Origin of the sequence: Polaribacter sp. 11A2H, from assembly GCF_011379025.1 — a bacterium.
GTDB lineage: Bacteria > Bacteroidota > Bacteroidia > Flavobacteriales > Flavobacteriaceae > Polaribacter.
On sequence record NZ_WTLD01000002.1, the window covers coordinates 242,437 to 300,107 of the forward strand.

39 protein-coding genes and 1 tRNA gene (2 of these 40 only partly in view) are annotated in these 57,671 nt (G+C 30.6%); 21 read left to right on the forward strand and 19 right to left on the reverse strand.

Going from position 1 to position 57,671, the window contains the following annotated elements:
• A protein-coding gene (locus tag GQS58_RS03400) for a SusC/RagA family TonB-linked outer membrane protein (protein WP_166382844.1) crosses the window boundary here: on the reverse strand, positions 1–219 show its 5' end (the start). It extends 2,877 nt beyond the left edge of the window; 219 of the gene's 3,096 nt are visible here — the first part of the coding sequence; the start codon lies at positions 217–219; its stop codon lies beyond the left edge, outside the window.
• Between the two features lie 963 nt (positions 220–1,182).
• On the opposite strand from GQS58_RS03400, the gene GQS58_RS03405 reads away from it, so the two are divergent.
• Both GQS58_RS03405 and bglX read left to right on the forward strand, forming a co-directional pair.
• The gene (locus GQS58_RS03405; RefSeq protein WP_166382846.1) at positions 1,183–1,920 is read left to right on the forward strand and encodes a T9SS type A sorting domain-containing protein; all 738 of its coding nucleotides are present in this window, start codon (positions 1,183–1,185) and stop codon (positions 1,918–1,920) included.
• 65 nt (positions 1,921–1,985) lie between these two features.
• A complete protein-coding gene (gene bglX / locus GQS58_RS03410) occupies positions 1,986–4,196 on the forward strand; it encodes a beta-glucosidase BglX (RefSeq protein ID WP_166382848.1) in 2,211 nt (736 codons plus the stop codon).
• 305 nt (positions 4,197–4,501) lie between these two features.
• Here the strand turns inward: bglX and GQS58_RS03415 are convergent, their stop codons facing one another.
• Positions 4,502–8,383: an Ig-like domain-containing protein gene (locus GQS58_RS03415; protein ID WP_166382851.1), complete on the reverse strand. Its 3,882-nt coding sequence runs from the start codon at positions 8,381–8,383 to the stop codon at positions 4,502–4,504.
• 278 nt (positions 8,384–8,661) lie between these two features.
• Between GQS58_RS03415 and GQS58_RS03420 the strand changes: the two genes are divergently transcribed.
• The 12 genes from GQS58_RS03420 (at position 8,662) to GQS58_RS03475 (ending at position 26,200) form a co-directional block, all read left to right on the forward strand.
• Entirely contained in the window at positions 8,662–10,287 is a 1,626-nt protein-coding gene (locus GQS58_RS03420) for a tetratricopeptide repeat protein (protein WP_166382853.1), read from the forward strand.
• A gap of 206 nt (positions 10,288–10,493) precedes the next feature.
• On the forward strand, positions 10,494–11,510 hold the full coding sequence (locus GQS58_RS03425) for a zinc-dependent alcohol dehydrogenase (RefSeq protein ID WP_166382855.1): 1,017 nt from the start codon (positions 10,494–10,496) through the stop codon (positions 11,508–11,510).
• Between the two features lie 35 nt (positions 11,511–11,545).
• The gene (locus GQS58_RS03430; RefSeq protein WP_166382878.1) at positions 11,546–12,340 is read left to right on the forward strand and encodes a gluconate 5-dehydrogenase; all 795 of its coding nucleotides are present in this window, start codon (positions 11,546–11,548) and stop codon (positions 12,338–12,340) included.
• 69 nt (positions 12,341–12,409) lie between these two features.
• A complete protein-coding gene (locus tag GQS58_RS03435; protein ID WP_166382880.1) occupies positions 12,410–13,504 on the forward strand; it encodes a mandelate racemase/muconate lactonizing enzyme family protein in 1,095 nt (364 codons plus the stop codon).
• Between the two features lie 22 nt (positions 13,505–13,526).
• The gene (locus GQS58_RS03440; protein ID WP_166382882.1) at positions 13,527–14,573 is read left to right on the forward strand and encodes an aldose epimerase family protein; all 1,047 of its coding nucleotides are present in this window, start codon (positions 13,527–13,529) and stop codon (positions 14,571–14,573) included.
• A gap of 15 nt (positions 14,574–14,588) precedes the next feature.
• Positions 14,589–15,707, forward strand: coding sequence for a glycoside hydrolase family 117 protein (locus GQS58_RS03445; protein WP_166382884.1), 1,119 nt, complete (start codon positions 14,589–14,591; stop codon positions 15,705–15,707).
• Positions 15,662–17,296, forward strand: a complete 1,635-nt coding sequence (locus GQS58_RS03450; protein ID WP_262887947.1) for a sugar porter family MFS transporter — start codon at positions 15,662–15,664, stop codon at positions 17,294–17,296. Before GQS58_RS03445 ends, GQS58_RS03450 begins: the two co-directional genes overlap by 46 nt.
• A 27-nt stretch (positions 17,297–17,323) precedes the next feature.
• Positions 17,324–18,691 (forward strand): family 43 glycosylhydrolase, encoded by a 1,368-nt coding sequence (locus tag GQS58_RS03455; protein WP_166382888.1) that lies wholly within the window; start codon positions 17,324–17,326, stop codon positions 18,689–18,691.
• A gap of 36 nt (positions 18,692–18,727) precedes the next feature.
• Positions 18,728–20,941, forward strand: coding sequence for a beta-agarase (locus tag GQS58_RS03460; protein WP_240914554.1), 2,214 nt, complete (start codon positions 18,728–18,730; stop codon positions 20,939–20,941).
• A 5-nt stretch (positions 20,942–20,946) separates the two neighbouring features.
• Entirely contained in the window at positions 20,947–22,227 is a 1,281-nt protein-coding gene (locus GQS58_RS03465) for an Ig-like domain-containing protein (protein ID WP_166382890.1), read from the forward strand.
• Between the two features lie 20 nt (positions 22,228–22,247).
• A complete protein-coding gene (locus tag GQS58_RS03470) occupies positions 22,248–24,728 on the forward strand; it encodes a glycoside hydrolase family 2 protein (protein ID WP_166382892.1) in 2,481 nt (826 codons plus the stop codon).
• Between the two features lie 236 nt (positions 24,729–24,964).
• Positions 24,965–26,200 (forward strand): T9SS type A sorting domain-containing protein, encoded by a 1,236-nt coding sequence (locus GQS58_RS03475; RefSeq protein WP_166382894.1) that lies wholly within the window; start codon positions 24,965–24,967, stop codon positions 26,198–26,200.
• 284 nt (positions 26,201–26,484) lie between these two features.
• Here the strand turns inward: GQS58_RS03475 and GQS58_RS03480 are convergent, their stop codons facing one another.
• From GQS58_RS03480 to GQS58_RS03500, 5 genes are all read right to left on the reverse strand, one after another.
• Positions 26,485–29,856 carry a VCBS repeat-containing protein gene (locus GQS58_RS03480; RefSeq protein ID WP_166382896.1) on the reverse strand — a complete coding sequence of 1,124 codons (3,372 nt, stop codon included), beginning with the start codon at positions 29,854–29,856 and terminating at the stop codon, positions 26,485–26,487.
• An 83-nt stretch (positions 29,857–29,939) separates the two neighbouring features.
• Complete coding sequence (locus tag GQS58_RS03485) at positions 29,940–31,469, reverse strand: RagB/SusD family nutrient uptake outer membrane protein (RefSeq protein WP_166382898.1); 1,530 nt, start codon at positions 31,467–31,469, stop codon at positions 29,940–29,942.
• 15 nt (positions 31,470–31,484) lie between these two features.
• Complete coding sequence (locus GQS58_RS03490; RefSeq protein ID WP_166382900.1) at positions 31,485–34,511, reverse strand: SusC/RagA family TonB-linked outer membrane protein; 3,027 nt, start codon at positions 34,509–34,511, stop codon at positions 31,485–31,487.
• Positions 34,512–34,911: 400 nt separating this feature from the next.
• Entirely contained in the window at positions 34,912–35,076 is a 165-nt protein-coding gene (locus GQS58_RS03495) for a hypothetical protein (protein ID WP_166382902.1), read from the reverse strand.
• A 483-nt stretch (positions 35,077–35,559) separates the two neighbouring features.
• Complete coding sequence (locus GQS58_RS03500) at positions 35,560–36,333, reverse strand: SMP-30/gluconolactonase/LRE family protein (protein WP_166382904.1); 774 nt, start codon at positions 36,331–36,333, stop codon at positions 35,560–35,562.
• A 140-nt stretch (positions 36,334–36,473) separates the two neighbouring features.
• Here GQS58_RS03500 and GQS58_RS03505 point away from each other — a divergent pair, with 140 nt between their 5' ends.
• The 3 genes from GQS58_RS03505 to GQS58_RS03515 all read left to right on the forward strand — a co-directional run bounded on the left by GQS58_RS03505 (position 36,474) and on the right by GQS58_RS03515 (position 41,444).
• Positions 36,474–36,968 carry a helix-turn-helix domain-containing protein gene (locus tag GQS58_RS03505; RefSeq protein ID WP_166382906.1) on the forward strand — a complete coding sequence of 165 codons (495 nt, stop codon included), beginning with the start codon at positions 36,474–36,476 and terminating at the stop codon, positions 36,966–36,968.
• Positions 36,969–37,273: 305 nt separating this feature from the next.
• Positions 37,274–38,473, forward strand: a complete 1,200-nt coding sequence (locus GQS58_RS03510) for a DUF6786 family protein (RefSeq protein ID WP_166382908.1) — start codon at positions 37,274–37,276, stop codon at positions 38,471–38,473.
• Positions 38,474–38,588: 115 nt separating this feature from the next.
• Entirely contained in the window at positions 38,589–41,444 is a 2,856-nt protein-coding gene (locus tag GQS58_RS03515; protein WP_166382910.1) for an FG-GAP-like repeat-containing protein, read from the forward strand.
• A 72-nt stretch (positions 41,445–41,516) separates the two neighbouring features.
• Here the strand turns inward: GQS58_RS03515 and GQS58_RS03520 are convergent, their stop codons facing one another.
• The 7 genes from GQS58_RS03520 to GQS58_RS03550 form a co-directional block, all read right to left on the reverse strand.
• Positions 41,517–42,659: a CaiB/BaiF CoA transferase family protein gene (locus tag GQS58_RS03520; RefSeq protein WP_166382912.1), complete on the reverse strand. Its 1,143-nt coding sequence runs from the start codon at positions 42,657–42,659 to the stop codon at positions 41,517–41,519.
• 5 nt (positions 42,660–42,664) lie between these two features.
• Positions 42,665–43,810: a CaiB/BaiF CoA transferase family protein gene (locus tag GQS58_RS03525; protein ID WP_166382914.1), complete on the reverse strand. Its 1,146-nt coding sequence runs from the start codon at positions 43,808–43,810 to the stop codon at positions 42,665–42,667.
• 2 nt (positions 43,811–43,812) lie between these two features.
• Positions 43,813–44,952, reverse strand: a complete 1,140-nt coding sequence (locus tag GQS58_RS03530) for an ABC transporter substrate-binding protein (protein ID WP_166382916.1) — start codon at positions 44,950–44,952, stop codon at positions 43,813–43,815.
• Positions 44,953–45,041: 89 nt separating this feature from the next.
• The gene (aldA, locus tag GQS58_RS03535) at positions 45,042–46,487 is read right to left on the reverse strand and encodes an aldehyde dehydrogenase (protein ID WP_166382918.1); all 1,446 of its coding nucleotides are present in this window, start codon (positions 46,485–46,487) and stop codon (positions 45,042–45,044) included.
• A gap of 11 nt (positions 46,488–46,498) precedes the next feature.
• Positions 46,499–47,269 (reverse strand): enoyl-CoA hydratase/isomerase family protein, encoded by a 771-nt coding sequence (locus tag GQS58_RS03540; RefSeq protein ID WP_166382920.1) that lies wholly within the window; start codon positions 47,267–47,269, stop codon positions 46,499–46,501.
• A gap of 5 nt (positions 47,270–47,274) precedes the next feature.
• Entirely contained in the window at positions 47,275–49,191 is a 1,917-nt protein-coding gene (locus tag GQS58_RS03545) for a CRTAC1 family protein (protein WP_166382922.1), read from the reverse strand.
• 7 nt (positions 49,192–49,198) lie between these two features.
• A complete protein-coding gene (locus GQS58_RS03550; RefSeq protein ID WP_240914555.1) occupies positions 49,199–51,487 on the reverse strand; it encodes a beta-galactosidase in 2,289 nt (762 codons plus the stop codon).
• An 843-nt stretch (positions 51,488–52,330) separates the two neighbouring features.
• Here GQS58_RS03550 and GQS58_RS17280 point away from each other — a divergent pair.
• Together GQS58_RS17280 and GQS58_RS03555 are read left to right on the forward strand one after the other, a co-directional pair.
• Positions 52,331–52,465 carry a hypothetical protein gene (locus GQS58_RS17280; protein WP_262887948.1) on the forward strand — a complete coding sequence of 45 codons (135 nt, stop codon included), beginning with the start codon at positions 52,331–52,333 and terminating at the stop codon, positions 52,463–52,465.
• A gap of 21 nt (positions 52,466–52,486) precedes the next feature.
• Positions 52,487–52,855 carry a single-stranded DNA-binding protein gene (locus GQS58_RS03555; RefSeq protein WP_166382926.1) on the forward strand — a complete coding sequence of 123 codons (369 nt, stop codon included), beginning with the start codon at positions 52,487–52,489 and terminating at the stop codon, positions 52,853–52,855.
• A gap of 402 nt (positions 52,856–53,257) precedes the next feature.
• On the opposite strand, the gene GQS58_RS03560 is transcribed toward GQS58_RS03555, so the two are convergent.
• Positions 53,258–53,331 (reverse strand) — tRNA-Met (locus GQS58_RS03560).
• Positions 53,332–53,439: 108 nt separating this feature from the next.
• On the opposite strand from GQS58_RS03560, the gene GQS58_RS03565 reads away from it, so the two are divergent.
• On the forward strand, positions 53,440–53,823 hold the full coding sequence (locus GQS58_RS03565; RefSeq protein ID WP_166382928.1) for an START-like domain-containing protein: 384 nt from the start codon (positions 53,440–53,442) through the stop codon (positions 53,821–53,823).
• A gap of 165 nt (positions 53,824–53,988) precedes the next feature.
• Positions 53,989–54,822, forward strand: a complete 834-nt coding sequence (locus tag GQS58_RS03570) for an aminotransferase class IV (protein WP_166382930.1) — start codon at positions 53,989–53,991, stop codon at positions 54,820–54,822.
• Here the strand turns inward: GQS58_RS03570 and GQS58_RS03575 are convergent.
• The 4 genes from GQS58_RS03575 to GQS58_RS03590 form a co-directional block, all read right to left on the reverse strand.
• Positions 54,819–55,376, reverse strand: a complete 558-nt coding sequence (locus GQS58_RS03575) for a YqgE/AlgH family protein (protein ID WP_166383234.1) — start codon at positions 55,374–55,376, stop codon at positions 54,819–54,821. The two genes, GQS58_RS03570 and GQS58_RS03575, sit on opposite strands and share 4 nt — an antisense overlap.
• Before the next feature lie 92 nt (positions 55,377–55,468).
• On the reverse strand, positions 55,469–55,741 hold the full coding sequence (locus tag GQS58_RS03580) for an HU family DNA-binding protein (protein WP_068449845.1): 273 nt from the start codon (positions 55,739–55,741) through the stop codon (positions 55,469–55,471).
• Positions 55,742–55,927: 186 nt separating this feature from the next.
• Positions 55,928–56,878, reverse strand: a complete 951-nt coding sequence (gene fmt, locus GQS58_RS03585) for a methionyl-tRNA formyltransferase (protein WP_205860373.1) — start codon at positions 56,876–56,878, stop codon at positions 55,928–55,930.
• A 2-nt stretch (positions 56,879–56,880) separates the two neighbouring features.
• Positions 56,881–57,671, reverse strand: the 3' end of a protein-coding gene (locus GQS58_RS03590; RefSeq protein ID WP_205860374.1) for an ATP-dependent DNA helicase RecQ. The gene runs 1,102 nt beyond the window's last position; the window shows 791 of its 1,893 coding nt (coding positions 1,103–1,893); its start codon lies beyond the right edge, outside the window; it ends in the stop codon at positions 56,881–56,883.

Here is a 57,671-nt window from a genome sequence, read left to right on the forward strand (position 1 = left end):
TCCCAACTTAGCTTTTAATTCATAAGTTCCATCCATTTCAGTACTTTGTCCATTGCTAGACCCTTTTACAATTACACTAGCTCCAGGTAAAGAATCTCCATCTGCACTTACTGTTCCTTTTATAGTAACATTTTGTGCTTGGATAAAACCAAAACTAAGCAGAAGTAATGCTGTTAATAGCATTTTTCTGTAATTGCATTTTTGCAAATTTAATTTCATTTTTTTATCGATTTTTGAATTATCATACCCAAATATTGTGTTTTTCTTACAAAACACCAATTTAAGGTACTTGACAAAAACTGAACAGGTTAAATTTTTAATTTTTTGTTAAAATTAACAGTTCCTTAAGAGTCTTTTTTTTATTTTTTGTTAAAATTATTTTAAGGACTTGTTTTTCTTATTTTTTGTTTAGATTAAGTAATAATTATATTTTTAAAAACAGGTCTTTGTGTTGTTATTTGTCTGTTTTGTAGTGATTTATGTTTTTTTTAATCCTTTTTTATAAAGATGTTTTTTTTGATAAAATAAGTGTGTTCAATTATGAACTTGACATGTCAAGTTGTAATTTTCTAATGGAACAGCTATTAAAAGGAGATTTATTTTTAGTCACTGTTTTGTCAGAAACGATACTTAAAAAAGTTAAATAAGAATAGAATAAAGGTAATTTAGTTGTTTGATTTGGGTACTTTTTTATCTTTTTACCTTAAAAACAAATTTAAAAGTTGAATTATAAATATCATTTTTTTATGATTTTAAGTTATAGTAAGATAAAATTCTGTTCTTATTTTAATTTAAAATAGGTCTAAATATAATTTTATTTATAATAGATAAAGTTTCAATTTATTTTTAAGTTTAATGGCAATTTAAAAACTACGTTATTTAATTTTTTATAGTATAACGTTCTCTTTTATTAAAATAAAAAAGGTGTAAAGCATAGAGAATCTTTTATGTTATAAAATTTTATCATTTTTTATATTAAAAAGATCAGGTTATAATAATTGTTAAAAGTGTGTCTCTAAATACGTTTTACTTTAAAAAGGATAAAAAAATCTATAAAGAGTTTTTTTTTTGAGTAAAATAAACTTTTTTTTTAGAATTGTTTAGTTTATGTCAAGACGATAAGTTACCAATAAAAAGAGTAATACTGTAATTTTAGAGCTTATTAACTAAAATACATTTAACATGAAAAAAATTACTTTATTATTACTTTTTATGAGTTCGCTAGCATTTTCTCAAAGAGTAGAACCTACCTTTAGTTGGGCAAACAAAGCAGATTATCAAGTTAACGGAGAAGAAGCAGTAACGTTTTCGCCTGGACAAGAAATTAATTTTTCTATAACGCATACGCTTGGGGCCACAAATGGCGTTGATGATACACAAAGTTTTGTCCTTTTTGGAGTTCAAGATGAAGCTGTAGCTAATTTAGATCATATAGATGGTGTATGGGCTAATAAAAGTATAGGTGATCCAGATCCTTCTTATTTTGTATACGCTATGACAGGTACTTATACAATTCCTGCAGATGCAACGTTAAGTTCTGCTAATGCAGATTTAACTTACAGAGTATTGTCTTATTTAGCATATACACCAGATGGAGGTACTGTTATTTATGGAGGTGATGGCGCAAGTGACACTCCATTAGTTTATATAAGGAGTGCCGCAGAAATAACAGCTTTGTCTACAACAGATTTTACAAAAGAAACAGCTTTAATAATGTATCCTAATCCTGTAAAAAACACAATATTTTTAAAAGGACAAAATTTGCCTGAAACATATAAAATTACAAATACTCTTGGAAAAATTGTTAAACAAGGAAATTTTGAAGGAAGTATTGATGCTTCAGCTTTAAGTACAGGAATGTACTTTTTAGTTTATGATAATAAAACTTACACAAAGTTCTTGAAAAATAAGAGCTCTTAAAATTAATCTTTTTAATCAATTGGATTTAAGATTAAATTCAATTGATTTTTATTTACAATAAATTTATGAAAAATAGAACACTACTTACTTTAATTTCTTTTTTCTTCCTTTTTTCTTGTTCTAAAAAAGAAGTAAAGAAAGATTTTATAGAAGATTTAATTTCAAAAATGACACTTCAAGAAAAAGCAGGTCAATTAAATTTAATTCCAACAACAGGTTTTAATAAAACTGATTCAGTTCACCTTTGGATTAAAAAAGGATTGGTTGGTCATGTACAAAAATCGATAGGAGTTAAAAATAATTATGAACTGCAAAAAATTGCAGTAGAAAACTCAAGATTGGGTATTCCGTTGCTGTTTCAAGAAGATATAATTCATGGTTATAAAACCATAGCACCAGTTCCTTTAGCAGAAGCATCTAGTTGGGATTTGGCAGCAATTAGAAAATCGGCAGCGATTGCAGCAAGAGAAGCATCATCCGCAGGAATCCATTTAACATTTGCGCCAATGGTAGATATTGCAAGAGATCCTAGATGGGGAAGAATTTTAGAAGGAGCAGGAGAAGATGTTTATTTAGGAAGTTTAATTGCTGCAGCTAGAGTAAAAGGATTTCAAGAATCTAATAAAGAAAATAGCAATATTCTAGCAACCGTAAAACATTTTGTTGGTTATGGAGCTTCTTTAGCTGGTAGAGATTATAATATTTTAGATTTTTCAGAAAGAGAGTTAAGAGAGACCCATTTACCTCCTTTTAAAGCAGCTATTGATGCTGGTGTATCTAGTGTAATGACCGCATATTCTGCTTATGATGGAGTGCCTTTAGTAGCAAATAATTTTTTATTGAAAGATGTTTTAAGAGATGAACTAAAATTTAAAGGTTTAGTAATGACAGATTGGGAAACGGTTGGTAATTTAGTGAAAACAGGAATTGCGAAAAATGATACCATTGCTACAAAAATGTCTTTATTAGCAGGGAATGATATCGATATGTCTACTAAAAAATATGTGAATTTACTTCCAGAAATGGTGAGAAAAGGAATTATTTCTGAAGCTGTTTTAGATAATTCGGTAAGAAACGTATTGTTGTTAAAACAAAAAGCGGGTCTTTTTAAAGATCCTTATGCGTATTTTAATGAAGAACGAGAAGCTAAAGAGCTTTTATCCGAAGAAAACATACAAGCAACAAAAGAGATGGCTGTAAAAAGTATGGTGCTTTTAAAAAATAAGAATAACGTTTTACCACTTTTAAAGAAGAAACAAAGAATTGCAATTATTGGTCCTTTTGCAAAAGCACAAAAAGATTTATTAGGTTGGTGGTCTAGTCAAGGTAACCCAAATGATGTTGTTTCTATTTTTGCTGGAATTAAAAAGAGAGTTCCACAAACCTCAACTATTTCTTATGCTCAAGGTTGTATTGTAGAAGATTTTGAAATAAAAGGAGTAGAAATGATTGCTGACGCTGTAAGAGCTGCTAATAATGCGGATGTTATAGTATTAGCCTTAGGAGAAAAAGAATGGATGAGTGGAGAAGGAGGAGGTACAGCATCTTTGCTTTTACCAGGAGCGCAACAACAATTATTAGATGCAGTTGCAAAAACAGGAAAACCAATTATTACCTTAATTGTTTCTGGAAGACCTTATGTTTTAACAGATGTTGTAAAAAAATCTACCGCTGTTTTACAAGTTTGGATGCCAGGAACTACAGGTGGTACAGCAGTTGCTGAAATTTTGTTTGGAGATTATAATCCTTCAGGGAAATTAACGGTTACTTTTCCTTTTCATCAGGGGCAAGTTCCTATTTATTATAATTATAAGAAAACCAGTCATTCTTTTAATGCAGGACCTAAGAATAATAGATATACAACAACTCATAGAGATATTACTTCTAAACCCTTATTTCCTTTTGGATATGGATTAAGTTATAATAGTTATTCTTACAAAAATTTAAAGCTTGATAAAACTATAATGAATAAAAATGATAGCATAAAAGTATCTATTGATGTCACTAATAACGGAAAATATAATGGAAGAGAAATTGTACAATTATATATACATGATAAAGTTTGTTCTGTAACAAGACCTATAAAAGAATTAAAAGATTTTTTAAGTTTAGAACTTAAACCAAATGAAACCAAAACCGCTACTTTTTATATTACCTCAGATAAATTAAGATTTATAGGTGTTGATTATAAAACAACAATTGAAGAAGGAGCGTTTGAGGTTTTTGTTGGTAAGAATTCTTCTGATACTTCTAAACTAGACTTTTGGTTAGAATAAAGGTTTAAATTATGTAAAGGTAAAAAGTCTCAACTTATAGAATAAGTTGAGACTTTTAAATTTAGCATCCTTAATACATTAAAACCCAGTTCCTAGCGCTTCCATACTTGCAGCTTGCTTGTATAAGAACATCTTCTTTATCACCACCATTATCTTCCATGTCAGCAATACTAGTTTGTAATTATAGAGACATTCCTATTAAGAAGAATAATCCCCGAAAAAGTAATTTGTTTTTAATTTTGTTGTTTTAGTTAATAATTGAGTTATTTTTTTTCATAGCAATTATTAAACAGAATTGTATCTATTTATTTTTTTATAAATTTTCCTGTTTTGTTATTGTTTTTTAAGTAGTAGACTCCAGGAGCAAGATTATTAATATCAATTCTACCAGAATTGTCTGATTTTAATTTTAAAACTTCTCTTCCTTGAATATCAATTATTTTAAAAAAAGTATTACTTAAATCAGGATTCACAAATAAATGGGTGTTTGCAGGGTTTGGATATAAAAGCAAGCCATTTTTGTTAATATCAATAACATTTAAAGAGCCTTCTACAATATTTATATTAAGTGCTTGCAGGGTTATATGTTTGTCTCCATCACTTGAGTAAAAAGTTATCCATAACCAATAGAAATCTCCACTTGGTAAATCTGCAGTTGGTATTGAGTTTTCTAAAGAAATAGTTGCTGTAGAGGTTCCTGATTCAGTATCTAATGCAGAAGCATCTACTACTAAATAATCATTTTGAGGAACCCAACCAGCATTTAGGTGTCTTAACCAATATTTAATTCCACCATATTCTTTAGCAATAACTTTATGGCCAGAGCCTGCATGGTAATTTGTGGTTATCACTAAATCACCTACAGTACTAAATGCAGTTGTTGTGTATTTGGAAGCATCATCAAAAGTTAAAGAAGCAGTTACGCTTTCTGTAACTGTAATTTCCGCGGTATCGGTTTTGGTGCCATCTGTTGTAGTTGCCGTTATTGTAGCGGTACCACTTATAACACCGGTAACCTGTCCGTTTGAATTTACAGTTGCAACTGCGTCATCAGAACTAGACCAAGTTATTGTTAAATCGTCTGCATTTGCTGGAGTAATTTCTGATGTAAGTGTTATTTTTTGTCCACCAACTATATCCGCAGTTTCTGGAGTTATTGTTATAGATGCAATATTAATTCCATACCAAGCAACTACATTTATAGTAGCAGAACCAGAAATGGTATTTGCAGGAATAGAAGTTGCCGTAATTGTAACTGTACCTTCCAGTACTCCTGTTACATTACCTTCATTATCTACAGTTGCAATTGTTTCATCACTAGAAGACCAAGTAACATCTTGACTTGCATTTACTGGTAAGAAAGCTAATGATAAACCTTCATCCTCACCAACTCTTACTTCTAATGGGTTAGGTGTTATTGTAATATCTGTTGGATCTACAGTATTAGTATCTATTGTTTTATTAACGCCTTCATCAAGAATGGTTAACATTTCACCATCTCTCCATCTTACTTCTACTTTAACAATATGATTTTCTTGTCCTAAGCCAAAATGCGCAATGTTTAATAAACTTTGCGAATGTGCTTCACCAGCAGAACCAACTCTTCTTTTAAATGTTTTATTATCTGTAGTTACCGTAATTTCTGCACCTAATGGATCTACATTAGAATTTGGAGCATAACCAACATTTACAGTTACATAATTGTTGCTATTAGACATATTATTTTTATACATATGCCAAAGACCATATTCATCATCACCATTTAGAATGTCTAACTTTCCATCTTGATTATAATCAAAAGCTTGCCCCATATCTCCATGACTAGAAGCACCTCTGTTATTTGCAGTATGAGAAGTTGTAATTTCAAATTTACCTTGTCCTGTATTTAGTAACATGTAATCTGAAACTCTATTTGTTAAATACCCAAACCGATACACATATAAGTCTTCAAAACTATCATTATTAAAATCTCCTTTAGTTACACCCCAATGATTTCCTCCCTTAGGGATATTCCAAGCATCAGAAACATTGGTATAAGTCTGATTGTTATTCATTAATAGTACATCTTGGTAGTTTCTGTTGTTTGGTATCCAACCAGTTGGTGTAAATTCTGTTACATCATCAATTCTAGCATGAATAGACCAAAATATATCTGCATTACGAACAAATTCCATTTTCCAAACACCATTTCCTGTATGACCAATGTAGAAACCGTTTTCCGTTCTTGCAGTTGGCCAACCATCTGCAGCAGCTTGTGTTATTTCTAAAGTAGTTGTTTTATCCGCTATGGTGTTTTCTTGCTTTGCGCTTCCTAGAAACACAGGATAACCGTCCGCATAAGCATTTCTCGTTACAAATTCGAAACCAGAAAGTGTAATTGAGTTGTCTGCTTTTACTTCAAAAGGTAAAGTTCCTTGGCTACCAGATACTCTCATATCTAACCTTTTTATTTGTGGTAAAAAGTCGGTAGCATTATTATCTGCAATTCCAAAATAGCCTTGCCCTTTCGCTAAATATAAATCTAAATCTCCATCATTATCTATGTCAATATCTGTCATAGATGTAATAGAATAACTACCAACTAAATCGGCTGGTAACCATGCTGTAGAAACATCCGTGAATGTGAAATCTCCATTTCCTTTCCAAATTGATAGTGGAGAGAAAATTACAATATCATCTATATGATCATTATCTAAATCTGTCAATAAAATTCTTTCTCCATTTGCATCTTCAACACCTGCAACGTTTATAGTTTCAAAAGTTCCATCGCCTTTGTTTCTATAGAAAATGTGTTGTTCCCCATTATCCCCATTTATTCCTTCAGCATTTATAAGTACTAAATCTAAGTCTCCATCAGAATCTAAATCTGCCCATCTAGGAGAACGACCTCTTGCTCCTTTTGTAATTCCTACAGCTGCATCACTTCTTTCTAAAGTACCATTATTGTTTTTGTAGAACACAGGAGGGGTAGGAGCGGATCCATTTCCACCACCTAAGGTGATCAGTAAATCTAAGTCTCCATCATTATCGTAGTCTGCAGCTGCAGAACCATGTAAATCCATTAATGTCCAAAGAGATAAATCTGTAGCGTTTTTTGTAAATGTTCCGTCACCATCATTCCAATACAATTTACTTGGTGAATCATTATGGTTATTTAAGATTAAATCATAATCACCATCATTATCCATATCTGCAATTGTTGGACCTGCGTATTTTAAACTTGGTTCATCTATAATTCCTGCAGCAGCAGTTTCATCTGAATATTCAGGAATTACTACATTAGAAACATCTGTTAAACTAAAACTATCTATTATTAAATCACTTCCTGTAGCTGCTAACTTTAATTCTGTTGCACCTGTTACAGAAAATTTTACAATACTATTTAAAGAAAAAGTGCCAGATCCTGAAACATCTATATTATCAGCAATAATTTTACCATCTGCATATAAAGAGAAATTTGCATAACTAGTAGCTGAGGTTAATTGAACGTCTAATCTTTTATATAAGCTACCAGAAACTATATAATTTGTTGTGATAGGAGTTAATGTTTGCAAAGTTGCAGGAACTGTTAAAATATCTGCAACAACAGGAGTTACTGTTGATGTTGGAGTCATTGCTATTTCATCTACAAAATAAACATCGTCAGCACCAACTGTACCTTCGTTAAAATGAATTCTTATATTAGATATCCATCCTCCAGCATTATTTATTACTGCGTCTGTATCATTACCAGAGAAATCAAACTCTACTTCTGTCCAAGTATTTAATGTTGTTGAAAAACTTTTAGTAATTTCAAAATGATTTACATTTCCATTTCCTAAATGTAAAGTGATATCAAAATCTGTTTGATTTTGAGAATATACCATGAATTTAAAAAACTTATTTGCAGATAAAACAAACCCTGTTTTTGTGGTATTTCCATTAAAAGCAAGCTGTAATGAGTTGTTTTTATTTGAACTAGCAGTTTCTGTATACTTAACAGAGTTCATTGTTGTATTAATGCCAGTGTTTTTAGGATTAACGACTAAAGAAATTAAAGGTACGTTTGGGTCTGTAAGCCATTCTGCTGCAGCGTCACAATCTGGTTTAGGATTATTAATATCATCAGTTTCAAAATCTGAAATTGATGTTTGTGCGATTAGACTTGATGTAAATGCAATAATAATTATAAGTAGTAATTTTTTCATAAAAAGTATTTTGATGCGGCAAAATACTTTTTTAGAGAAATATACTTGCGGCTGTGAACTCGTCAATAACTAAGTATATTGTAAATTAAGTGAATAATCAACTTGACAAAAACTTGACAATTAGAATGAAAAACATTAAAAACACTAGGTTTTAGGCTCTTTATTTTTAAAAATTAAAAAGTCAGTAATAACTTATTGTTTTTTTAAAACAATAAGTTACCTTTAGCTTGATAAAAGTATTTTTTGACTAAACCTTTTTTACATTTTACATTGATTTTATGAATTTAAAACCTCTTTTTCTTCTATTAATTAGTATTGTTGTTTTATTAAAACCTATTGATTTTTATGCGCAAGAGGAATCAAAAATAGCTAAGAAAATATATAATAAAGCATTTAGTTTAAAGAATTCTAATCCAGATAGTTCTGTTGTTTTGTTCGAGAAAAGTTACTCGCTTTATTTACAATCTAAAGATACCTTAAATGCTATACAAGCATTATTTCAAGAAGGTTTTGTTTTTGAAACGAGTGCTAAATATGCCAAGTCATATGATGTACTTTGGAAAGCATTATTGTTAATGGATAATATTGAAAATAATGGAGTAAAATCTGTTATTTATCATCGGTTAGGAAGGGTTTATAGTTATTATAAAAGAGAAGATAAAGCAATTGAGTTTTTAACAAAGGCATTAGGGTTACAGAAAAAAATGTTAGATTCTCGTGGTCTTAAAAACAAAGCAAGGTTAGTTTCATATTATTATTCTATTGCAGCTACCTACAGAGAGTTGAATAAGCCAGATTTAGCAAAAAAATATTTAGACTCAAGTTATCTCTATTATAGAGCAAAAGAATCTTTGACACCAAAATCTTATTTAGATTTTGAAAAAGCAATTCTGCTTACTAAAGAGCACAAAGAAAAAGAAGCTCTTAAGATAATGGAAGACATCTACCCTTGGTTTAATACGAATACACCATCTTATATGGTGCTTGTTTACAAGTATTGGGGAGATGCTTATAAGGGTTTAGGTGACGTTGATAAGAGCGAAAAATACTATTTAAAAGCATTAAAGGTTTCAGAAGAATATAAAAGTCATATAGATTTTACACCTTTAGTATATGAGAAATTATCCGACGTATTTTTATTAAAAAATAATTATCAAAAAGCTTTTAAAAACTTAAAAAAAGCTAAAGAGCTAGATCGTATTTTTTTTGATAGTAGAAGTAAGGAAAATCAGTCTTTATTAGAAATAAAAGATGATTACAGGTTAGAGAAAGAAAGACAAGAAAAAATAATTAAAGAACAGTATCTTAAGCATTTAGAGCAAGAGGATCAAATCATTAAGCTGCAAAGAATTATTCTTATCGGTTCTTTAATATTCTTACTTGTATTAGGTTTCTTCTTTTTTAAACATTTAAGAGCAAAACATCATGCAGAAAAAGAATTAATAAGAAAAACAAAAGAATTAGAAATAGAAAAAACCAAAGAACTATTGTCTCTAAAAAACAAAGAACTAGCTACTTCTGCATTACAATTGATAGAGAAAGATGAGTTCTTAAAAGAATTGAAAACAAGAGTTAGAGAAGGTGGCGATAAAGTAAAAATTCATGAAATAAATAAAGTTTTAAGGTCTGTCTCTGTCAATAATAATAAAAACTGGGATGATTTTAAGATGCGTTTTATAGATGTAAATAAAGAATTCTATGATGTTATTTTTGCTAAATTCCCTAAATTAAGTCAAGGAGATCAAAAAATTTGCGCTTTAATTAAATTAAACTTTTCTAGTAAAGATATGGCAAGATTACTTGGTATTTCTGTAGAATCAGTGCATACAGTAAGACATAGAATACGTAAAAAAATGAGCCTAGAAAGAAATGTTAATTTAGAAGAATACATTAATTCTCTATAGAATATAGGCTTTTACCAAACTGAACAACTTGACAATTACATTTAGTAAAGTTTTTGTCAAGTCTCTTTTCATTTATTTCCAAACTGTTTCATATACTTTTAACCTAAGAATAATTTTCTTGGGTTGAATTCGTATTTGTAAAAACCAAATTCATTTTAAAGAAGATTATTCTCTTAACAAAAGATAATAATTTAAAATTCAATAAGATGAAAGCAACACAATATGAAGGTAATAAAACCTTTAGTGTTATAGACAAGGAAATCGCAGCTCCAGAACAAGGTGAAGTAAGAATTAAAGTAGCTTATGTAGGAGTTTGTGGTACAGATGTACATATCTATCATGGAATGATGGATAAACGAGTAAATACACCAGAAACTATTGGCCATGAAATGTCTGGAGTAATTGATGCTGTGGGAGAAGGTGTTACTGGTTTTTCAGTTGGTGAAAAAGTAGTTGTTCGTCCGTTAGATGACAGAAAAGTAAAAGCATCAGACAAAGGTTTTAATCACATCTGTGAGGAATTAAAATTTATTGGAATTGATAGCCCAGGAGCAATGCAACAATATTGGAATGTTCCTGCATTTACACTTCACAAGTTAAAAGATACTACCGATTTAAAATTAGCAGCATTAATAGAACCTTTATCGGTAGCTACTCATGATGTTCGCTTAAGCGGATTAGTAAAAGGAGAAACTGCAGTTGTTTTAGGTGGTGGTCCAATAGGATTATTAGTTGGTTTAGTAGCTAAAGAAGTTGGTGCAGATGTAATTATTTCTGAAGTAAACCCAAAACGTATTGCAAAAGCAAAAGAATTAGGTTTTGATGCTGTAAGTCCAATAGATATTGATTTAGTGGAATATGTAAGAGAAAAAACTGACGGACGTTTAGCAGATGTTGTTTTTGAAGTTGCAGGAGTTCAACCCGCATTAGATGTAATGACTGAAGTTGCAGGTATTAGAGGAAGAATCTTGATGGTTGCAATTCATGGTGAGAAAAAACCGATTGATTTATTTAAATTTTTCTGGAAAGAATTAAAATTAATTGGAGCAAGAGTTTATGAAAAAGAAGATTATGAAAAATCGATCCAATTAATCACTGCAAATGAGTTGCCTTTCATCGATATGATTACTGATGTGCAGCCTTTAAGTAACATTCAACAAGTTTTTGAAAACATAGACAATAATCCTGACGGAATGAAAGTACTAATGGATTGTAGTTTATAACCTTAAGAAATAATAAAAACAAAAGAAAACATATAATGAAAGAATTATTTAATTTATCAGGTAAAGTCGCTCTTGTAACGGGAGGAACTCACGGAATTGGAATGGCTTGTGGGAAAGCTTTGGCTAAAGCAGGTGCTAAACTGTGTGTTAACGATATTGATGATGAAAAACTAGAATCTTGTAAAGCAGAATACGCTAAAGAAGGTATTGATGTTTTTACAATTAACTTCAATGTTTGTAGTGAAGAAGGTGTAGATAAAGGAATTAGTCAAATTGAAGCAGAAGTAGGTCCTATAGATATTCTTGTTAATAATGCAGGGATTATCAAGCGTATTCCAATTTTAGATATGCCAATTTCTGATTTTGAGCAAGTACTTAATGTAGATTTAGTTGCGCCTTTAATTATGGCGAAGCGTGTTGCTCCAGGAATGATTGAGCGTAGAGAAGGTAAAATTATAAACATGTGTTCTATGATGAGCGTTTATGGTCGTCAAAATGTATCAGCATATGCAGCAGCAAAAGGTGGTTTAAAATTATTGACTGCTAATATGTGTTGTGAATGGGCAAAATATGGCGTTCAAATAAACGGAATTGGGCCTGGTTATATAGCAACTGCTCAAACTGAACCGATTCGTATTGACGGTCACCCATTTAACGATTTGGTAATGACACGTACACCTGCAAACAGATGGGGAGAACCAGAAGATGTAGGTAATGCTTCATTATTCTTAGCTTCTAAAGCAGCAGATTTTGTTAATGGACAAGTTTTATATGTTGATGGAGGAATCCTTGCAAACTTTGGTTATGTAAAAGGAGAGAATGAAATTTAATATTTAATAAAACGGGTTTTTATAAATGCTGTAAAAACCCGTTTATTTTTTATTCCATAAAACAATGTAATGAGTACAAAAATAGCAAAGATAGAAACCAAATTATTTAAAGTTCCTTTAGCAGAAGTACTTTCTGATGCTAAACATGGAGACCATTTTCATTTTGAATTAGTAACCGTTACAGTTACTTTAGAAGATGGTAGTGAAGGAACTGGTTATACATATACTGGAGGTAAAGGTGGTCGTGCTATAAAAGCAATGGTAGAATACGATTTTACAGAAGCGCTAATTGGTAAAGATGGTGATGATATTGAAAGTATTTACGATTTTTTAGAATGGCACATTCATTATGTAGGTCGTGGCGGAATTGCTTCTTTCGCAATTTCTGCAATAGATATTGCTTTGTGGGATATCCGTTGTAAAAAACTTAATCAACCTTTATGGAAAGTTGCAGGTGGAACAAATAATACTTGTAAAGCATATTGTGGTGGAATTGATTTAATGTTTCCATTAGAAAAGTTGTTAAAGAATATGGAAACATATTTAGCAAATGGTTTTAATGCAGTAAAAATTAAAATTGGTAGAGAAAATTTACAAGAAGATTTAGATCGTATAAAAGCAGTAAGAGAATTTATTGGTCCAGATGTTACTTTTATGGTAGATGCTAATTATTCTATGAGTGTAGAAAAAGCAATTAAAGCAATTGAAGGTTTTAAAAAATATAATATTACTTGGTTTGAGGAGCCTACAATTCCTGATAACTACAAAGGATATGCAGAGATTGTTAATGCAACAGGTTTTCCTTTAGCAATGGGAGAAAACTTACATACTATTCATGAATTTGAATATGCTATAGAGCAATCTAAACTAGCATTTGTACAACCAGACGCATCCAATTGTGGAGGTGTTACAGGTTGGTTAGCTGCAGCAAAATTAGCAGACAAAAATAACATACCTGCTTGTTCTCATGGAATGCAAGAATTGCACGTAAGTTTAGTTTCTTCTCAGTCCAATGCAGGTTGGTTAGAAGTACATAGTTTTCCTATTGATGAATATACAATGAGACCTTTAGTGGTAGAAAATTATAGAGCTGTAGCACCTAATACACCAGGGGTTGGAGTAGAATTTAATTGGGACAAACTAGCTCCTTATAAGCAAAATTAATAGCATTAAATAAAATATATTAATGAGTACTGCAGTATCAATATTTGGAACTTTTAAAGAGCAAGAGGTAAATCTATTTTGTTTAAAAAACGCTAATGGGGTTGAAGTTAAAATAACCAATTACGGAGCTACAATTACTTCTATAATTACACCAGATAAGTCTGGTAAGCTAGAAGATATTGTTTGTGGTTTTAACAACTTTGAGAGTTATTTTTTAGAGGAATATAAAACAAACGCTCCATATTTTGGAAGTACTGTTGGAAGATATTGTGCACAAATTAAAGATTCTAAATTTAATCTAAACGGATTAACTTATCAATTGGCGACTAATTGTGGTAACAATAATTTACATGGAGGTGTTGAAGGTTTTGATAAAAAAATATGGGATGCTAAAATTGTAGACAATAATAATGAAGCAAGTGTTGAGATGTCTTTAGTTAGTGCAAATCTTGAAGAAGGATTTCCAGGTAATGTAATTATTAAAGTGGTTTTTACTTTAACAAATGCAAATGAACTTTGTATAGAATATAATGCAGTTCCTGATGAAGATACTCCCTTAGCAATAACGAATCATACATATTTTAATTTATCAGGTTTTAATAAATCAATAGAAAATCATGAGGCTACAATTTTGGCAAACAAAAAGTTAGCAATGGATGAAACAGGTTCAGCTCTAGATAAAATTGTACACCTAGATAATGAAGTTGATGATTTAAGAAGCCCTAAAAAAATTAAGGAAATACATAAAAAAATGAATGATGGGTTTGCTCATTATTACATTTTTAATAAGAGTGATTTTCAATTAAAAAAAGTAGCTAAATTTTTATGTGAAGAAAGTGGTAGATCGTTAGAAATATCAACAACAGAACCTGGTGTACTATTTTATACAGGAACGTATACTTCAGACAAATTAGAAAGAGAAAATGGTCAGAAATTTGGAAAATATAGCGGTTTTTGTTTTGAAACACAGAGATATCCAAATGGTCCAAATATTAAAAATTCACCAAAATCGATAACAAAAAAAGGAGAAGAATATAAAAGTGCAACTGTTTATAAGTTTAAATATTAAGAATAAAATTTAAATATGAGTATCGAAATAACAGACGAGCAGCAAGATTTCTTAGGAATTACTAATAAAGGTAAGTTAAGCGCAGCAAGTAAAAGAGCTTTAAAATGGCCAACAGATTTGGGTAAAGATTGGTTTTTTGATTATCAGATTGAAGATTTGAAAGGTGATTTAGCTTATGAAGAAGGAGTGGTAAGAAGAGATCCTAGTGCTATTATAAAGTTTGAAGGAAAATATTTTGTTTGGTACAGCAGAAGTATTGGGCCAACTCAAGGATTTGGAGGAAACATTGCTGAAGACAAAGTTTTTCCTTGGGATAGATGTGATATTTGGTACGCAACTTCTTATGATGGTATTACCTGGAAAGAAGAAGGTTTAGCTGTAGAAAGAGGTGAATCTGGAACTTATGATAATCGTTCTGTTTTTACACCAGAAGTTATGGAGCATGAAGGTATGTTTTATTTATCATATCAAACTATAACAGGAGATTATACAGTTCGTATAAAAAATGAAGTTGGTTTGGCTTGGTCAAATAAACCTTATGGTCCTTGGCAAAAAAGTGAGGAACCAATCTTAAAACCTGCTGATAATGGTATTTGGAAAGGTGAAACTCAAAATAGATTTGCAGTAGAGAAAAAAGGAGATTTTGATAGTCATAAGGTACATGACCCTTGTATTATACCTTTTAAAGGTAAATTCTATTTGTATTACAAAGGAGAACAAATGGGTGAAGCTATCACATTTGGAGGAAGACAGATAAGACATGGAGTTGCTATTGCTGATAACCCAAAAGGACCTTATGTGAAATCGGAATACAATCCTATTTCAAATAGCGGACATGAAATTTGTGTTTGGAAATATAATGGAGGTATTGCATCATTAATCACTACTGATGGACCAGAGAAAAATACGGTTCAATGGTCTCCAGATGGCATTAATTTTGAAATTAAAAGTGTTATTAAAGGAGCTCCTCATGCAATAGGTTTAAACAGATCTGTAAATCAAGAAGTTCATCCTACTCATATTTTACGTTGGGGTTTAACACATAAATATATGAATGATGATTATCAATATATCCAAAGGTTTACAACTTGGGAAATGACACATCATACTGCAAAAGGAGAAAAAATAACATAGTAAAAAACGAATTAACTAAAACTAAAAATATGTCAACTAACAAATTCTTTGTAATAAAAATTGCAGCTATTGTTGCTTTGGGTGGGTTTTTATTAGGTTTTGATGCTTCAGTAATTTCTGGAGTCGTAAAATTTATTGAACCAGAATTCAATCTAACAAAACTACAATTAGGTTGGGCAGTAAGTTCAATTACTTTAACAGCAGCAGTTGGAATGCTAATTGCTGGCCCAATGAGTGATAAACATGGACGAAGAAGAATTTTAAAATTTGCAGCCATATTATTTACAATTTCTGCTGTGGGTTCTGCCTTAGCAGGGAATTTCTTTTGGTTAATTATTTTTAGAATGATTGGTGGTTTTGCTGTTGGTGCAGCATTAATTATAGCACCAATGTATATTGCTGAAGTTGCGCCTCCAGAAAAAAGAGGTCAATTAGTTTCTTTCAATCAACTAAACATTGTATTGGGTATTTCTATCGCATTTTTTACAAACTATTTAATTCTTAAATGGGGTAACTCTGATGCAGAATGGACTAAAACGTTAGGTTTTGATAAATGGAATTGGAGATGGATGTTAGGTTTAGAAGCTGTTCCTGCAATTTTTTATTACTTAGGGTTAAATTTGGTACCCAAAAGTCCAAGGTGGTTAATGACTCAAAATGAGAAAGAAGAGGCTTTAACAATCATGAAAAAGGTGGTTTCTGAAGAAGAAGCAGTTTTACAAATGAATGCAGTAGAACAAAATATCCATGAAGATAAGAATAAAGCAAAATCTAAGGTTAGTGATTTGTTTAAAAAATCAATGCGTAAAGTAATTATCATAGGAATAATTGTTGGTGTTTTTCAACAAATAGTTGGTATTAATGCTGTTTTGTTTTATGCCCCAATGATTTTTGAACAAACAGGTATTGGTACAGATGCATCCTTTATACAGGCTGCTTTAGTAGGTGTAACAAACCTAGGTTTTACAATAGTAGCGATGCTAGTTATTGATAAATTTGGAAGAAAACCTTTGTTAATTATTGGAATGGCAGGGATCTCTATTTGTTTATTTTTATTAAGTTATGGATTTAATGATGCTACTTATACGCTTTCACAAGAAGCAATAGCAAATCTTCCAAAAGAAATTAATCATGACCAAATTGTGCAACTTCAAGATAAAGTATTTGAAAACGATCTTGACTTTAAAGCTGCAATAGTTTCAACTTTAGGTGAAGAAAGTGCAAGAATACATGAGTCTACCCTTGTTACAGCTTCTGCCAAAATGAATACGCTTTTAATTCTTATCGGAATTATAGGATTCGTTGGGGCATTTGCAATGTCTATAGGTCCAGTAATGTGGGTGCTATTTTCAGAGTTATTTCCAACTAAGATTAGAGGTATTGCTATTGCATTTGTTGGGTTTATAAATCTTGGTGTTGGCTTTTTAGTTCAATTGTTATTTCCTTGGGAATTAGCATCGCTGGGTAATGCAGGTACATTTTTACTTTTCGGAATATTTGCAGTGATAGGTTTCGTCTTTATTTGGTTAAAAGTACCTGAAACTAAAGGAAAATCTTTGGAAGAATTAGAAGAAATGTTAGTTAAATAATTATGTATTTAGCTAAAGATTAATAAAATGAAAAATATATCAACTTTACTTATTTGTGTTATAATATTGCTTTCTTGTAAACAAGAAAAGCAACTATTTGTAGGCGTTAATCCAAATGCTTTAAAAGTAGATATAATTGTACCAGAACATGGTATGGCAGATCCTCATGCTTGGGTTAAAAATGATACCGTTTTTATAATTGCTGGTCATGATAAATCCTGGGATGCAAAAAGTGCTTTTCCAATGGATAGATGGGAAATTTGGTCATCCGCAGATTTAATAAATTGGAATTTCCATAAAAGTATTCTACCTACTCAAACTTATATTGGTGATCAACCAAATTGTTGGGCAGGTGATATTTGTGAACGAGATGGAAAATATTATTGGTTTTTTTCAAATCGAAATATAGATACTGGTGTTATGGTATCAGATAAAATAGATGGAGAATACAAAGATTTATTAGGAAAACCTTTATTACCAAAAGGAATTGTACCTGTCAATCCATATGACCCAGAAATATATATAGAAAACGATGTCTACACTATTTGTTTTGGAGTGAACACCTATTACATGGCCACATTATCTAAAAATATGAAGTCTTTAGAAAGTAAACCAACTTCTATTTCTGTTATTGATGCAACAGGAAAAGAAATTTCTACAGATGATAAACCAACGTTATTTAAAAGAGGAGATTGGTATTATTTAGTTTATGGGAACAAATATGCAATGTCTAAAAAATTATATGGTCCATACAATTTTAAAGGAGCTTTCTTAGCAGGGGGTCATACAAGTTTTTTTCAATGGAAAGACCAGCAATGGTATGTGTTACAAGAAAATCATGACATCAGTGCTTTTTATCGCGGAGCAAGTCTAAAACCTGTGTTCTTTAATGAAGATGGAACTGTAATTATCCCTAAGGATGATAGAATGTATCCCGGTCCTGGAAGAAACTGGAAGTTTGAAAACAGTACAATGGGTTGGAAATCATTACAAGGTACAACAGTAAATTTAAAAGAAAAAGGAATACTTACTGGTAATTTATCAGGCAAAAAAGCAATTATAGAAAGTGCGCCTTGGTTATATACAGATACGAGAGTTTGTAATAAAATTTCTTATACAATCAAAAATAATAGTGCTGCAACCGAAATGAAAGTAGCTATCTATTCTAGAAATGAAGATGCCAGTTTTTGGACTTCAGGTACAAAATCAATTGATTGGGAAAAACAAGAATGGATTACAATCCCAATAAAGTCAAATAGTACAGAATATGTAACATACATTATTAACCTTTTAGATTTTAAAGAAGTTAATGCTAGGTTAATGCAAATGGCAGTGCAACCTGCTTGTAATGCAGATAGTGGCACATGGGAAATTAAAAATATTTCTGTATTTTAAAAAATAAAAGAACTGCTCTAATAAAAACGATAAAAAATGAAGAAATTAACTAAAATAAAAACTTCAATGGATATTCTTCAAAAGAATAAATGGCAACTGATTATAGTAATTGGGTTGATTATAAACTTTAACTTCATGAGTTGTAATTCTTCTAAAAGTAATATTTCACAAAATGATTCTACAAATGAAGATGGTATGGTTTTATTTGACTTTGAGAATGAAACTCAAACTCAATTAGTAAAACCTCAAGATGCAACTTTCGAAATTATTTCATCAGAAAAAAATAATTATTTACAAGTTAACAACGGAAATACATTAAGAGAAACGGGCGTAAAATTAATGAGCCCTAACGGAAAACCTTGGAATTTGTCCTCTTACTATCAAGTAAAAGCAGATGTTTCTAATGTGGGTGATGAAAAAATGCAAGTAGAACTTTTTGTTGGTAATGATCCTGATGGGTTGTTAAGATGGTATTGTTCAGATTATATCGATTTAAAACCAGGAGAAAGTAAAACAATCACTGTTAATTTAGCTTGGACTCCTTGGATTTTTAAACCACAAATAAAGATTAATGGTTTACGTGGAGTTCCTGGACAGATTAAAGCAGATTTAACGAAAGTTACTGAGCTAACTTTCTGTTCTAGATACAATACAGAACCTAATAATTTTACAATTGATAATGTTAGAGCTGTTGGTAAATATGAAGAAAAAAGCCCTGATGGATTTTTACCTTTCATAGATAAATATGGACAATATAAACATCAAGATTGGAAAAATAAAATTCATTCTGATAAAGAAATTAAAGAATTTGCTAAGGCAGAATTAGCTTATTTAGAAAACGGTAAAGGGCCAAAAGATAGAGCCACTTTTGGAGGTTGGTTAAAAGGACCAAAATTAAAAGCAACAGGTTTTTTTAGAACAGAAAAAGTAGCAGATAAATGGTGGATGGTGGACCCAGAAGGATATTTATTTTGGACAGCAGGTTTAAACTGTGTCGCTTCAAACTCGGTTTTTACAGGTGTTTCTCAACGAGAAAATTATTTTGAATATTTACCAAAAAAAGACGATTCTTCTGCTCAGTTTTATCAAGAAGTAGATTATGCAACCCATGGTTTTTATAAAGATAAGAGACCATATAAAACGTTTAACTTTTATCAGAATAATTTATATAAAAAATATGGTGATGATTGGTTAAAAACATTTCAAGATGTTGCTCATAAAAGAATAAAAGATTGGGGGATGAATACCGTTGGTTTTATGTCTGATATAGGAGTAACAAAACAAAAAAGGACAGCATATGTTGGTTCTATTTGGATAAAAGATACACCTAAAATAAAAGGTTCAGAAGGTTTTTGGGGAAAGTTTCATGATGTGTTTGATCCTAATTTTAGAATAGCTGTTAGAAATTCTGTAGAATCTCAAAAAGGAGGAGCTAATGATCCTTGGTGTTTAGGTTTTTTTGTTGATAACGAATTGTCTTGGGGGCAGTTAGGTTCTTTGGCTGTTGGTACTTTAAAAAGTCCAGAAAATCAACCTGCAAAGATAGAATTCATCAATGATTTAAAAAAGAAATACAAAATGGTTAATGCTTTAAACATCTCTTGGAAATCGTCTTATAAATCTTGGGAACATTTATTAACATCTACAGAAATACCTAATAGAGAATTCGCAAAAACAGATTTAGTTAATTTTTATAAGAGAATTGCAGAAACATATTTTAGAACTATTAATGAAGAGTTAAAATCGGTTGCTCCAAATCAAAACTATTTAGGTTGCCGATTTGCTTGGGCAAATAATGATGTTGTTTTAACAGCTGCGAGTCATTATTTAGATATTATGAGCTTTAATAAATACGAATATAGCATTGCAGATTTTTCGTTACCAAAAGGAGTTGATAAACCAGTTATGATTGGTGAGTTTCAGTTTGGTGCTTTAGATAGAGGAAGTCTACATGTAGGAATTAAAGCTGCAAAAGACCAAACAGAAAGAGGAGAAATGTTTAAAAGTTATATACAAGGAGCATTAAGAAACCCAAATATCGTTGGTGCTCATTGGTTTCAATATATAGATGAACCAAATACTGGACGTTTTGATGGAGAAAACTATAATGTAGGTTTTGTTGATATTACAGACAATCCTCATGAAGATTTTATAGAAAAAGTAAAAGAAACTACCTATTCTATGTATGAATATAGAAAGAATAACAATTTAGAAAACAAGAATTCTAATCAATCATTATCAAAAAAATAAAAACCATGAGATTAAAAAAACGATATATAAAAACAAATTTAATTATTTTATTGATAACTACGATAGTTATAGTTGCTTGCGGAAGTAGCTCAACAGAGCCCGAAGAACCACAAGAAATAAACGATACACCATCAGCAGTTGATGACACTTTAAGTGTTGATGAAAATAGTAGCTCTGGGACTTCAAATCAAGTAAATGTAGCTTCAAATGATCATTTAGGAAATGATGGTGGAGGTACTGATAATTATAGTATAAAAACTGATCCAACTAATGGTACTATAACTGAAGTAAGTGATGGTGTTTTTGAATATATCCCTAATGCTGATTATTTTGGAGATGACAGTTTTGCATATAATATAACAGATGTTGATGGTGATGTAGATTCTGCATCGGTTGCAATAACTGTAACAAAATTTGCACCAAGTGCTAGTGCTTTTAGTAATATTGATCCAAGTCTTCCTTCATTTGTTTCTATTGAAGATACAACTCCAACAGATAAAAAATGGGTAAAGTTTGAATCGATGTCTGATGAATTTGATTCTTGGGATAGCAGTAAATGGTTTAAATCTACTTGGAATTATCCTGCTCCCGTTTACATGTCTCAGTCTATACAAAACTCAGGAGTTACAGACGGTAAATTGTGGTTAAAAGCAACTTTAAATGAAAGTAACCCTGATGGGAGATGGTTTCAAACAGCAAGAATTCATTCTATAGCTGAAACACAATATCCTATGTACACAGAAGCTAGAATAAAATCTTCTCACATTTCTGCCTACAATACATATTGGTTAAATAATGGTGATATTAATAACAGAGATGAAATTGATATTATCGAGAACAACTCAAAACCTTCTTGCAATGGTTGTCAACCTGAATTTCCAACAAGAATGAATTCGCAATATTTTCATGCTGATGCAAGTAAATCTCCAGTGGAAATTAGAGATGAAGACAATTTTATAAACACCAATTTATCAAATAATAATCCTTTAAAAGGAGTAAAATGGAATGAAGCATATCAAACTTTCGGAGTTTGGTGGAAAGATGCTAAACACATTCAATTTTACTTAAATGGAGAACCTGCTGGAAGTGTTGTAGTAGGTGAAGATAGAGGGGGACAAACATATGCAGGTCGTGAATTTACGCGTGATTTAGAAATAATATTTGATTTATGGACGAATGAAGGAAACTATCTAGGTGGTCTTCCTCCTAAATCAGATTTAGGTGATGATACAATTAATACCATGAGAATTGATTGGGTAAGAACATGGAAATTAGAAGATAAATAAGAATATAAAAATAGAGATAAATGAAGAATATTAGTCAAGAAGAAAGAGACTACTTAGCTGAACAAGGCAAAGAGTCTAACGAAAAAGTTGTTTTTGATTTAAGTGGAAACAAATGGCAATTTGAAGGTATAAGGCCAGACGAAGGTGTTAAAGTTGGTTTTCATGAGTTAAACTTTGATATTACAGGAGATTCATTTAATTGGTCTTTTGCGAAAGTTCCTGGAGATGTGTATACAGATTTATGGAGAGCAGGTAGAATAGAGGATCCGCATTTTGGAAGAAATAGTGTAAAAGCAAAATGGGTTCCAGAAAATGAATGGTGGTATAAACGTCAGTTCGATGTACCTAAAAACATGTTTGAGAAACACATTCAATTGGTTTTTGATGGTGTAGATTTTGGATGTGATGTTTGGTTGAATGGAAAATTTTTAGGTTCTCATGAAGGAATGTTTTCAAAATTCAAGTTTGATGTATCAGAAGATATTCGTTTCGAAAACTTGCGTTTCGGAACCAATGTTTTAATGGTTCGTTTACATCCAGCACCAAGAAGATATAGTCAAGTTGCAGGACGTAAACCTGCGTGGCATGGAGATTATTGGGTAAGTTTACCTCCAACAGGAATTTGGAAACCAGTTTATTTAGAAGCAACAGGTAAGGTTACTATTGAAGATACGTATGTAAAACCGGTTATATTAACTGAAGATTCTGCTCGTTTAGATGTAGAAATTGAGTTAAAAAATCATGAAGATGCTGAAAGAGAAATAGCTATTAACATTGAAGTTGAAGGTGAAAATTTCGAATCTAAAACGTATCAAGTTCAGCAAAAAGTTAAAGTTTCTAAAGGAACTAATAACTATGAAATCAGTTTAGATATTGATGGTGCAAAACTTTGGTGGCCTTGGGATTTAGGAGATCAAAACTTATATAATGCTAAAGTTACTGTTATTGAAGGTGAAGATACTTTATTAGACACAACAGATACTTCTTTTGGAATTCGTGAAGTAAAAATGGTACACAATCCTGGGTTTACTTTAGAACAGGTAGAAAATCCTTGGACAGTTATGATTAATGACAGACGTCATTTTATGCGTTCAGGAACTTGGGGAGGACCACCAGATATTTTTATGGGTCGTGCACATCCAAGTAAATATGTAGAGTTAATTCGTTTAGCAAAAGAATGTAACTTTAATAACTTAAGAATATTTGGTTGGCATCCAGAAGAAATTCCTTTATTCTACAAATTATGTAACGAAGCAGGTATTACAGTTTGGCAAGATGTTTTACCATTAGCAAGTTTGTCTTTACCAAAAGATGAAGAATTTAAACAAGCTGTTTTTGCAGAAGCTATTTCATCTGTAAAAGCGCAACGTAATCATCCTTGTTTAGTGTTATTAGAAGGTTCAGAAGAATTGTTTATGACAGCTTCAGACCCAGAACACAATTTAGAATTTGTAAATGCACTTGGTGAGGCTATTAAACCTTATACACCTTTACATTTTATACCTTCTTCACCTTTAAGTGATGAGGTTGGTTTAAATTTAGGTTTTAAACCAAACGAAAGTTTCCATGCGAATGATTTATTCTATGGTGAAGGAGAGTTTGTAATGGAAGAATATTTCCCTAGTTTAGATTTTGCAGTAATTCCTGAATTAGCAATTTCTTCTTGTCCGAATGTAGAAAGTATTAAGAAGTTTATTCCTGCGGATGAAGTATGGCCTCCAGGACCAAGTTGGGGACACCATTGGACAGATTTTGATGCACTAAGAACTTTAAATTTTGAAGTTTTAGGAGATCAAAGTAGAGATGGTTTAGAAAAATTTGTTGAAGCTACTCAAATTTCACAAGGGGTTATTTTTCAATATGCATTAGAGCATTTTAGAACGAGAAAACCTAAAACAAGTGCTGTTTGTATTTGTCACTATATCACTTTTGCTCCAGATATGAAATGGGGAATTGTAGATTATTATCAAGAGAAAAAATTATCTTTTGACTATGTGAGAAAAGCATATCAACCTGTTTTAGTTACGATGAAACACAATAATAGACGTTGGTTACCAGGAGAAGAATTTAAAGGAGAATTATGGGTTGTAAATGATTATTATAAATCATTTAAAGACTGTAAAGTTACTATCAAATACTTGGATAATAATAAATCTGTATTCAAAGTAGAAACGTTTGATATTTCTGAAATTGGAGGAGATAGTTCAGGGAAATTTGTTGATGTTTCCTGTAAAGTTCCAGGAGTAATAGGAGATAAATTCTATACAGAAATTTCTCTTGTTGATGCAGATGGAAATTCTATTTCTGAAAATGACTATATGTTATTAGTAGCAGATAAAGAAAAAGATAGAAAAGAATTAAGAGCTATTGGTTTAGAAGCTTTTGAAACGAAGGAAAAATTTGGTTGGGCTAGTTACTTTAGATATTACCCTAGTTTAGGTGGTGAAGATGGAGTTCCAGAAGCGGATCAAAAAATGCCAATTGCAAGAGGTTTTGAGTAAAAAGTAAAGCTTATTTTATAATTTTAAAAGGGATAATTCAATTTTATATTGAGTTATCTCTTTTTTTTTTCTCTAATTTCCCTAAAATTAAAAATAGTTGTAAAGGTCTTAGGTATTGATTTTTAGTGAGTTTTATGCAGTTTTTGTTGAAGTATTTAGCTTGTCAAGTTTTAGTTCAGTTAAAAAAGTAACTTTTAATTACAATATTAATTAGTTTAGCTGAAAACATAAAGAGTATGATGAAAAATACATTATTAATATTAATCTGTTTGTTTAGTATTTCAAATTTAGCAAGCCAAGATTGGAACGGAATTGCAGTTCCTGTAACATTAGATGGAGGAGATACTTGGGTGTTACAATCTAATGTTTCTGACGATTTTAATTATACAGCACCTGCTGCAAATAAAGGAACTACTTTTAAAAGTAAGTGGGATGATTTCTATCATAATGTTTGGACAGGTCCTGGTTCTACAGTATGGACTAGACAACATTCATCAGTTAATGGAGGTGAACTAAAATTAACAGCTACTAGATATTTAAGTAGTAGTGTTAATGCAGGTGCGATCCATTCTAATAATACAATTCAATATCCTGTTTATATTGAAGCGAAAATTAAAATAATGAACTCTGTTTTAGCAAATGGAGCTTGGTTATTAAGCCCAGACGATACACAAGAAATAGATTTTATGGAAGGCTATGGCGCTACATATTCAGATAGTGCACAAGAAGATCTTTCTTGGTGGGGAGAAAGAATGCATGTAAGTCATCACGTCTTTATAAGATCACCTTTTAAAGATTGGCAACCAAGTGAACTAGCATCTGGAAATGGAAATCCAGCTCCAAACCCAACTTGGATAAGAAGAAACGACGGAAATGGAAATATTAAGTGGAAAGATTCATATCACACCTATGGAGTTTATTGGAAAGACCCTTGGCATATTTACCATTTTATAGATGGTGTTCAAGTATCTAAAAGGGAAGGAAAAGATCAAATAGATCCTTTGTTTTTTACTAATTCAGTAAATCAAGGGGACTCAAGCAATGATACTAGAACAGGGCTATCTAAAGCAATGGATATTATGATAACTGTTGAAGAACAAGGATGGAGAAAAGCAAACGAAAAGTCTGTTGTTCCTACAAATTCGGAGCTATCAAACATAGAAAATAATACATTTAAGATTGATTGGATTAGAGCCTATAAACCAACTAGTAGTTTATCTGTAAAGGATGTAAAAAATAATTTTAAAGTAAATATTTACCCAAATCCTACCTCTAAATTAATACAAATTAATGCTAGTCAATTAATTAATAAGATAGATTGTTTTGATGTAAGAGGTAAGCTAATCTGTTCAAAGAATTTTAATGATGCCGCTGTTAATTTTGATTTACAAAAGTTAACGAAAGGAATTTATTTCTTAGAAATTTCTGCTCAAGATGGATCTACTAGTAGACAAAAAATTCTAAAAAACTAAATTTATTTTTATTTGGATAAATGAATAACTCAGTATAAAATTTATTTTTTTTGATAAAGTTTATTAAGACTTAAAATTTAATTATAATATAATAAAAAAAGGAGGTTAACAATTGTTAACCTCCTTTTTTTATTTAGTTTCTATTCCGTTTAAAGGAATAATTTGTTTATAATAAACATTAAAAGAGTATAACAAAGAGTTAAGTAAAATCATGCTAATGCTGTGTAATTATAAACACCTTAAATATAATTAATATGCTTGTATAAATATTGTATTTTATTTCACTAATTTTTTTTAGATATATTTAGAACCGCATATAACTTATGTGTATCATTATTGTTGATAACAAGCAGTAGTTTACCTTTCTTAGAATTAAGAATTAACATATTTCTTACATCTTTATCAGCAAATAAACCAGTGGTAACATTAGACACGTATTTATAAAACCCTTTTTTATCACCTAGTAATAGAACACCTGTTCCTGCATCTGCTCTGGTAGTTTCTACTTCAGACATGTAATTATTTCCTGCTAGAATTAAGTCATTAATATTATCATCATTTATATCTTCAGAAATAATACTATTTATAAGTGATTTTTGAACATGATTAGAAAATGGTTCAAATTTAAATGTACCTTTTCCATCATTTTTAAAAATACCTGATTTAAACTGATTTACCTCGTAGTGCAAAGCGCTTTTAATTCGCGAGCCTAAAATACCTTCTAAATCACTATTGGCAAATTCATTGTAAGATTTTATTTTATTTTTTAAATGTGGTAATTGTTGTGCAGTACAACCTTTTCCTCTAACGGGAACTTGTTTGTTATTATAGTATTTTGCTAAAAAAATATCTTGAACACCGTTAAAATCAAAATCGTTTGTATAAATATGAAATGGTTTTTCTTTGGATGCATGAAACTTATAGTTTGTACCTAAATTTCCTGCAATAATGTCTTTATTTCCATCATTATCAACATCAGAAACTAAAATCTTATTCCACCAACCTTTGGCATCTTTTAATGCTAGATACTCGTTGCTTTTTATAAGTTTACCATTTTTGTTGATGAAAACTTCAATACCCATCCATTCTCCAGTAACAATTAAGTCCACTTGATTATCATTATTTATATCTGTCCAAACGGCATCTGTAACCATGCCTATAAATTCTAAATCTGGAGCAAGACTAGGTGTTGCAATAGTAAATTTACCACCATTATTTACCAAAAGAAAACTTTTTGGAGCAAACGGATATTTTTCAGGGATTACTCTTCCGCCAACAAAAAGATCTTGGTCTCCATCATTGTCATAATCATTAGCGACAACAATAGAACCTGCGGAAACCATTTCTGGTAGGGCGGTAGTAGATTTACTAAATTTCCCTTTTCCGTTGTTGATGTACAACCTATCTAATAACATTTTTGGTAAACGACCAAATTCATAGCTACCACTTACCACATATAAATCTTGGTCTCCATCCCCGTCTGCATCAAAAAATGTAGCACCAACATCTTCTTGGTTTCGATCTCTAATAAAATCTGGAATATTAGTAGTTTTAAAGCTCCCGTTTGGGGTACTTAATAATAATTTACCAGCTTGTTTTCTTCCTCCTCCAATATAGACATCATCAAAACCATCATTATTAATATCAGCTTTAGCTACCGCAGGACCTGTTTGAGATAATTTATGCGGTAATAATACTTGCTTGTGGTAATCATTAAAATAAGGATCGTTATGTGTATACTTAAATTGTTCCTCGGAAAATAGTGTAGAAAGCCTTGTTTTTTTTGATTTAGGAATGTCTGTAGCGTTAGAATATTCTAAAACAATAGCTGTGTTTATAGCAGGGGTCTGTATTTTTTGACGTTTACCATCTTGCCAAACTACTTCTGCTTTTAAAACTTTAGCATCTTTATGTATTCCAAAATGTAATTTATTGGAAACGGCAGATAAAAAGCCACGTGTATTAATTAGTTGTCTAGTTTGTATAGCCCCATCATTCATATATAAATTAACAATTGTACCCACTCCAAATTTATTATTACTTGGACCATTTAGAGAAAATTGTAAAAAGTTACCGTTTTCTATTTCACGAGCGTTATTTTTTAAGATAGTTGCAGGCTCATTAATATTATTTACAATTAAATCTAAATCACCATCATTATCTAAATCTGCATATGCAGCTCCATTAGAAAATGTTGGTTTTCCACTATTCCATTCATCCGAAGTATTTTTAAAGGTTAGGTCGCTGTTATTCTTGAAGAAATAGTTAGTTAGTTTTTGTTGAGGTAGCATTTTAGCATATTCAAAGAAATCTTCTTTGGTTGGTTTTCGTCCTTTTGCCCGTAAAGTAGCTAAAATTTTATTGTTAGAATCTCTATCAATTACATCTCTAAAAACGCCATTTGTTACAAAAATATCATTGTGCCCGTCTAAATCGAAATCTGCGGATAATAAAGACCAACTCCAATCGGTATCTCCAATTCCTGCCATTTTGCTGATTTCACTAAACGTTCCATTGCCATTATTAACTTGTAACATATTGTGCATGTATTGGTAATGATATCCTGACTTTGTCATAGATTCAAAATTTTCAATAGAGGTCATACCCATTGTGGTTTTAGAACGAATATAATCTTCCGGATTCATGTCTAATGTCATTAAATCTAAAAGACCATCATTATTAATATCCGCTACATCTCCGCCCATGGTATTAAAAGCCATGTGCTTCATTACTTTGTCTCTGCCTTCAGAAAAAGTACTGTTTCCATTGTTTAGATATACGTAATCTGGTATGTTAAAATCGTTATTAACATAAATATCTAAAAAACCATCATTATTTAAATCGGCAACTTGCGGATTTAAACCAAACCCGGTTTCTGGTAAGATTCCAGATTTTATAGAAACATCAGTAAAATGACCAGTACCATCATTATTATATAAACGATCGCTACCTTTTAGGGTGATGGTTTTTGGATCTTTTTGTAAAGCTAAAAGATCTATAATATCTGTTTGACTTCTATTAATAATATCTCCTGCATTAGAAACAAAAACATCTAAATCGTTGTCATTATCATAATCAAAAAAGATGGCATTTATGGTTCTGTTTTCATCGTCTAAACCCAATTCTTTTGCTTTTTCTGTAAATGTTAAATCGCCATTATTAATATATAACATGTTTGCAAATTGATGATTTTCATCAATCCAACCACCTCTAGATAGATAGATGTCTAGATAGCCGTCATTATTAACATCTGCTATAGTTACACCAGTATCAAAGCCTGGTCTTTTAATAATTCCGGCTTTTTTAGAAATATCTTCAAATTTAAAATTGCCTTTATTTATATATAATTTATTGTCTGACGTATTTGAAGAAAAGAAAATATCGACCAATCCGTCGTTATTAAAATCTGCTGTAGCAACACCAGCACCTATATACATGTAATTGTATTGAAAATAATTAGCATCTGGACTTTCTATTAATGAATTTTGAAAATCGACTCCAGAATCTTTAGGTAAAACGGTAATGAAGAGTTTTTTTACGTCTACTTTTATAATGGTCTTTTTTATTTTTTTATCACAAGAAAAAAGAGAAATCAATATTAAAAAAAAGATTGATTTAACAAAAAATGCTGTATTTATTATAGTTAAGTTTGACATGTTTTTTTATAAGAATTATAAGTAAAAAACGGTAAGACATATAAAATATCCTACCGTTTTACTTAAAATTAAATATTTAAAAATTAATTACCCAAATTAGGGTTGTTATTTAATGCTTCTGCAGGAATAGGAGAAAAATAATTATCAGTACTTAAACTACCAGCGATTTGATTATGTTCTGCAATTGTGCCTGAAGGAGTTCTATTACCTAGTACTTCTTGAACACGTTCTAATCGCATTAAATCATACCATCTTAAATATTCTCCTGCAAACTCCCATTTACGTTCTGTAAACGCTAATTCAGCTAAATCGCCACTAGATAGATCTACGGTAGCATCTGGTGTAGCAAATGGTAAACCAGATGCTCTACGACGTATTTTATTTAATGCTTCCCAAGAATCTGCAGTTACAGCACCTGATCTAGCAGAAGCTTCTGCATAGATTAATAAAACTTCTGCATAACGCATAAAGAAGTCGTTTCTATTGGTAATAAATGAGTTTGGTAAATCTCCTTTTGGACCTGCTATTTTTTTAAAAATAGGACTTTTTTGATCTTTAGCAGAACTAAAGTTTCTCCAATCTAAATCCATTCTATATGTAGCTTCTTTTCTAGGTCCTGTAGGGAAATCTTCATAAAATTTAATTTCACCAAATGTTTCACTCCATCCACCTGCACTATCATTTAAACCTACAATTCCATATTTCCAATTTGCAATTCTATCATCACCGCAAGAGTTACAATAAGTAAGTGTAAAAACAGATTCATTATTAAATCTGCCTGCAACTGTCCATAAGTTTTCTAGGTCATCTACCAATCCAAATTTATATGTACTAGCATTATCTATAACTGTTTTAGCAATATTAGCTGCATCTGTATATTTACTGTTGTCTTTTAAAGGGAAACCAGCCCAATCCATATATAAACGAGCTAAAATACTTTTAGCAGAACCCTTATTAGGTCTAGAAGCACCTTCTTTTAAACTTGGATAAACATTAGGTAATCTTTTTTCTGCTTCTAATAAATCTGCTTCTATTTGTTGAAATACTTCTAATTGTGTTGCTCTAGAAATATTTGGATCAGGAATTGTAGTTAGTGGTAGAGGAATTCTACCATGAACTCTAGCTAACTGGTAGAACATAATACCTCTTATAAAGTGAGTTTCGCCAATATATCTATTTAATAAATCTTGATCTACTGCTAAATTTTCTAAACCTTTAGACCTGTCTAAAACTGAATTTGTAGTGTTAATTACATCTAAAATTGCATTCCAGTTAGATAATAGTCTACTATTTGATGCTTGTACATTTCTTTGGTCAAACTCTCTAAAATCGGCTTTATTACCAGAAGCCCAGGTTGTCATATCATCACCCGCCCAAGCAGGAGCATAAAAAGTAGTCCATCTAGATGCATTTACTATTTTACTGTAAATACCAGATATTCCTTTGTCCATTTCATCTAAATTAGAAAATACTTCTGGAGGTAAATTAAATTCTAAAGGATCTGGATCTAATTCTGCACAGCTTTGAAAATTTAAGGTAGTAAAAACAACTATAAAAATTACTAATAACTTAGCGGTTTTATTATATTTTGTACTTATTTTTATTTTGTTCATTTTTTTTTTTTTAGATTAAAACTCTAATTTTAGCCCTAACGTAAATGTTCTTGGGTTTGGATATGCACCTTGATCTAATCCGGCACCACCATCTACAGGCGCAGAAATTCCAGGGTCAGATGTTATTGGGGTAGAAGATACTTCTGGATCATATCCAGAATAATTAGTTATAAGGAATACGTTTTGCCCACTTGCATAAACTTCTAGTTTACTAACACCTTTTATTAAGTTTTTTAGATTGTAACCTAACTTAACATTACTTAATCTAATGAAACTACCATCTTCAATCCACCTAGATGAATTTAAAAGGTTGCTAGCACCATTTCTAGGAATTTCCGTTTCGTTAGCAGCTGTCCAAGTATTGTATCTAGAAGGGGATAGATTATCTCTAAAAGCAGCAGCTCCTCCGTTTAATGCTGCAGAAACAAAATTATAAACATCAAATCCGGTAGCACCAGTAATAAAGATATTAAAATTCCAATCTTTATACGTAAAACTATTATTAAAGCCCCAAGAAGTTGTTGGTAAACCATTACCAATAGGACCTAAAACGAATTCTCCGTTTTCATCTCTTAAATATTTTGGATCACCAGGAACACGATCAAAAGTAGCGGCTAATGCTGTTTCATTTGTTTTCCAAGTTCCTAAAAAAGTATATCCGTTAAATGTACCTATTGGTTCTCCCACCTTTATAACATCTACTCTAGCTTGTGAACCTCCAATTACTAAGTTATTACCAGGGATTTGATTTAAATCTCCATTTAGTGCTATAACTTTATTTTTTAAGAGAGAAACATTAAGTGAGGTATTCCAATTAAAGTTATCATTTCTAATAATATCACCAGAAAGAGAAATGTCTAAACCTTTATTTTCTACCTCACCAACATTTTCATATTTTCGATATAAAGTACCTGTAACAGTTGTTTGTAATAAAAGATCTTTAGTTGTTTTTTTATAATAATCTAAAGACCCCGTAAAACGTCCTTGAAGAATACCAAAATCTACACCTGCATTAATTTGAGTTGTGGTTTCCCAAGTTAAATCTGGGTTTCCTATTTGAATTAACGTTTGCCCGGTCTGAGCTGTATTACCATCAAAAGAATACAAACCAGAATCATTCGTAATAGAAGAAGAGGCAAGTGCATTAATGTTTTCATTACCAACTTGTCCCCATCCTGCTCTTAATTTTAAATTAGATAAAAATTCTCCATCTTCAATAAATTTTAATTTATTTAAGCTATAAGCAGCAGCAAGAGAAGGGAAATAACCTGTTCTATTTCCTTTTAGAAATTTAGAAGATTCATCTACTCTTAAAGAACCTGTAAGGTATATTGTGTTATCAAAATTATAATTAACACGTCCTAAATAAGATTGAATAGAAGTTCTAGCACCTCCATTGGTGAAAAATTCGTTATTACTATTGTCTCCATGGTAAAAACTAGGAACATTAACATCAAATGCACTATAAGCATTGGTTTTAGAAACAGCACCCTGAAATTCATAGACTCCTGTTATATCTAAATTGTGTTTATTAAAAGATTTTTTCCAATTTAGAATGTTACTAATTTGATGCGTAGTCTGTTTATAATTATTATAATATAAAATATTAAAACTAGATCCAACACCCTGTGCAGGGTCTTTTTCCCATCTAAAAGATTCTGTATTTCCATTATATCTTGTTGCATTTGTTATTAATGTGTAGGTAAAATTATCATTAATTTTATAATTTAGATTTAAAGTTGCATTTAAACGATCTCCTATAACCTCATCTTTACTTTCCGTTAAATTATAGATTGGGTTATATCCATTATTTGCATTACTAGTTCTGTAAATATAATTTCCGTTTGCATCTCTTACAGGAGAAGTAGGATCCCAGGTTAGTGCTTTTAGTAAAATACTACCATTAAAACGCGCAAAAGCATCTTGGTTGTTTAAAGTATATTCTCTACTTCCATAAACATTGAAACCAATATTTAACCTGTCATTTACTTCAATACCTAAATTAGCTCTAAAAGAACCTCTTTTATAATTGGTATTAATTTGTGTACCTTCTTGTGTTAAATAGTTACCAGAAACAAAATAATTTATTTTGTCTGAACGACCGCTCATAGATACTTGTGTATTGGATCCAATACCCGTTTGTGATATTAAATCTTCGTAATCAATAGGGTTTGCATCTAAATTAGCAATTTGTTGAGTTGTAAAAGGAAGGTTGTTTTGATCGGATGCTTCATTATTTAAAACTCTAGCAAATTGACCAGAATTTAACTTATCAATTTTCTTTGCAAAAGAAGACACGGATGCAAACTGACTTACAGTAAATTTAGTTTTATCACTTTTTCCTTTTTTGGTAGTTACTAAAATAACTCCATTGGAACCTCTAGAGCCATATACAGCTAAAGCAGATGCATCTTTTAAGACTTCCATAGAAGAAATGTCATCTGGATTCAATGATTTTAAATCTCCTCCAAAAACACCATCTACAACTACTAGTGGGTTATTATTACCTGTAACAGAGTTAACCCCTCTTACTCTTACTTTTATATCTGCCCCAGGTTGCCCGCCTCCAGATACAGTTATTCCAGAAGCCCTACCTTGTAATGCATTTTCAACACGAACAACGGGTGCGTCTTTAAAGGATTTAGCAGTTACTTGTGATACAGATCCTGTAATATCACTCTTTTTAGCAGTACCATAACCGATTACTACAATTTCTTCTAACTGGCTTGCATCTTCAGCAAGAACAACATTAATTACTGTTTGTTCTTTTACTGTAATATTTTGTGCTGCATATCCTAAAAAAGAAAAGATAAGAATATCTTCGGTAGATGCTGAAAGGGTAAAATTACCATCAAAATCTGTTGTTGTACCCGTTGTTGTTCCTTTTTTAAGAATACTTACACCAGGAATAGGCATTTTGTTTTCATCACTAACTGTTCCTGTGATGGTTTTTTGTGAATAGGAGTTTTGTGCACTCATTAATGTTAGTAATAACACTAACAAGAAACTCTTACTTATTAGTTTAGTAATTTGCTGTTTCATATACTAATTTAATTATTGTTAATTGTTAATTAATTGTTTCTATTGATTTTAGGTTTATAAAATCTAAGAAGTTCTGCTATTGTTTACTTTTAATCGGTTTAAAAGTAAATGTTAAAGAATTACGGAGTAATTGGTAACATTACCTTTTCATTATTTTATTCTGCCATATGATTAATTTGAATTTAAAATTTGGTTAATACAAAGTTGTTTTTTATTAAAATAAAAACAGTAAAATTGAACTTGACATAAACTTGACATAAACTTGATATTGTTTAGTGTTGATTTTAACTATTTGAAATTAAGTGTTTTAATGTTTATCTATGTTAGTTTAAATAGATTTTATATTTTGATTAGGTATTTTTTTATTTCAAAATTTATTAAAATGTTTTCCTAACGCATCCTAATCTTTATTAGCAATCATTTCTGGGTCAAAAAGGAAACCTCCCATTCCAAAAGCTTTAGCTCCTGCATTTTTGTATGCTTCCATATTTTCTAAAAGATGCCTCTTGTTGGCAGAAGGAAAAACCTTTACCATTTTAGCACCTAATTTATGAGCAGTAAACATTTCTGTAGGTGAAGATGCACCAGGAAAAACAGAATTTTTTTTACACAGAATTTAATTACTTTTTTATCTACTATTGGTGTTGCAATAAAATTTGCACCAGATTTTAAAACTTTTTTTGCATCTTTAATAGACAAAATTGTTCCGCAATCAATATTTAATTTTCCGTCAAATTCTTTTACGAATACTTCAATAAGATCAAAAACATTAGGTTATTTCTAGTAACCTTTAAGCTAGTAAACCCTTGTTTTTGATATGTTCTTGCAATATTTAAGGTTGTTTCCTTATCATATCTTCTTAGAACTCCAATTACAGTTGTTTTCTTAAATAATTTTTCTAAAAAATGGTTTCATATTCATTTTAATTTTATTCTTAATATTAATTCATGACAAGAAACATATAGTTCAGATTCGTCATCATTAAAAGCACAGTTAGATGTTAATTTATCTGTTTTTATAGTTCCTAAATGATTACCATTTTGATCAATTACAAAAACACCATCAGGACCTGTAAGAAATATAGTTCCGTCTTTTTTACAGCCATTCCATCGGGCAATTGTTTAGCAATACTTTTCTTTAAAGCTTCTCTCATGTCTAAAACAATGTTTTCATTACTTAGTGTTCCATCTTGAGAAAGGTTATAAGAAATAAACAATGCAGGCTCAGAATTGGCAATATATAATTTTGAATTATCTGGAGATAAACCTATTCCGTTTGGTGTTTTCCACTTAGAAGTTAACAAGGTTACTTTTCCTTTTATGTCTATTTTATAGACACCTTGATAATCGATTTCTTTTGTCCCTTTTTCTATTCCAAAATTAGGATCTGTAAAATAAATATTTCCTTTTTTATCAACTACCAAATCATTAGGAGCATTAAACCTTTTTCCTTCAAAATTATTGGCAATTACTTCGAAGTTAGACATCGGTTTTGTAAAACTCCCTTTATATCTAGCAATAACTCTGTCTCCTGTTTGACATAGAATTAAATAACCATTATTATCTAAAAATAATCCATTAGAACCTTGTAGTTTTTTTGTTTTACCGGTATACCCACTTGGTTTTAAAAAAGGTTTTGCACCTTCTTTTTCCGTCCATTTATAATTGGTATTTTCTGTAACATCAGAAAATAATAAACAGTGTTCTTTAGGTACCCAAACAGGTCCTTCTGTCCAAATATAACCTTCAGAAATTATTTCTATTTTTGTTGATTTTGGAACGTGTTTGTAAAAGTCATCCGTTACTTTTTCTAAATATCCCATGGTTTTATAAGCTACCTTTTCTTCTAATTTAATGGGTGTTTTTTCAGGATTGTTCTTTAATTTATATACGTTAAACTTTTCCTATTAAAAATAAATAACTACAAAAAAAACAAAGTAAAGCGCTGTTTAGTAGTGGTTTATTGTTAATTTTTAATGATATTACGGCAAAAGATGTAGGTGGTGAAATGGTTTCAATGAAAAAAATGTCGCCTACACTTAGGCTAATAGAATTTATAAAATTACTTCATGAATTATCTTTAGAAAAATATGAAGTACTAAGTTTAGTAGCACGTTTTAATGTGAATTCTTTGGTTTCAGATAGAATTAAAAATATTATCGATTTTGTGGATAAAAACTATCAAAACAAAATTGATGCTGCGCAATTAGGTGATTTAGTTTTTATGACTTCAGTTTCTTTTTCTAAGTTTTTTAAAAAGACATTTAATAAAACGTTTACTGCCTATTTAAATGAATATAGAGTTAGTAAAGCTTGTGAATTATTAAAAGAATCTGAAACCTCGGTAGAACAAATAGCTTTTGAAACAGGTTATCCAAATCTTTCTTTTTTCCATAGAAAATTCAAGCTATTTACAAATAAAACGCCTGCTCAGTATAGAGCAACATTCTTCAAATAATAAGATTATATTCTTTATAGTGTTCTAAAAATAGCCACTTTTTTTATTTAGTATATATCATCTAATATATTTTTTATTTCGTTAGGATTCCTATTCTGAGATTAATTGAAAATTCTTTAAGCATTTTATAAAGTAGATGAATAATGCAAAATCATTTAAAATTAGACTTGTCAAGTTTTTATCAAGAAGTAATACTGATGACCTATAATGATAATACATCGTTTTTAATTAAATTTAAGCATGAGGATAAAAAAATAATGTGTACCTTTTTTGAGAGGGCAAAATAATACAACTAATTAAAAAAGATGGATATTTTACAAAGAGGTAAAAATACTGTGAGGGTTTTATTATTTATTTTATTGATGATATTAGTTATGAATTGTAAAGAAAATATTAAAGAAAGAAATTTTGGAGAAGCGTTAGAAAAATTACAAACTATTGAAGGTTTGGAAGTTTTACAATCTGGAGAATCTATGATTGCTGTTTCTGGTAAATACCAAGGAAGAATATTTACAAGTTCTTCTAATGGTTTAGAAGGTAAAAGTTATGGTTGGATTAATTGGGATTTGATTACTGATAAAAAAGACCAAATAACAATGGCAAGATTGGGTGGTGAAAGTAGAGTTTGGTTTGGCCCTGAATATGGTAAATTTGCTACTTTCTTTGAGCAGAATAAAAGGCAAGAAGGAGAGGATATAAAAGTGCAAGAAGATTTAAATTCTAAGCAATTTAAAAAAGTAAGTAGTTCTAAAAAATCGATAACATATCAAGCTGATTTACAGATTGTAAATGCTAACAATTATCTATTTAAAATAAATACAAAACGAAAAATTTCTATTCTAGATAGAAAAACAATTAATACTGATTTAAAAATATCTTCGGATATTGATATTTCTGTAGTAGGTTTTAGTGCAGAAACTTGGTTGAAAAATATCGATTCCATTCAATGGACTAAAGACAAAGGGCTTTTATCTATTTGGGAAATAGGAAGTATATTAACATCTGTAGATACCAAAGTTATTATTCCTTTAGAAAAACCTTTAGATAGTTTAAAAACATATTTCGGTACCAAAGAAAAAACTAGATATCAAATAAAAAATAATACACTTTTTTACAAGAGTGATGCTCAATTATTAGGGAAAATAGGAATTCCACCAGAAAATACTAAGAATATTATGGGAAGTTATTCTCGTAAAAACAATTTGCTAACCATTGTTACTTTCAATTTTAAAAATGATGGTGATTACTTAAATTGTTTTCCAAAAAACACTGCTCCTTACGATGGAGATGTAATTAATATTTTTAATGGCGAAGTAAATAAATCTTTGGGCTACAATTGGCCATTTTATGAGTTTGAATCTTTATCATCATCCAAAGAATTAAAACCACAAGAAGAAATATATCATAAACAAACTACTTATCATATAGAAGCAGATTTTGTTGAGTTAAATTTAATTTCAAAAAAACTATTAGGTATTGACCTAAATGAAATTCCTGTTTTTTAATAATGAAATAATCTTTTAATTACTAACGTTTTATGTTTTGTTCAAGTTTTTGTCAAGTTGTAAATCAATCATTTTTTTTAATAAATTGATACATTTATTACTTAAAAGAAACATTATGAAAAATTTAATATTACTAGTTTTATTTGTATTTACGTTTAGTGTTATTACTTCTTGTAAAAACAATAACATTCTTTCAAATTCAATAGAAGTCTCTACTGATAATCCAGAAATTCTAAATTATAAAGTTGAAGGAAACTTAACAAAAAAAATCATTCTTACTATTAATAATCCATCAGCATATGCAAGTTTAAGTGTTTTTGTAAATGATGAGCTTTTAATGGATGACTTTAATATACCAAAGAAAGGAATTCAGAATTTAACGAGTGTAATTCGTTTTCCTAAAATTGGTGATGTAAAAATTCGTTTTCAAGCTTTAGATGAAAATTTAACGATAAGCAGTCTGTATTTTGAAGAGGTGTCAGCATTAGAAATTCCTGTTTTTAAAGATATTTCTGTACAAGCAGGATTAGATAAAGTGAGTTCATTAAAATATGGAGGACCATCAATAGCAGATATAGATAATGATGGAGATTATGATTTTATTGCAAACAACCATAATGCAGAAACGAGTAAGATATATTGGAATAATGGAGATGGTACAGTAACAAAACATAACAAAGACCTTGCAAGATGGTTTAAACATGATTTGCATGGTACTTCTCTTGGGGATTATGACAATGATGGCGATTTAGATCTTGTTTTAGAAGAAGGAGGTGGTAATGGAGCTATTCCTACTAGGCTTAATTTCTACCTTAATGAAAATAATAAATTTATTATGTACACTGGTGATGTAGGTGTAGAAAAAGGAGGTAGAGGGCGCAGTACTAGATGGATAGACGCAGATTTAGATGGGGATCTTGATTTATTAATCATTAACGAGTCGAGTTTGAAATTTGATAAACCACAACATTTTTTTTATGAAAATAACGGAGATAGAACTTTTAAATATAGATATGTAAAAGGACTCGAAGATGTTGACGAATCACGAGTTTTGGTAACCGATTTTAATAACGATAATATTGACGATATTATTTTTTACGGCCCTTTAACGTTGTGGAAAGGAAATGGAGATTTTACATTTACAGATGTATCAGCGTTAATTCCAGACGAAGTTCGTTCTTCAAAACAAATCATGGCTGTTACGGACATTGATATTGATAATGACGGAGATTTAGATTTGTATTTGGCTCAAGGAATGATCTTTGAACATGGAAAAGGAGAAACTCCTTCCGTAGATTTTAATCCTATTACAAAAGAATTAGCCATAAAAACTAGAGGTTATAAAGGTGATGATGTTTTTAGTTTTACAGCTGAAAACAAAATTAAATTACATAAATATTATTACTTGGCGCAAGGAGCTATTTTAGGTAAAGATTATCCTATTTTTTTAGGGGAAAATAAGGTCTCAAAAATTGTAAATTCTGGTGATGAGTTAGAAATTAGCCCAGAAGAAGCAAAAGGATGGGCAGATGATATTTCTAAAAATGGATTCTATATCGGTTATTTAGGAAACAATGAATGGAAGGCAACTTTGGTTCGTGATGGTAATTTCTTTTGGCAATACAGATTTAGTCTTTCTGGTGTAACAAGTGTTACTCCAGATTTTATTCCGCAAAACAGAAATAATGCCGATGTTTTATTAAGAAACGATGGAGATAAATTTACAGATGTTTCTAAAGCTTGGAATATTCCTAAAGGAGGAAACGCTTTAGGTGTTACAACTGGAGATTTTAATAATGACAGTCATCAAGATTTATTTGTGTATCGTTGGGGTAGAGTAGGAGCAAGAATTTCTGATTATATGTTATTAAATACAGGTAATAATTCTTTTGAAACAACAACAATGCATGGAGCAAATGATGTTGGTGGACCAGGGAATGGAGATATGGGGCAAGCTTTTGATTTTGATTTAGATGGGCAATTAGATTTATTAAATGGTAGTGAAAACGGAGAATGGTATTTGTACAATAATCAAACAAAGTCAGACAACAAGCATGTAACTATTAAAGTAGGTTATTCTCCAAAATCTAATGTGGATCCTATTTCTGCAGAAGTTATTGTAAAAACAGCTGATAATGAATATAGAAAAAGAGTTGGTTCTGCAGGAGAAATATTTTCCCAAAGTTTAATGAACATTGTACATTTTGGATTGGGAAATGAATCTGAAATAAAAAGTATTAAAGTTAGATGGAGAAATGGAGAAACTGTAGCGTTTAAAAACAAAGAAGCGAACAATATTTACAATACTGATTATGTAAATATTGATTCTAATAAAAACTCACCAGTTACTTCAATCTCTTTTAAAACAGAAAAAATAGAATTATATAAAGGGAAAAATAAAACTCTAGACGTAAGCGTTTTACCAAAAAATAAGACCAATTCTGAAATTATTTGGACATCTAGTAATACAAATATTCTTACTGTTGATAAAAATGGTAATGCAAACCCAATTAAACCAGGAAAAGCAATTGTAAAAGCATCTTCAAAAGACAATTCTATTTCATCAGAAATTAAAGTTACGGTTGCTCCTTATACTGCACCTTATGTTAAAATACTAAACAAGGAAAAGTATGGGAATCACCAGATAAAAGTGAGTGATAATTTAAAAGTGACTGTTAAATATCATGCAGGATCTGGAAACAAAGTGATTTCGGCAGATGAAGGCGGAATTCGTTTTTGGTTACGTCATTTTAAAAGTAAATGGATACCTGTAAAAGATGTGGTTCTTGTAAATAAAGAAGCGTTAAAAACAACAAGTGGAACAGCAAATATGACTTTTTCATTGAAAGATTATATTCCGTCTAACCAATTACAAGAAAACCATTTTTATCAACTTAGAGTCACTTTTACTTCTAGCGATGGAGATATGTATGAAGATGAAATTCTTCCTTTAGAAATAGTTTCTAAGTAATAAAAAAAAGTAAACCTCTCTTATTTATAGAGAGGTTTACTTTTTCGAATAAATAAAATAATGTCTGTAATTTTAGGCTAAAAATTCTTGAGATATTTTATCTGTATGTTCACCTAAACTTGGAGATCCTAGGGTTGATGTAAAATACTCACCATCAATCTTTATTGGACACCTTGTTGTCTTATACTCATATCCATCACCCATTCTTACATTCTGAATCATGTCTAAAGATTTAAATCCATCTTGATTAAAAAGTGTTTCCCAATCCATAACATTAGCACACCAAATGTCTGCTGGCTCTAAAATTGAAAGCCAATGTTCTGTAGTATTGGTGTTTAATTTGTTGGCTAAAATCGTTTTTATTTCATCACGTTTTGTAAACCAACTTGCTGGTTCTGGATACTCGGCTAATTCATTGCAACCAATTAATTCTCCAATAAAAGGAATAGAGCCCATTGCTAAAGCGAAATAGCCGTTTTGTGTTTTATAAACACCATAAGGAGCGCCTAAATAAGCATGTGCACTATTACTCTTTGGACGAACAGTTGGTTCTCCTCCATCATGATAAAACGTGGTAATAGATTCAAATTGAAAATCTATAATAGATTCTAACATGCTTACAGAAATTTTTGTACCGATACCTGTTTTGCCTTTTTTAATTAAAGCAGCCAAAATACCTTGTACTAAATGAGAGCCAGATAAAATATCTGCAATAGCAATTCCTACAGGTGTAGGGCCACTTCCATCATTCCCATTTAACCAGGTTAAACCAGATAATGATTGCACAAGTAAATCTTGTCCGGGTTTAGATTTCCAAGGACCTTCATCTCCATAACCTGAAATATTTCCATAAACAATTTTTGGATTTATTTTTTTAATAGTTTCATAATCAAAACCCAAACGTTCTACAACACCAGGTCTAAAATTATGAACTAAAACATCTGCTTTTGCAATCAATTTTAAAACACGTTGTTTATCTACTTCGTTTTTTAAATCTGCTTCAAAACTTTCTTTATTTCTATTAACAGCTATAAATAAAGGAGATTCATTATTCATCTTTAGATTAGAAACATGTAATTGACGACTAATGTCTCCAGTTTTAGGGCGCTCTACTTTAATAACTCTTGCTCCCAAATCTGCTAAACGTAAAGTAGCAGAAGGTGCAGATAAAAACTGACTTAAATCTATAACTAATATATCTTCTAATGGTTTCATCCTATTTATAGATTAAATTCTTTAATAATTGCTTCTGTATTTTGTCCAACTCTTGGTGCTGCTTTTTTATTAAAAAGCCTTTCATCATTTAATCTTATTGGGCAACGTGTTGTGTGTATTTCTTCGCCAGAAATTAATGGTAATTTTTGATCCATTTTTAAAACATCATATGCTTCATGGTTCAATAATTTTTTATAATCAAAAACATCAGAACACCAAATTCCTTTAGGTTCTAAAATATCTAACCAATCTTGTGTGTTTTTTTCGATTAAAAAAGCACGAAGAACATCCATTATTTCATCTCGTTTTTCATACCAAGAATTGGGGTCAGAATAAGATGCTAATTGTGAAATGTTAAGAATGTTAGCTAAATTTGTTAAAGAGCCCATTGCTAAAGATAAATAACCATCTTTTGTTTGATAAACGCCATAAGGAGCGCCTAAATATGCATGTGCATTTCCTTGTTTAGCTCTATTTGGTTTTTGATTATTATCACTTAAATAGCCGGTAATAACCTCAAATTGAAGGTCTAGTGTAGATTCTAATAAACTCACTTCAACCAAAGCCCCTTTATTCGTTTTGATACGTTTTAAAAGACTTGATAAAATTCCATGAGCCAAATGTGTTCCCGTAATTAAATCGGAAACAGCAGCACCAACAGGAGTTGGATTATCATCTTTATCTCCTGTTAACTTTGCAAAACCAGACATCGCCTGAATTAATAAATCTTGACCTGGTTTTTTAACCCATTCACCTTCTGTACCATAACCAGTAACAGATGCATACACTAATTTTGAGTTTATATTCTGAACCGTTTTATAATCTAAGCCAATTTTCTCCATAACTCCTGGACGGAAATTATGTGTCATAACATCAGCTTGTTCTATTAATTTTTTAACACGATCTAAATCATCTGCATCTTTTAAATTTGCTGTATAAGATTCTTTATTTCTATTTACGGTATGAAATACCAAACTACTGCCATCTAAAAATAAGTTTTTTAAAGCAATACCTCTTCCTGCTTCACCAGAACCAGGTCTTTCAATTTTAATAACTCTTGCACCTAAATCTGCTAAACGCAAACCAGCAGATGGTCCAGCCATAAATTGAGAGAATTCTAATACTAAAATGCCTTCTAAAGGTAATTTCATAGTTATTCTTTTAATGATTTTAAATACAACTCATTTAAATCTTTTAATAGCTGTTGTTCATCTCCTCCATTCATCATATACTCTCTAATTGGCGCACCAGCTCTATCTTGAAAATACATATGACCATGATATCTTGGGCGTAAAAAAGCTCTATCTAACGCTGGTAAAGTATCTTTAAAGAAATTATCTGTTAAATCATTTGCACGCTTATCTAACCAAGCTTGTCTATGTCCTGGTTGACCTCCGTTATCAAAAAACACACCTTTTTGAGTTGCTTCTGAACCTACATATTCTACAAATTTACCAGCAATTTCTTGATGCTCAGTATTTGCAGAAATAGCTAATCCAGTACCTCCTAAAGTTGTTATTAATTTTTGATCATCAATTGCAACCATATCATGAAACTTTAAATGCTTTCTAGCATAGCCTTCACGAGAATAATTGGTGTAACCATAAGCGAAAGGACTATAAATATAATCGTCCGTTAAAGTCATTGCTTCATATACTTTAATAGGATTCCAGTCGTAATTTTCCTTTTTGATATTTTTACCAAGAGCTCTTAATATTTGAAGTGCTTTTATTCCTGTTTTTTCTGAAATAACTTCTTTATCAGAAGTACAAACATCTTCACCAAGTGTAGAGCAAATCATATAGAAACTCATTAAAGTATCTTGTGGGATTCCTGGAATTGCAACCATTCCTGTTTTTGACAATTCTATTAAATCATCAAAAGTTTCTGGGAATTTTAAATTTAATTTCTCGAACAAATCTGGTCTGCTCGCTGCAACAGGTGTAGCAGCATCAATAGCTAAAGCCCATTGTTTTCCTTTTATAGAATAACTTTCATGAGATTTACCAACAGTGTTTACTGCTAGGTCTTTTAAGTATTCATCTGATAAAAATTTATTTAATGGTAAAATTACTTCTGTTCTAGCAGCAAAGCCAGTCCAAGGATGGTCAATAATTAAAAAATCGTAGCGTTTTGCTAATTCATTAATTGGTTCATCTGCAAATGCTTGCAATGATCTTTTCTCCCAAACGATTTCAACATCTGGGTTTAATTCTGTAAAACGTTGGGCAGCGGCTACAATTGATGTAAATCCTCTACTGTGATTCCAAGTTATTCCTTTTAATTGTTTCATGTACTAATATTATTTGTTTTTATGGGTTACATGTGGCTTCCATTGAGTCATTTCCTATTGATTGACGTTAGTTATGGAAGGTTTATAATTTATTCGTAACTCATGTAAATTGTTCGTTTCTGTAAATACTGTTCGATACCGTAAACTCCATCTTCACCACCAATACCGGCTTTTTTATGACCAGAATGATGCCCTTGAATGTAGCCTACAATTTGTTTGTTAATAAAAATGGTTCCTATTTCAAACTCTTGAATAGATCGCATTATTAATTTATGATTTTCTGTATATAAATAAGCAGATAAACTATCATCTCGTTTATTTAATAATTCTTTAGCGTGTTCAAAACCTTTAATTTTAACAATTGGTAAAACCGGTCCAAACATTTCTTCTTGCACGGTTGCATCACCTGGTTTTACATTTGTTAAAATGGTTGGTTCATACCAATTTCCTTTTTCAAATTCTTTACCTTCTGGTCTTTTACCACCTAAAACTAATTCTGCTCCTTGTGCTATGTTTTTTTGAACAACTTCATCGATTCTTTTTAAGGCAGCAGCGCTTAAACTTGGTCCCATGTTTACATCTGTCATTGGGTTACCTACTGTAATTTTTTGAACTCTTTTTATTAATTTTTCTGTAAACTCGTCTGCAATTTTTTCATCAACAAAAACCATTTCATTACAAATACATACTTGTCCGCAATTTGCATAACGAGATATAGCAGCAGCTTCAACAGCTTTGTCAATATCAGCATCTTCTAAAACTATAAAAGGCGCTTTTCCACCTAATTCTAATACTAATCCTGCTACGTTTTGCGAAGCACCTTTGTAAATAGCTTGTCCTGCTCTTGTACTTCCAGTCATAGAAATTAACCTCGTAATTGGATTTTCTACTAATGCAGCACCAACAGTATGTCCATAACCAACAACCATACTAATAACTCCTTTTGGTAAGCCAACTTCATCAATTATTTTACAAAATTCAGATGCAGTTATTGGTGTTAATTCAGATGGTTTTATAACCATTGTATTTCCTGTAATTAAAGCAGGACCAATTTTCCTACCAATTAAAGCTAACGGATAATTAAAAGCCATTAAACCTACCGTAACTCCATAAGGAACTTTGTGTATAGTAAGTTGTTCGTTAGGTTGGTCTGAAGGAAAAATAGCACCTTGTATACGTCTTCCTGCTTCAGCAGAATACGTCATATATCTTATAGTATCATCAACTTCGTAACGAGCTTCTACAAGAGTTTTTCCTTGTTCCATTACCAGTAACTTGGCAAAATGCTCTTTTCTTTCTTCTAACTTCTCTGCAATTTTATACAAATAAGTTGCACGCTCTTGAGTTGGTAACATTTGCCAAGCAAATTGCGCTTTATCAGCAGCTTCTAATGCTTGTTGTACTTCGTCTAAACTACTCGAGTAAATTTCAGCAAATACTTCTCCATTTGCTGGGTTTTCTACATCAATCTTTTCTCCTGAACTTTTTTCAATCCACTCTCCGTTAATGTAACATCTGTATACTGTTGTTTCCATAAATACTATTTTTAGTTAAAGATTGCTTTTCTTTTTTCTACGAAGGCTTTTAATCCTTCTTGTGCATCTGGAGTATCATACAATCCATCTGCTAATTGTGTCTCTAATTTTAATCCTTCTTCAAGAGAGAGCTCTATTCCTTTATGAACAGATTCTTTAATGGCTATCATTGCCAATAATGGTCCTTTTGCTAATTTTTCTAAATAAGATTTAGATTGCTCTTTAAAATTTTCTTTAGCATATAATTGATTTACCAATCCAATATCAAAAGCTTGTTTTGCTATGATTGGTTCTCCTGAAATTAAAATTTCTAAAGCTTTACTTTGGTTTACAATTCTGATTAATCTTTGAGTTCCACCATTTCCTGGCATCAATCCTAAATTGATTTCTGGTAACCCTATTAAATATTGACCATCACTTGCCAAACGAATATCGCAAGCTAATGCCAGTTCTAAACCACCACCTAAAGTATGACCATCTAATAAAGCAACTACTATTTTAGGGCTTTTAGAAATTTTGTAGGCTACCAAGTTGGCTTGTATAACCATCTTTTTGTTTTCAGCAACAGAATTTTGTTGAAAAACCTTTACATCTGCTCCTGCACAAAAGAACTTTTCTAATTCGCTTTTTATGGCTATTATTTTTACATTGTTATTACGATTTGCTTCATCAATAATTTCTGATAAAGAGGTCATAAAATCAAGGTCGTAACTGTTGGCTTTTGGTTTGTTAATAACGATATAGCCAACTTTGTTTTCTATTTCTAGTCTAATTTGTTTCATCTTATTTAAAATTGATAGATTTTGTTTACTTTTAAATTGGTAAGAGTTGATTTTTCTCCACTTCTCCAAACCACTTCTACTTTCTCAATTACTTTCTCTTTTCCTAGACCAAAATGAACAGTATTTAAAAAGCTTTGAGCATGAGAAGCACTACTAGAACCAATAAGTTTGAATTGTTTTCCAATTTTTGTTGTGATGTAAACTTTAGCGCCATAAGCATCTACATTAGATTTAGAATTACCAACTCTAAATAGGGCATAATTGTTTACAGAAACTGTTTCGTTCTCGTATAAATGCCATTGTCCATTATCATCATCTCCACTTAAAATATCTATTTTACCATCTAAATTATAATCGAAAGTTGCCCCCATATCTCCATGAGATTTAGATGGAATATTGTTTGCTCCATGTGTTAAAATAGATTCAAACTCTAAGTTTCCTTTATTTTTAAAAATCACGTCTTCACTTCTTTGGATTAAACCACCAAAACGATATAAGAAGAAATCATTAAAGCCATCGTTGTCAAAATCTCCTGTAGTTATTCCCCAATTGTTTTCCAAGCTTTCTTTAGGCAAATGTTTAGACCCATCTATAAAATGAGTTCCTTCATTAATCAACAAAACATCTGGAACACCCAAGTCTTGAGGAGTCCAATCTGGTACTACTTTTGTAACACCAACAACAGATGCTCTCACATCCCATGCTAAATTGGTTTTTAATAACCATTCTAAACGCCATTTTCCTTCACCCAAATAGCCTAAGTACCATCCGCTTTTGTCTAAATTTTCGGGAAATCCATTCGCTTCATTTTGCGTTACTTTTTGAATGTCAAAAGGCATTTTATGTTCGGTTTTAGAACTTCCAATAAACAACGGAATACTTGGTTTTTCAGGGCCTCTAGGAAAACGATAAAAATCGGAAAGTTGTATAGCTGCATCCGCATAAAAAGTTATACCATCATGACTTTTGTTTCCTTCATCTCTTAAATCTAATCGTTTCAGTTTTTCATCAAAAGAAATAGAATTATTTGCAATTTGATAATAACTTTTACCTCTTGCTAAATAATAATCTAAATCACCATCATTATCTATGTCTGCCTGTGCAGCAGTACTCATCTGGTCTATATTCTGTAACTCTTTAGGTAACCATTCTTTAGATAAGTTGGTAAATGAAAAATCGTTATTTCCTTTCCAAAATTCTGCGGCAGCATAAGGAGAAAATGTTAGTAAATCTAGTATTCCATCATTGTTAAAATCTGTAATTAGTAAACGTTCTGCATTAATTTGTTCAAAAGCTTCACTCTTTTTATAAGTAAATGTTCCGTTTCCATTATTTTCGAATAATAGATTTCTTGGAATTTCTTCATTGACCATTTGTTCTGCATTAATTTGAAGAAAATCTAAATCACCATCATTATCTAAATCTATCCATCTTACAGAACGACCACGAGCTCCCATTTCTGATAACCCAGTTTCTTCTGTAGCATCCACAAATTTCCCATTATCATTACGTAACAAGCGTTGAGGTTGTGGTGTTGACCCGTTTCCGCCTCCTAAAGAAATTAGCAAATCTAAATCACCATCTTTATCATAATCACCTGCAGCCATTCCATGTAAATCTGCTTTTGGGAAAAGCCCTTTTTGTTCTTTAAAAGTATTGTTTTCTTGTGCCCAAAATAATTGAATAGGTGTGTTGTCATGATTACCTAAAAGTAAATCATATTTTCCATCATTGTTGATGTCTGCGATAGTTGGTCCGCCATATTTCCAGTTTTTTTCTGTATTTAAATGGACTTCTTTAGTTACGTCTATAAATTTTATAGGATTGTTTTTCTCTTTACCTTTATTACAACTGATAAGAGAAATTAATAGAAACCCAAGGGCTAATAATTGTTTCGATTTTGTTTTAAGTAAACGTTTCATTTTTTAATTACTTTTTTATTTTTTTACCAAACCTTCTTGTATATAAATTTGAATTTACTTCTTTTGCTTTTTTAATCATTGGTGGATAAGGAATATCTGTATTAGAGACAAAACCTACATTATAATTTTCACCATCGTGGGCTCTACCAGTAAGTGGAGAATCTAAATATTGAAACCAATGTACTCCTACAAAATATGGGTTGTCTATTGCAGAGTTTGCATAATCTGCCCACATATTAGCTCTATCTTTTTGATCTGCTGCATGAACTAAACCAGAATGAAATAACCCAGAATCTGGTGCTCCCATGTGAAATTCTCCAATAATGGTTGGCATATCTATTTCTTCTAAAAATTTCCAGTACTTAGTACCAATACCTTCTTTGTAATGATTGTAACTAAAAACATCAACATATTTAGCTGCAGATTCACGAACTTCTTTTGTGATTCCCCAAACAGCAAAACGACATCCCATGTACATATAGTTTGGCATTTTATCTTCTAAAATATCATGAACAGTTTTAAAATATTTGGTAGCAAAAGCTGTGAGCATTACAGAAAAATCTGCCACCATACCTTCAGGAAATTCATTTTGTTTTTTATAATCAACACCTTTTTCAAGTTCTTTCCAACTAGCTATATTTGTTTTCCAAGCTTTATTTAAGTTTCCAATAGTTTTGTGCTTAGTCTTTAAAATAGTCATAAACTGTTGCTTTAAATAGCTATCTTTTCCTTTAGATAAACCATCTAAAACCAATCCATAATGTGCTTTTGTAGAACTTTCATTCCCCCAACTTCTTTCGTTATCAACAAAAACACCCATACACCAAGGATTGTTTTCGACTTCTTTAGAAACAACATCAATTGATTTTATTACTCTTCTTTCAAATTCTGGATCGAAAGGATCTGGCATTGGTCCCCAATAATCCGAACCAGAATATACCTTTTGAAAATCTCCAATAATCCATCCGTTAGCAAAATAAGGTAAGTTATTTCTGTGATAAAATGCTGGGTCAATCCAGTTTCCAAAGGACGTGAATCCCCAATTACGCATTCTGTTTTCTGTAACTTCTAACCATTTATCAAAAAAAGAATTTTTGCTTGTTTCTCCATATCTACGTTCTAAGTTCGCTCTATAAAAACTATATGTTTGTCCATGTTCTATAGGCCCAAAATGAGATTCTCTTCTATAACTATAATGATTAGCTAGAGCATCATCAATTTTTGGTAATTCAAGAAACATGTCATTTCTAAGTTTATTAACTACATGAGCTGTTTTCATGGTTTCTGTAGGTATTTCTATAATACCTTTAGAGTCTTCAGGAGTTACATCTTCCGGGTCTCTATGATATAATTTTTCATCTGTATAATCGATACCTGTATACGTTGTAGTGTTTGCCATACGTACATTTGCTAAACCAATTGAAAAATATAAGTAACCTTCTGGATCTATTAAAGCCCATTTTCCATCAACTTTTTCTTTTCTAAAATAACCCGTTGCATCTAATTTAGGACCATCTTTCCATCCACCATATTGGCTTCTATCTGACATTAACGTATATTCTGCTAAAGATTTTAATTCTACATCAGCAATTTTCTTTAGTTCTTCATCAGAATGTACTTTTATAGGGAAATCTCTTTTTGCATTTTGCCCAAATTTATCTACAATTCCTTTTAAAAAATTTGGATCTCTTTCTGGGCTTTCTACAATTCTAATATTATCAACTAAAATAGTTTTGTCTTTTAAACCTTCTAATCTAAAAAAGTCTATTCCTGCTATTTCAGAAAAATCCATATTATATAGAAGTCCACTAATTTTCATATGAGTTGCTTCGGTTTCCCAAGCTTTAGGAGTATCTCTTAAACCACTATTTATGTCAGTTTTATTTGAGGTGAGTTCAAAGAAATATGATTTGAATTCACCTGTATCAATGTTTGTAATTCTTCTTACTCTTTCTCCATTTCCGTTTTCGGCATAAACTGTTAAAAAAGTAGTTTCGTCCCCTAAACTTTTAGCATCAAAAACTAAACTATATTTTTTGCTTTTATTTAATTTGAAATTATTTTTCGGTGTTAATTTTACTCCTGTAATTTTTTCATCTTTTTTAAAGGAAATTTCTAATGCATGATTTCTATTATTTTTAACAATTTTGTGACTTCCTTTTATGTCAATGAAATTGTTATTAATGTCTTCTTTTTCGAAATCTAAAAACAAGATATCTGATTTTGAACTCCAAACTTCATTTTGTGTAGTTTCTTTTTTACATGAAAAAAATACCACAGAAATAAATGTTAACATTAACAATTTTCTGACAGTTTTAAAAAGATTGTATTTTCCCTTCATATTTGCTTTGGTTTAATATAATTATAGAATTTAGTGTTGTACAGATACAACTTGACAGATAGTGTTAATCTTTTGTATTACAGTGTGTAATAGATTGTTATTCATGTTTAAAACTATTCTCTCTACAAGTAAAGAAATTTATATTAATAAAGGAAGTGTTTTAGGTGTTTGTACAGTTTAATTCTAGTGAAAAGATGAGTTTTTTAATTGATATAATACTTAGAATCGGCTAATTTTCATATTATTTATAAAAAAAAATAAATTTTAAAAACTTGGTGTTTAATAATGTTAGTTATTTTTTTTCGGATGATATCTTTGTAAGTATTCAAGACCCATTGAAGTACATTTTTATTGTTTTAGACCTCGTTCAGCACATTTTTCTGCATTTCGCGAAAAGCTTCATTTCGTAAAAAAAGCTTCTCTAAAAAAGTCTTGGACACAATTCATAATTCTCGCTTTCCATTTCGTTACCCATTCTGCTACCGCTGAATGGTGCACTTCATTCCTGAGCAAAAATTATGAATGCCTCCGCTACATAGGAATATTATTTTATCATTTGGAGCCACTTCCTATGTTTTTGTACTTCACATAGATATCTCGATTAAAGTCCAGACCTCACTATTTCTTCCTTTTTTGACAGCAAAATACCAAGATTTTGAAGTTGAACAGACTGCATAAACCGTTTTGCTGCGCCTCACTTTTTATAAGTCTTTCTCAATTCAAAATAATGAAAATGTATCAGCAACAAAAAAAGGAAACAGCGAAGGCACTATGGGAAGTAAATCAAAATGAAAACTTATGAAATCATACAAAAACATCAAAAAGGAAGCGGCACCAAAAAAAACAAAAAAGGAAAACGCTCTAGATATAATAAGTAAATCACTTCAAAAAAAAATAATAGCAAACTGTCTGAATAGTTCAGATAGGGTTTAATTAATCTTTAAATATATTATTATGAGCACACTAAAAAACAAAGTACAGTTAATCGGGAATGTAGGAAATGTACCCGAAGTTAAGACCCTAGAGGATGGGAAAAAAGTTGTTAATTTTTCATTGGCAACGAATGAGTTTTATAAAAACTCAGATGGAGAAAAAGTACAAAATACCCAATGGCATGCTATTGTAGCATGGGGGAAAATTGCTGAAATAGTTGCGGAATATGTTGGCAAAGGAAAAGAAGTTGCAATTGAAGGTAAATTAACGTCCCGTTCTTACGAAACCAAAGAAGGTGAAAAACGATATGTTACGGAAGTGGTAGCAGATGAAATTCTATTGCTTGGTATCAAAGGAGAAAAAGACAATTTGAAATCAATTCACAACTAATTAACAGTTCCTTCCGGAGTAACTATGCTTGTGATTGCTCACGTAAAAATACAATTTGAAATCAATTCACAACATCTTAGCTGATAGTGATCGGTTTATTGCTCTTGTGATTGCTCACGTAAAAATACAATTTGAAATCAATTCACAGTAAGTCATGAAGTTTAAAAAAAAAAATAAATTTAAAAAGAGTATGTATATAGAAATAAAGAGGTTATTTTTTTTTAAATAAGAATATTGACACAAAGATGTCTTGTTTTGAATGCTTATTATAGCAATTAATAGCTTTTAAGGTAATTTGTATTGTTCTACTATGATGAGTAAAAAAAATCAATTTGTTGTACCTATGTTGTACCTAAACAAAAAAAGTCAAGATATAAATCTTGACTTTTCGTACTATACTTGTAGCGAGAACGGGATTTGAACCCGTGACCTCAGGGTTATGAATCCTGCGCTCTAACCAACTGAGCTACCTCGCCATGGTTTTGAGGCTGCAAATATAATAGAATTTTACAAACTGGCAAGAACTGTTTTAAATTTTTTTTAAAAAGAATTAATAACTATATTGTCAACCTAAGAAAATAATAATGGATAAAATAAAATTCGAACTAGAAATAGCTATTCACGCATCGCCTCACATGTTGTATCAGTACATCTCATCACCTTCTAATTTGCAAGAGTGGTTTGCAGATAAAGTGAACTCTAGAGGTAAAGAATATAGCTTTACTTGGGAAGGAGAAGAAGAGATTGCAGAGTTAATCACAAAAAAAACAGATGATAGAGTCCGTTTTAAATGGGTAGAGAGTGAAGGAGATGACAGTTATTTTGAAATTAAGATTCAAGTTGATGCATTAACTAAAGATGTTTCTTTAATTATTACAGATTTTGCAGATGATGAAGATGAAGTAGAAGAGTCAAAACAACTATGGGAAAATCAGATAGATGAATTAAGACACACAATTGGAGCATAGGTTTTAGTATGTATTGGCAGCACAGTATTATTCAGTTAAAAAACGTTGCATTCTTTGTGGTTTAACACATATTATTAAAATATAAAACTCAACATTATTGTTGAGTTTTTTTATGCTAAAATATTTTAAAAAACATTAATTTTGCAACTCTAAAAAAATGTATTTATGATTAACTTTAATGGAGCGTTAATAAGTCCAGAAAATATAAAATTATCATCAGAAAATAGAGCTTTTAAATATGGTGATGCCATTTTTGAAACTGTAAAAGTGATGCATAAAAAAGTAGTTTTTTGGGAAGATCATTATTTTAGATTAATGGCCTCTATGAGAATGTTACGGATGAAAATTCCTATGGAGTTTACGCTAGAATTTTTAGAACAAGAAATTTTAAAAACAGTTGCAACTCAAAAGGATGCAAATACGTATAGAGTCCGATTAAATGTTTTTAGAAAAGACGGTGGTTTGTATACACCTAAAACCAATAAAATAGATTACACTATAGAAGCTACCGAAAGCTCTTATCAGATAAAAGAATCATACTCTTTAGATGTTTATAAAGATTTTTACAATTATTCAGGGCTTTTATCAACCATAAAAACCAATAATAGAATGCTGAATACTTTAGCTAGTATTTTTGCTGATGAAAATGATTTAGACAATTGTATTTTATTAAATGAAAAAAAGGGAGTAGTAGAGGTTACTAATGGAAATATATTTGTAATTAAAGGAAATGTTATTAAAACGCCTGCACTCTCTGAAGGTTGTATAAAAGGGATTGCCCGTAATAAGGTAATTGAGATTTTATCTAAAAATAAAGATTTTACGCTAGAGGAAACGTCAATATCACCTTTTGAAATACAAAAAGCAGATGAAGTATTTATAACAAATGCAATTATTGGTGTACAACCAGTTACTGGTTATAAGAAAAAAGTGTTTACTACGGAAATAGGAAATAAAATAGCAGGTAATTTAAAAGTATTACAAATTACAGGTATTTAATTTAAATTGAAATCACTAGGAGCGTTTGCCCAAAGCTTATAATTACCTCCTTTTTGTAATAATTTATTTTTCCAGAGGTTTTCATCATCCATAGAAAAAATATTTTCAAAATCATTGTCACCTACAAACCAAGAATTTTGATTCATTTCTTGGTCTAGTTGTTCTTTTTCCCAACCAGAATATCCTAAGAAAAAACGAATGTCTGATGCTTTTAGGGTGTCATTATTTAATAAGTCTTTTAAACACTCAAAACTTCCTCCCCAAAATATTCCGTTAGCAACCTCTATACTGTCTGGTAGGAGTTGTGGTACCTTATGTACAAAGTACAAGTTATCTTGTTCTACAGGGCCACCTTGATATACCGGGAAATTACAATCAATTTCTGGCAGTAAATCATTAATAGTATACTCTAAAGGTCTATTTAAAATGAACCCAACAGAATTACTTGAGGTATGTTCTGTTAATAAGACTATAGTTCTATTAAAAGCGCTATCATTTAAAATAGCTGGTTCTGCAATTAATAATTTTCCTTTATTTAGTTTCAAATTTTTGATTTAAAAAAGATATGTTAAATATAATAAAAAAAAGCATAAAAAAAAACCCTCTTAAAAAAGAGAGCTTTTTATATACTTTAAAACTATATGTTTTAGTTTACAGCGTCGCTTAAACCAGCTCCAGCTTTAAATTTAGCTACGTTTTTAGCAGCAATTTCAATAGTTTTTCCTGTTTGAGGGTTTCTTCCTGTTCTAGCAGCTCTGTTAGAAACAGAGAATGTACCAAAACCAACTAAAGCAACTTTATCACCACCTTTTAAAGCAGAAGTTACATTGTCTGTAAAAGATTCTAATGCCGCTTTAGCTGCTACTTTAGAAATTCCTGCATCAGCAGCCATTGCATCGATTAAATCTGACTTGTTCATAATAAATAAATTTTTTAATATTAATTGAATATTTTTTGCTTAATAGCTTAACAAATATAGATGGATTAAGGGTTTACGCAAATTTGAGTGCAAAAAAAGCACCTTTTTGTTAATAAATATGTGTAAATTGTTAATAAAGGTAGTTGTAAAACACAAAAACCTGTAAAAACCTTACAGATAAAGGCTTTAGAAGACATTTGCTTCTGGAGAGAAAGTATAGCCATTTAATAAACTTTTGGCATCCATTTTTTTCTTTCCTGATAGTTTTATTTCATCAATAATAATGAAACCGCCATGAACAGCCACTTTTAATTCTTTTTTAGTCGCTATAATTTTACCAATTTCAAAAACATGAACTTCTTCTTCTATTTCTTTTCTAATGGCATAAATTTTAGCAGTTATTTCTTCTTCTTCATTTTTAATGATAGTCCAAGATGCTGGAAAAGGATTTAAACCTCTAATTTTATTATAGATGTTGTCTAAAGAATCTGTCCAATCTATTCTGCAATTTTCTGGATTTAATTTAGATGCAGATTTCTCTTCTAAATCTGGTTGTTTTGTAGTGTTTACTTTTTCTGTAGCAATTAGGTCTATTGTTTTACCAACTAAATCGGCTCCTAAAAACATTAATTTATCATGTAATGTACCAACTGTTTCTGTTTCTGAAACCGCTATTTCTTCTTGTAAGATAATTTCTCCGGTATCAATTTTATCATCAATAAAAAAAGTAGTTACACCCGTTTTAGTTTCTCCATTTATAATTGCCCAATGTATAGGTGCTGCACCTCTATATTCTGGTAGTAAAGAAGCGTGTAAATTAAAAGTACCATATTTAGGCATTTGCCAAACTATTTTTGGTAACATTCTAAAAGCAACTACAATTTGTACATCAGCATTTAAATTTTTTAATTCTATATTAAAAGCTTCGTTTTTTAAATTGGTAGGTTGTAAAACCAGTAAATTTACAGAAGTTGCATATTTTTTTACGGCAGATTCATTTAATTTTCGTCCTCTTCCTGCTGGTTTGTCTGCCGCTGTAATAACACCAACTACATTATAATCATTTTCTACCAAATGCTTTAAAATAGTAACAGCAAAATCTGGAGTTCCCATAAAAACAATACGCATATCTTTCATAATTAGTGGATTAATTGGTATTTATTCTGATGATTAATTTTTATTTTATCATCTGTTAATAGTTGTCGCAAATGTATTAAAATGTCTTTTTCATCTGCTACTAAAGAAGCACTAATTTCTTGGGATGATAAAACTTGCTTATTCTTTAAAAGTAGCATTATTTCTGATGATAAATTTTTAGTAGGCTTTCTGTTTTCTGAAATACAAACATCGCAAATACCACATTTTTCTGTTTTTATTTCATCAAAATAACTTAAAACCTGATTACTTCTACAAACGGAATTGTTATTTACAAAAGCAATTAAATCTTCAGATTTTTGTTTTTTCTGATGGATGAATTGCTTCATTTCTCTAGAGCACCTATTTATGGTGTAATCATCTTCTCTAGGTAATAAAAAAACAAGTTCGGCATCATTTTTTACAGGCTTATATGCAATGATGTTATCGTTTTCTAAACGTTCAAAATTTGCTAAAACAAGGTTAGTGGTTAAACCAGCTTTTTTTGCGATAAAAAATTCATCAATCTTTACTTCTTCCTCAAATAAACCAGCATAGGTTCTTAATATAGAGTTGGTAAAATTTTTAATAATTGAATTTTTATCTAGATAATTTAATACCGTTTTACTGTTTACAATAAATTGCAACGTAGATTTTTTGTTATATAGATTGCTAATTTCTATAATTCCGTTGTTGGATAATATTTTAAGAGCAGTATCTACTTTTAATACGGAGTAATTATATTTTTTAGAAAATTCTAAAAGATTAAAAGAATGCGATTCTTCGTTTAATTCAC

Bases quoted from the DNA above. Each gene is read 5' to 3' on its own strand.
- GQS58_RS03495 (WP_166382902.1), bottom strand. From the start codon at position 35,076: ATGTTTACTGCTCATAAATTAGGTGCTAAAATGGTAAAGGTTTTTCCT.
- GQS58_RS03580 (WP_068449845.1), bottom strand. From the start codon at position 55,741: ATGAACAAGTCAGATTTAATCGATGCAATGGCTGCTGATGCAGGAATT.
- GQS58_RS03480 (WP_166382896.1), bottom strand. From the start codon at position 29,856: ATGTCAAACTTAACTATAATAAATACAGCATTTTTTGTTAAATCAATC.
- GQS58_RS17280 (WP_262887948.1), top strand. From the start codon at position 52,331: ATGAAATCATACAAAAACATCAAAAAGGAAGCGGCACCAAAAAAAACA.
- GQS58_RS03455 (WP_166382888.1), top strand. From the start codon at position 17,324: ATGAAAAATATATCAACTTTACTTATTTGTGTTATAATATTGCTTTCT.
- GQS58_RS03405 (WP_166382846.1), top strand. From the start codon at position 1,183: ATGAAAAAAATTACTTTATTATTACTTTTTATGAGTTCGCTAGCATTT.
- GQS58_RS03545 (WP_166382922.1), bottom strand. From the start codon at position 49,191: ATGAAACGTTTACTTAAAACAAAATCGAAACAATTATTAGCCCTTGGG.
- GQS58_RS03565 (WP_166382928.1), top strand. From the start codon at position 53,440: ATGGATAAAATAAAATTCGAACTAGAAATAGCTATTCACGCATCGCCT.
- GQS58_RS03445 (WP_166382884.1), top strand. From the start codon at position 14,589: ATGAGTATCGAAATAACAGACGAGCAGCAAGATTTCTTAGGAATTACT.
- aldA (WP_166382918.1), bottom strand. From the start codon at position 46,487: ATGGAAACAACAGTATACAGATGTTACATTAACGGAGAGTGGATTGAA.
- GQS58_RS03550 (WP_240914555.1), bottom strand. From the start codon at position 51,487: ATGTTAACATTTATTTCTGTGGTATTTTTTTCATGTAAAAAAGAAACT.
- GQS58_RS03425 (WP_166382855.1), top strand. From the start codon at position 10,494: ATGAAAGCAACACAATATGAAGGTAATAAAACCTTTAGTGTTATAGAC.
- GQS58_RS03540 (WP_166382920.1), bottom strand. From the start codon at position 47,269: ATGAAACAAATTAGACTAGAAATAGAAAACAAAGTTGGCTATATCGTT.
- GQS58_RS03555 (WP_166382926.1), top strand. From the start codon at position 52,487: ATGAGCACACTAAAAAACAAAGTACAGTTAATCGGGAATGTAGGAAAT.
- bglX (WP_166382848.1), top strand. From the start codon at position 1,986: ATGAAAAATAGAACACTACTTACTTTAATTTCTTTTTTCTTCCTTTTT.
- GQS58_RS03415 (WP_166382851.1), bottom strand. From the start codon at position 8,383: ATGAAAAAATTACTACTTATAATTATTATTGCATTTACATCAAGTCTA.
- GQS58_RS03510 (WP_166382908.1), top strand. From the start codon at position 37,274: ATGGATATTTTACAAAGAGGTAAAAATACTGTGAGGGTTTTATTATTT.
- GQS58_RS03435 (WP_166382880.1), top strand. From the start codon at position 12,410: ATGAGTACAAAAATAGCAAAGATAGAAACCAAATTATTTAAAGTTCCT.
- GQS58_RS03485 (WP_166382898.1), bottom strand. From the start codon at position 31,469: ATGAACAAAATAAAAATAAGTACAAAATATAATAAAACCGCTAAGTTA.
- GQS58_RS03530 (WP_166382916.1), bottom strand. From the start codon at position 44,952: ATGAAACAATTAAAAGGAATAACTTGGAATCACAGTAGAGGATTTACA.
- GQS58_RS03525 (WP_166382914.1), bottom strand. From the start codon at position 43,810: ATGAAATTACCTTTAGAAGGCATTTTAGTATTAGAATTCTCTCAATTT.
- GQS58_RS03460 (WP_240914554.1), top strand. From the start codon at position 18,728: ATGAAGAAATTAACTAAAATAAAAACTTCAATGGATATTCTTCAAAAG.
- GQS58_RS03470 (WP_166382892.1), top strand. From the start codon at position 22,248: ATGAAGAATATTAGTCAAGAAGAAAGAGACTACTTAGCTGAACAAGGC.
- GQS58_RS03465 (WP_166382890.1), top strand. From the start codon at position 20,947: ATGAGATTAAAAAAACGATATATAAAAACAAATTTAATTATTTTATTG.
- GQS58_RS03490 (WP_166382900.1), bottom strand. From the start codon at position 34,511: ATGAAACAGCAAATTACTAAACTAATAAGTAAGAGTTTCTTGTTAGTG.
- GQS58_RS03475 (WP_166382894.1), top strand. From the start codon at position 24,965: ATGATGAAAAATACATTATTAATATTAATCTGTTTGTTTAGTATTTCA.
- GQS58_RS03570 (WP_166382930.1), top strand. From the start codon at position 53,989: ATGATTAACTTTAATGGAGCGTTAATAAGTCCAGAAAATATAAAATTA.
- GQS58_RS03420 (WP_166382853.1), top strand. From the start codon at position 8,662: ATGAATTTAAAACCTCTTTTTCTTCTATTAATTAGTATTGTTGTTTTA.
- GQS58_RS03500 (WP_166382904.1), bottom strand. From the start codon at position 36,333: ATGGGATATTTAGAAAAAGTAACGGATGACTTTTACAAACACGTTCCA.
- GQS58_RS03430 (WP_166382878.1), top strand. From the start codon at position 11,546: ATGAAAGAATTATTTAATTTATCAGGTAAAGTCGCTCTTGTAACGGGA.
- GQS58_RS03520 (WP_166382912.1), bottom strand. From the start codon at position 42,659: ATGAAACCATTAGAAGATATATTAGTTATAGATTTAAGTCAGTTTTTA.
- GQS58_RS03515 (WP_166382910.1), top strand. From the start codon at position 38,589: ATGAAAAATTTAATATTACTAGTTTTATTTGTATTTACGTTTAGTGTT.
- GQS58_RS03440 (WP_166382882.1), top strand. From the start codon at position 13,527: ATGAGTACTGCAGTATCAATATTTGGAACTTTTAAAGAGCAAGAGGTA.
- fmt (WP_205860373.1), bottom strand. From the start codon at position 56,878: ATGAAAGATATGCGTATTGTTTTTATGGGAACTCCAGATTTTGCTGTT.